The following is a 57,671-nucleotide window of genomic DNA, read 5'->3' as shown; positions in this document are numbered from 1 at the left end:
GTTCATGTCGTCGGTTACGGGGCACCAGGCCCATCAGGACCTTGCGGCTTATGGCATGACCAAAGCGGCTTTAGAAATGCTGGCCAAAAGTTTGGTTGTTGAACTGTCGCAACATCAAATTACCGTAAACACCGTTGCCCCCGGCGCTACACTAACCGAGCGCACCCTGGAAGACGCCGGGTATCAAAAAACCTGGGCCCGCATCACACCAATGGGGCGCGCGGCTACGGTTGAAGATGTGGCAAATGCCGTATTGTTTTTAGTATCTCCCGGTGCAAAGCACATTACCGGGCAAAACCTGGTTGTTGATGGCGGATGGACGGCGGTTAGTACTTCGCCTTATTAGGGTTTGGTGAATGGTTGATTGGGTTGATTAGGTGAGTGGTTGGAAAATTCCAAAAACCAGATTTACGAAGTTTTAAAAACTTCGTAAATCTCAGTCTATGTTCAGATTATTCAACAAATAATCAAATGTAAACTTCGGCTCGTAGCCAAAGTATAGCTTAGCCTTTTCGCTTACATAAACCCTGTCTATACTTTTCGGGAACTCCCAGCCTTTTGCTTTATAAATAGCTTCAGCATCCGGATAGTGTTTTTTTACTACTTCGGCAGGGTTTTGCTTGAGCTGAACCAGTTCATCTTTTTTAAAAGGTGAACTGCTGGTGATATTAAAGATCTCAAATTCCGGAAAAGTTTTCTCCAAAGCCAATCGTAAACCTTCGGCGCCGTCACGTTCATCCAGCCCGCGGTAAAGGCGATGATTTAATTTAAGATTATCAGCCTCTGGCAGGAAACGACCAACCCGGTAAACTGATGTTTGCAATCCTTCGCGATAAAAAAAATCTTTACAAAGCTGTTCGGCAGTTTGTTTGGTGATATCATAGATATCACGGGGTTTAATCATTAGCTCTTCATCAACCCAAACAGCCCGACTGTCATCAACCATCGCATCGCCATAAATAGACGTTGTACTGGTGTACATCAATTTTGATACGCCATTGGCTATACACGCATTGAGTAAATTAAGCGTGCCATAAATATTTACATCGATAAATGCCTCGCGGGGATAGTTCAATTCATAATGTTTACCATGGATGGCGGCAGTATGAACAATTGCATCAATGTTTTTGGTGATGGCTAAAACGGCCTCTTTGTTCAGGATATCGATCTGCTCATCAGTTGTTTCAGCCGGGATCACATCAATACCGGTAACATCATGCCCATGCGAGCATAAATGTTTAACCGTAACAGCCCCTAACCTGCCCGATGAACCTGTAACTAAAACACGCATTTTTTAATGACCCGGAGCTATAGCCAATATTCGTGTCCACTCCGGGTGACGCTTAAGATATGATGCCACGTAAACACAAAGCGGCACAAGCTTCAGGTTATGTTCTTCGATATAGTTGAATGCTTTTTCGACTATAGCCGACGCCACACCTTTACCTTCCAGTTCAACCGGTACTTCGGTATGGATCAGGTAAATTTTATCATCCTTTTGCTTGTAATCGATAAAAGCGCGGTGGCCTTCAACATGCAGTTCAAAATTATGGATGGCCTCATTATTTACCAGGGGAATTTCTTCGTATTTCATAGCTGTATTTATTACGGGGTTAACAAATGTATAAAATGTTAACCCCGTTTAATATAAATTACTTTTTAATTCCCCACACCGATACCGTTCCCGCTTTAACTTTAAACTCGGCCCAGCCATCAGCAGTAATAATTACTTCTTCACCATCGTGCTTGTTCAGATAGTCAACAAATATTTTGCCCGCGTGCCCGGCCCCAATCTCCATTTCTTTAAAGCCATCCTCGCTGTTTGATAGTACAACTGCACATCCGGAATCTTCATGGTCTGTATCGCCCTCGCGGGTCCAGCCTATACAATTAGGGTGGTCAAAATAATCGCGCTGGGTACCGTAGGCAAGGTTTTTCCTTACATAAAGTAAGGTTTCCAGTTCAGCAACTATTGGCAGCTCAATGCTATATTCCTTTCCATCCCCGCCTTTATCGGTATATTTTGAGCCGTACATATCGGCGTAAAAAACACAGGGATAACCGGCTTCGCGCAGCAAAATCAGCGCATAGGCAAGCGGTTTAAACCAGGCGTCAACCGGCTGCTCCAACGACTGCAGCGGCTGGGTGTCATGATTTTCAACCAGTGTAACGGCACGCTCGGGATTGGCACTTACCAGGGTATTATCAAAAATTGTGGTGAGATCATAATCTTTACCTGCTTTTGAAGCTTGATGAATATTATCATGCAATGGCGCGTCAAAAAGCGACATACGCCCTTCTGTTGCCTCAATATATTTTAACAGTTTGGGCAAATCAAAAGCCCAGTACTCGCCAACGGTAAAAAACTCATGCTTAAACTCATTGCGCATATAATCAAGCCATTCGTTATAAAAGCCATGATCCATATGTTTAATAGCATCGAGCCGGAAGCCATTGAACTTCGCGGTTTCAAAATACCACTTGCCCCAGTTTTTCAGCTCCTGCCTCACACTTGGGTTGCGGGTGTCAATATCTGAAAGCATGAGGTAATCGTAGTTACCATTTTCATCGTCAAGCACATCCTCCCAGCCTTCGCCATATTGGTTTTGAATACTGAATATGGCGGTTTCCTTTTTATAGGCATCATAGTCGATACCAGAAAAGCACTGCCAGTCCCATATAAATTTGGAGTATTTGCCTTTACGGCCAGGAAAGGTGAATTTGGTATACGCCCCTATCTCGTAAACATCGCTTATAAATTCGTTACGGTTAGCCGGGTCAACCTTGCGGGCGTTCACTTTTTCAATTTCGTCGGCCCCGCCCATGTGATTTAGCACCACATCAACATAAACCTTTAATTGGGCTTTTTGCGCGGCAGCAATAGCGTCAAGGTATTCCTGCTTGGTGCCGTATTTTGTGGGTATGGTACCTTTTTGATCAAACTCACCAAGGTCATAAATATCATAAACATCATACCCGGCCGAATAGCCACCGCTTGCTGCTTTGTAAGCCGGTGGCAACCAAACCGAGTCGATCCCTTTTTTCTTTAGATTTTCCGCGTCATTTTTTAACTGATTCCACAATCTGCCTCCGGCGGGGTAATACCATTCAAAAAATTGCAGCATTGTAAAATTTTCCATGCGTTTAAATTAAGTATGCCATTTTATAGTTGATACTTAACTAAATATACGCAGAAAGGTTTTATCGGGCCTTAACCTCAATATTAAATCACTGTAAATCAAAAAGCTCAGGAGGCGTGCATTTGATGGATTTTTTCTTTGGCACTATCCAGTAACGACTCATTACAACCACTTTCGTCAACAAGCTCGGCAATACGGTAGCTATAATATTCACGCTTCAAAACCGTAGGCGTAATACCAAACACGTTGGCAAGCAGCATCAGTTTTTCGGGATTGAAAGCAACCTCGCCCCGTTCTACCTGGTTTAAATTTTCTGTTTCTAAACCGAGCTTTTCGGCCAGTGCCGGCTGTGTTATGTTAAGTAAATTTCGTTGCTGGCTAATGAAAAGGCCAAAATGGCTTAAAGTGGGCATTGAATTGCGGATGTTAACCGCCGGGGTAACTTCCGCAGCCTCATAATCGGTATTGATATGTTGTACAAACAGATGCCTCGCACTTTTAAACAACATAGAAAAACGATAAGCCATCTGATCGAACAAGCTTTCGTCTATACTGTAATTAACATTGCCCTTGATCCCGTAAACTTTCAGAATGCCCAGGTTTTTAAGCTCGGCCACATGTTTGTTTATGGTTTCGATGTTAAAGGGGATCTCATAAAGCATTTCGCGCTTTACCACATTATTATGTTCAATAATGATCCTGATAATGGCTACCCTTACCGGCAGCGCCAGGGCCTTGGCAAAATTTGATAACTCTTTATCGTTATCGTCAAAATTGGTATATGAATAGGAAAGTGGCATTTTAATAAATATGAAAGTTTATCACGCTTAAAACCGCGGATAAACAATGGTGACACGGCCCGGAAGCCGGATAAAATAAACCGAAAATCAACTAAAATAGAGTTGCCGCAGATAGGTTATCAATTACTGAACGGCTTTGCCATCCGTTAAACAATAATTTGCCGGTTGACCAGATACAGAGGATGGGATAAAGTTTTACTGAGGTTTAAGAACCTGATATGCCGGTAGGTAACCCGCTTCCTAAATCCGAAAAGAAAAGGGTATAACAGTAGTAAAAAGCAGGAGAGCCTTAAACGTAAACTGACAACGGGGTGTGCCAATTTTTTTTGAATGGCCGTCATTATGGACAGGTTACCATCCCGGTATTGAATTATCCTTTTGCTAAATGATTTATCGAGCAGGAAGATGTTGATTTTTACCGGAGGATGCTGCCTGTTAAAGATCATGAAACCAACAAAAGGCTTGGCCACAAACATTAGTGTAGCAAACAATAAGACAAGCTTAAGTTTATATTGCGGTTTCATTAACGTAAAGTTATATCTCTAATTTAACCTCAATGTTAAATTTCAGATTACATCAAAGTTATCTGAAGATTATTTTTGCGCACTAATTACAAGCGCGCCGTAATTGAGCAGCGCTGTTCCACTTGTATTCTGCGATTGGAACAATGCCGCAACCTCTTCCTTTATTTTATTCCTGGTCGGCTCATCGGCTTGCGACATGGCAGCTACTATTGGGGCGCCAACTTCCAGCATCATTTGCCAGTAACGGTCAAAGCTTCCGTAGTCTACCTGTCCGGCTATTTCACTTTGGGTTATATCATTAAAACCCGCCTGCTTTAACAAATTGACAACAACATCCGGCTTTGCACAGCGAAACATACCCGGCGCTCCGGGAGCCGGGGCGGGCAATATCACGTGCTTCTGGATAACACTCATAATGGTGGTAACCCAGTTATTTTGTTCGGGGCCTGCCCATACAGCAGTGGCAAAGCGGCCACCAGGCTTTAGTACCCGGTAAATTTGATTGGCAGCCAACTGCATATCTGGAAAAAACATGAACCCCATGCGGCAACTGACGGCATTAAATGATTCGGTGTCAAAGGGCAACTCGCTTACGTCCGCAATTTGAGCTTTGTAATTTTTTACTCCCTTAGCCGCGGCATTTGCCCTGGCTATTTCCAGCATGCCTTCGGCGAGGTCGGTACCCGTTACTGTTCCATTAGGTGTTAAAGCAGCAATGGTTAAGCCGGGTTCGCCGGTACCGGCGGCAATGTCCAACACATCGTATCCATCTTTTATTTTAAGGTTATCAATAATAGCATCGCCCATGGGTTTTAAAAAACGCATGTTAAACTCGTCCCACTTTTTCCATCCGGGCGAAAATTTATTCCATGATTGCTTTTGCTGATCACGGATTTCTTCCAATTGATTTTCCATAGCCAATAATAATACAGTATGATCAGCATAAATTTAACACAATTACCGTCAATATGTTACATCAAAAATCCCCTCATTATTTAAAACAAAAATCCCCTGCCGGTTATGGCAAGGGATTTAAAGACCTTAACTACAAATGCTATTTATCTTCCCGTATCGCTTTCATGCCTTTAGTCCAGCGCACCAGTTGGTCAAGCATGATCTTAGCGTTTTTATCCAGTCTTTCATCCGCGGTAAAATTATTATCCTCGTCAACAAACTGATTCAATTGCGGGATATTGACCATTTCGCCAAGGGCTACATTCTTTAACGAAAGCAGATCTGTTTTTAAACTCATAACCGCCCTTACACCGGCAAACGGACCAATAGAATAGCTTACAATGCCGCTTGGCTTATAGGCCCATTCGTGTACCAGGTATTCTATGGCATTTTTAAGTGGCGCGGGATAGCTGTAATCATATTCGGCAGTCACAAAAATAAAAGCGTCGGCTTCTTCAATTTTGGCGCTCCACTGCTTGGTGTGCTCATGTTCATATTGTTTTAGGGCCGGGTGAACAGGCTCGTTCATCAGGGGTAGGTTAAGCTCGCCCAGATCAACCATTTCGGCTTCAAAGCCATGATTGTTAGCCACCTCGGTTATCCATTTCGCAACAGCAGGCCCTTTACGGCCCGGACGTACGGTAGAAGTTATTACTTTGAGTTTATACATGTTTATCAGTTTAGTTGCCGTAAATATTGGCAATTCAAGGCAACTACACCTAAACAAAAAACAACATTGATAAAAACTTTACAAATACTATTTGAGTATCAGCACTGGGTTTGTAGCGTTTATTGACAAGGCCTCCGTGATACTGCTATGGGTTAAATTATAGAAAAAGCTATGTTTGCCCGGCAAAGCTATGATCAGTTGTACAGATTGCTCTTTGGCAAAATTAAGTATCCCCCGTACAATATTTTTATCGTCCGAGTAGTGAAGCTTACACTCATAGCAATTTACGAGTTGTTTTACCGAAGCCTCAAACTCCTCTTCGCGCCCGATGTGTTTGTTTTTCGGGTCGACATAAAGCAGCATCAGCTTGGGGTTAAGCCAGCTGTGCGAGGTATTAAGCCCTTGTAAAACACCAAGCCGGGCTACGGCTTCAAGATCACAGGGCACCAGTGCCTGCTCTATTTTCTGATAATTACAATTGGGTGGGATAACCAGCACTTTTACAGAACTGCTTTTTGCGATTTCGATAACCTGCTCGCCAATCATGCTTAGTTCGTGCCCCATATCGCCCCCAACAATCATCAGGTCGGGACGCTGATCATCAACTACATCATGTATGGCCCTGATAATTGGCTCGGTGCTAACTACTGTTTCTATCTCAATATTTTCGTGGCAGCGGTTTTTCAGTTTTTTCATGAGCTCCTTAAGCTCAACTTCAATTTTTTGCCGTTCATTTTCAATATCATCCGGGCTTATCAGCAAATAGTCTGGGGAGGGAAGGATTTGTTCATATACCGATGTGTAATAGCTTTTAAGGAGGATAATTTTCTTTACCGGCATATCACACCCCATATCGGCTGCATATTTAATGGCGTTGGTATTGGTGTCCGAAAAATCTACAGGTATTAATATAGTTTTCATAACAAACAATTTAGGTACGTACGAGACCCGTGCGCTTAATGCTAAATTTACGATTTGTTTAACTATTTTAATACATTATTTTGTTGTTAAAACTCCAATAAAACCTTCCCTCCTTTATGATAAGCCAAAGCCTGCCCAAACTCATCAACCGGGTAGGTCGCCGCCGGCGAAAGCTTAAATTCGGCCCGGCCGATAGAGTGTACCAGATGGCTGATCATATGTGTCCGTTCCTCGTGCGATAAGCTCTCAACATATCCCCTTACGCCAAATCCTTTAATCATCAGGTTTTTAAAAACAACTTCCGCATTTAAATAAGATGTTGGTTTTGGATCAAGCAGTCCATAGACAATAAGGCGTCCGCCTGGAGAAAGAGACGAAATTATTTCGGTAGCCAGGGTACCGCCAACCGCATCCAGCGCGGCTTTGATCCCCTTGCCTTTAGTAAGCTCATTAATTGTTTGCTTAAGCTCGCCGGGGGCCAGCACAATTACCTGTTCGGCCTTTAGCGCCAGTAACTCTTGCTTTTGTTCTTCGTGGCGTACGGTGGCTATTACGCAGATCCCTTTTTCGGCGGCCAGTTGTATTATGATGCGCGATACTGTAGAGTGACCGGCGGTGAGCAGCAGCCAATCGCCACTTTTTACTTTTGCTTCCTGTATTAAACCATAAGCGGTATATGGATTAAGCGTTAATTGTGCAGCTTTTTGTACCGGAAAAGTATCGGGTAATAATACTACATCCTGCTCATCAACTATCACGTATTGCGCCCATGCCCCTATTTTGCTAAATGCTACAAGGCTCCCCCTGGGGATAATGCTATCGTGACCTGCTTCCTCTACATAACCTGCACCTTCCAGGCCAGCTATTTGGGGTAGCACGGGTTTATAGCGGTATTTCCCTTCGATAAAAAGCAGATCGGCCGGATGTATAGGACTGGCCTTTACCCTGACAAGTAACTGGCCGGGGGCCGGTTTGGGGTAAGCCAAATGTTTTAGCTGAATCACATCAGCGGCATTGCCCGCCTGCTCAAAAACCAATGCTTTCATAGTTGAAATACAATTTTCAGCTATGAAAGTTTGAGTTATGCCAATATACGGGCCCTAAAATTTATAGCCCAAAGCTATACCCAAGCTCCTGGTTTTTGTGCTTTCGTAAATATATCTGTCATTTCCCTGGATATTAGCTATCCCTAAGTTATAAACAGCGTTGATCATAAAACCGCTATTTAACGCAAAGCCCGCAACCGCGTTCGCGCCGTAATCAAAACGTTTAAAATTACTAAAGTCATCATTACCGAATTTCGCATTAAAAGGAGGTGAAGCTGCTAATGATGAAGCATTTGGCAAAACCGGATCCACAGCAGGTGTAAACCTGCCCGATAAAGCATTAGCAATATAAGGTCCGGCACCTACATAAAAACCACCACCCTGCACCGGGATATTATATATCAGGTTAACAGGCACCTGTAAATAGTATAAGCGCCATTTGCCGTACGTTCGGTAAATAATATCACCGCTTATTGCATTTTGGGAGCTCTGGCTGCTTAAAGCATTGAAAATAATGGCAGGCTGCAATGAAAATCTGTTAAAATTAAAGCTGGCAAAAGCTCCCGCAAAATAACCGAACCCACTTTTGTCGGCCTTATCAAGCTTGATATCTGTACCGGGAGTGCGCGATAACGAAGTTGTCGCAATCCCCGCTTTAATACCAAACTGAATAGCTTTGGTTTGAGCCGATAATTTTAAGCATGCCAATAATAACAGGAATGATAAGGTTAAAGGTAATTTCATATTTGTGAAAGTTTGGTTTGTATATCAATAATACGGGCATACACAAAAGAATGCTACACCTGATTTGAGTTTTTTTGTCTCCCCTGGGCCTCTCGGTGTTTAAGTTAACCTGCAAAATTAATAGTCAAATGTCTATTGCCAGTGGAGTAATCAGTATAAGTTGAACCCCTCTGGGGTTCGGATAAGGGCGAGGAAACATCATTTCTACAAACCTTTTCCCCCTCCGGGGGATTTTACAATTTAATAAAGATCATGTTAGTTTTAGATGCTTTGAAAGACAGATGCACCAGAGGTGCAAAAGGTTTGTAGCATAAAAAATATAGAAATATCCTTTGCCCCAGAGGGGCAAAACAAGACGCCTTGCTCATCAAACGACAAAGCACTTATGTCTCCTCAGGGTCCTCTCCGAGAGACCCTGAGGAGACATAAGCCTTTCCTCTTAATGATTATCGCTTTTAAAACTTGATGCTAACGCTCAATGTTCCGCGGGTTGGATTTTGCGGCGCCAAACGGAACGACCAGTATTTTTCGTTGGTAAGGTTATCCAGTTTAAAGCCTACGCGGTATTTAGGCTGATCGTAAAATACCGTAGCATCAACTGTAGTATATGACGGTATAGTAAACTTGAATGTTTGCGTATTGGTTTGGTACGAATCGCTGCCGTAATTGCCGCCCACACCAAAACCTAAACCCTGAACGCTGCCATGCATAATACGGTAACTCATCCAAATGTTTGCCAACCTGGCCGGGCCCGAGTTAGCCGGGCGCAAACCCTGCACAGAAGCCGCTCCGTTAGTTATTTTACTGTCGTTATAAGCAAAACCGGCAACAATGTTAAAACCGCTAACGGGATTGGCTATAACTTCGGCTTCAATACCTTTGCTTAATTGGGTACCAGCCTGTGTTATAAAACCTGGATGGGCCAAATCGTCCATGATGGTATTGGTTACATTAATATTATAGTAACTTACGGTTGAACTTATTTTATGATCCCAGGCATCAACCTTTACACCGCCTTCCCACTGGTTGGCATACTGGGGCTTGAAAGTTGAATTATCAAAGGCTGTGGCCGTAGGCGTAGCATTGTTAAACCCGTTCATGTAGTTGCCAAATAATGAAATCTGATCTTTAACTAACTGGTAAACCAAACCAAATTTTGGAGATAACGCCGTTTGGCTAAAATTACCGGTTGTTTTACCATTGGCCGGGGTATAAGCGCCTTTGTTTACAAACCTATCTATCCTGAGGCTGGCCATCGCGTTCAATCTTTCGGTAATATTAAACACATCCGAAACATAAGCGGCATACGAGCTTTGATTATTCTGCACGTACGAATTAGCGTTAGGAGCTAAAGCCGCTACCAGCGATGATATTTTATCGACATTAAAGTTATTGTAAGCCGCGCCAGGATTTTTATAGCTGATACCAGGCAGGGTAACCGTATAGTTTGTCCAATTGCTTCTTTGGTTATAATATTCCAGACCGGCAACTATACGGTTACGAAAATGGCCGATCTTAAAATCGCCGATAAAATTTTGCTGAACATTGGTAATATAGTAAGGATAATCCTGGCTGATGGCCTGCTGCTTAATCAGGGTATCGGCCAAGCTTAGCTGCGTAACATAACCTTTGGTTGATGAGTAGGTTTTGTTAAACATGGTTTGCGATTTCCAGTGATCCGAAATTTTATAGTTGATCAGCGAGTAAAGATCAATCTGCCTGCTCAGGTAATCAACACTGTTGTTAGCGAATGAGCGTTTATAATCGATACCGAGATCTTTGATATTATAAATTTTCCCTTTGGCATCCGGAGCAAGCCTGTATGCCGATGTAGCATTTGAATTACCTATTTCAGCATCTACATCAACAGTTAAGCGGTCGTTAACAATGTAAGTAATACTTGGGGCAACAAAAATACTACGTGTAAAGCCGGCATCCTGAAAACTATGTTCATTATGCAAGGCGGCGTTAACCCGAAACAGCACGGTTTTATCTTTATTCAACGGCATATTAACATCCGCGGTAAGGCGATTAAGGTCAAAGCTGCCGGTTTGATAGGCTATTTCGGTACGCGGCGTTTCATTGGGTTGCTTGGTAACCCGGTTAAATAAACCGCCAAATGAAGCAAGGCTGCTGTTGTACAATGTACCGGTAGGGCCTTTTATAGCTTCAATCTTTTCAATATCCGCAGGATCAATGCTGTTAAAATTGTAACCGGCAACGCTGTTACGGATAAAGTTACCGGTAACAAAACCGCGCGATAATAAGGTTGTGCGCCCGTTGTTATAAACCAAAGGCACGCCGGTACCCGGGATGTTTTTAAAACCATCTACATAACTGGTTACAACCTGCTCTTTCATCAGCTCGCTGGTCACTACGCTATATACCTGCGGGTTCTCAAGGTTTTTTAACGGCAAACGGGCAACATCTTCAGTCTCCTTTTTCAGGAATTTGTTGTGTTTTGCGCTTTTTACGTAAACCTCCTGCAAGTCTTTTGCGCCCTCGGATAAAACAAAGTTCACTGTTGTGGTTTCGCCTGCGGTAACGGTAACCTGTTTGGTTTGAGTTTGCAGGCCGATAAAGCTGGCAACTATGGTGTAGGTGCCTGTCGGAACATTTTTAATGGTGAAATGCCCGGTTTGTCCGGCGGTGGCACCAAACTGCGTATTGGTTAAAACTACATTCACAAACTCGGCAGCTTTACCGTCAGCTGTTTTTACGGTACCTTTTATTGAACCGGTAGTTGTTTGAGCTTTTACATTGATACCTAACAGCAAAAGCATCAGCAGACAGGTAAAAGCTTTAAAGAAATTATTTTTAACGTTTATTACGGCAGACTTGCCAAACGCGCAAATAGGGGTAATTGTAAAACGCATATTTTACTTAAATAATAAATTGATTAAAGGATCAGCATTAACTGAATCCCAGCCATGAAGTTTTGGCGACCAGCAAGACCGGATTTGGGCGCAAAGGTATATTTATTTAGATTAATTACAAATAAGGTTTTAAAATAGTAGTTATTTAACTGATATAGAGAACCTAACAATTAAACAGAATGATAACCGTAAATCATTTAAATACTGTAAAATTAACCTGAAGAGTTATTTAAAATTGAGTAAAAGCGAGGCTTTTATTTGCTTTACCCTCCCGGATGGGAAAGTTTAAGAAGAGAGTGGCTGTTTGCCAGTAAGGCTATTAGAGGCTGGGAGCTCCAACTATCAATCTATACCAACCCGCTTATTCAAAGCGTCATTGGTTGTTTTGTAAAACCGTTCAAGGGGTATTTCCAGTTCATGAGATCTGCCGGTATCCAGCAACTGTTTTTGTTGCTTTACAAAACCGGTGACATCCTCAATGCGGGAAATTTGCTTTTTTCCGAAGTTTTCAAGCATCTCCCCTTTTAATCCCAATTGTATTGCCCGGCGTTCCTGTTTACGTCCGTAAGGATCATGATCCGGATCCCATTGCAGGCGTACTTCTTTCTCATTTAAGTCGGCCCGCCATTGTTCGTGGCTATCATGATATTGGGGATTAAAGGACGATATCACGGCTTCATTTAAAATGGCCTCGAAATCTTTTTTCTGAATCCACAAAGCCAGCACACTTTCCTGGTTTTCTTTTTCGGCCCAGCCGCAGCGGTACATCATCCATAAAAAATTGGGCTTAATCCACGACATACGATTGTAGCTGTATTCGCTTCCACCCAAAAACTGGTTTTCAGCAGCAAACCTTGCAATACTTTTTTTGTAGGCCTGGTAAACTACAATTTCCTGATCTGTTTGATGGGCAAGGATGTGCTGCCCTGTTTTGGGCCAATGTTCAAGACCCTGATTGTAAAATTCTGTTATAATATTCATACTATAATATAACGAATTTTCAGGACAATATCAAGAGGCCCTTAGAAGTTGTTTAGAATTGATGAATATCGTTTACAGATAGATAAATTTCATTGCCGTTGGTTTTAACCAACGGAGTAATAGATAGCGATGAGAGGGCTTCAGCCCAAATCCACTTGCACAATTGGGCTAAAGCCAGGATTTTTCATTATTCTTCACCGTTGGTTAAAACCAACGGCAATGAATATTTTGTAAGAATAAACAGTTCTTACAGACGGGAAATTATACTTTCCCCGGAAAGCTTTCGCTGCCCCGCATATAGCTTCCCAAACGCTTAAGCAGGTAGGTGGCCTTTATTAGCAGTGTCTTATCGGCAACAAAATCGCTGATGTCATCGGCTTTATTCATGAGCTCCTGTTTGTACACGTCTTTAAAATCAAAATAATTGAGCGAAAAGTTCCATTTATCGGTTAAAAATGAAAAAACCTCGCTGTCATTTTCAAGTAGTTGGGAATAGTTTATCACCAGGTAATCATCCGGCTGAAGCTTTTTGAGCGAATTTAGAATAGCTTCATTATAGCTGATCCATACTTTTAAATAGTTTTCGGCATGATCATGGTAAAATGCCTTAAGTCGCCGGGCCCGCCTGAAATGAACCCAAACCAATCGTTGAATATATTTACGGGCCATGTATTTTTTATCAACGTAAACAAAATCGCGCCTGAGCAGTGAGGTAACCACCGACTGATAGTTACGCAAAATCACCAGGTACCTGGCGCCGGGCAGCAACTTGGCGTAGGTATCCAGAAACAAACAAGTACGCGGGTCTTTCCAGGCCCATTGCTCGTAAAGCTGCTGTTTGATACCGATAACCGCCTTTAGCTTTTCCAGTTGGTAAAGCGGGATTTCAATATCTTTCTTGTCAATCAGCCCCGATGTTTCCAGACTATTGCGATCAAGGATCTCTTCGTGCAGCTTCAAAAACTCCATATCCTCAAAGTGCCCGTCAATATTGCCTGTACCGCTGCCGCAAAGGCGCTCGCCAATTTGCAGCCCGCAACGACTAAGCCAGTTGGTTACAAGCGATGTACCTGAACGGTGCATACCGGCAATAATTAAGGTTTGCCTCGGTGTGAATTTGACTGTTGTATTGATCATGGTTTAGTTAATAGCGACCGGTTTGGTATAGTTGTTTGATTTGCGCCTGCTGATAGTTTTCAAGAATAAAACCAGCCAATATTTCTGTAGCATCTCCCTGTTTTGTAATATGAGTGTTGATATACAAATCGGGCGATGACGGGATTTGAAAAGGATCATTAACGCCGCTTAAGTTGGTTACCTTATCCGGATGCCCTTCGGGTAACAGCGCGCGTTTATAAAGGCCTTTGGTATCTCTTTGCATCAGCGTTTTAACAGGGCAATCAATATGTATAAGCTTTACATCAGGGTATGTGGCTATCAGTTCCCGGCGAATAACATCATAGGGATTTATAGCACTGATAATTGTTACCACGCCGTGTCCGGATAATTTGCCGGCGATGAAGCCAAGCCTGCGGATATTGTCGAAGCGATCTTCCTTAGTATAACCTAAATTTGGAAACAGCTTTTGGCGATATACGTCGGCATCAATAATTTCAACCGGAACATCGGTATCAGACAGTCGCATTTTAACATTTTGAGCAAGGGTAGTTTTACCTGATCCGGATAAGCCGCAAAGCAGAATAATCATAAGGTGGTGTGTTAAGCGTTAAATAATAATCGTTGTTTAACCCGTTATTGTAGGCTTAACGCAAATATTTCAAGCGAAATTGCCGTTAACACTTTGTGTATCGATACACAGGTATATTGTATCGATGAACCGGTAAATGACGTAGACGGAGAGAAGGGAAAAAGCCTGGCGGCAATTATGCGTTTGTTTTTTGCATGCACCAGGTTGTCATACAGCGCAGGTTTTGCACGTTGGTAGTTTTAATAGGTTCATAAAGTTGCGCAGCCAGTTCGCGGGTATACTCAAGCAAGATATCTTCATTTACCAAAAAACGTTCGGAGCCGTCCGGCAGTAAATAGCGGTAATTACCAAGAGGTTGCACCAGGGTTTCGATACCTATATCAGATGCCAGCCTGGCAAAAAAGTAACCGCCGGGTTTCAGTACGCGCCACAACGAACGCAGCATATTGTCAAAATGCTCGGCATCATTGGCAAAGTGCAGCACCGCGCTGCAAATTACCAAGTCAAACTGAGCATCGTCGAAAGGTAGGTTTTCAACAGCCGACAGTTTAAAATTATCGGGGGAATGATCGGGACATAAATCGGCCGATAGGCGTTTGGATAATTCAACAGCATGCTCGCTTTGATCAACGCCGTACACCTTATACCCGTTCTGCAAAAAATAGGTAATGTTACGCCCGCTGCCACAACCGGCATCAAGCACGGTGTGGCAATTATCAAAACGACCTTTCAATAACTGATCGAACAAATAGATATCGATATTACCGTATAAATTGCGGAGGTTGCTGCTGTTCATGGCCACGCTGTTTTCAACCCGAAATTACTGTTTTATTAAATGCTGTGGGGAAAACTTATTAACTTTAACTATGGCTACCGATATGCACATCTTTTTGCAGTTTATGAAAAGCACGTTGTTGCCGCTGCCAGGTGTTACTACCAAAATGCATTTTGAGTACCCGGCGTTTTATGTTAACGACAAGATCTTCGCCAACATACATGAAAAGGATGAGCTGCTGGCCATTTATACCACCGAGCGTGAAAAGTGGATAGCGCTTGATCCGCGTACGTATTTCATTACGCCGCATTACCAAAACTACAAATACATGCTGGTACGGCTTGAAACCGTATCGCCCGATGACCTGAAGCTATTGCTGATAACAGCCTACCTTGTCAGGGCCACCAAAAAGCTGATCAGGGAATATGAAGAAATGAAGGCTAATGATTAAAGGTTAACGTAGAGACGCATCACATGAGTCTTAATTGCAAATTATTGCAGTTAAAGATTTCCAAGAGAGCTTATCATACGGGAGACGCATGTGATGCGTCTCTACTAAAATTTCTTCAAATAAAATTAACTATGGCTACCGATATGCACATCTTTTTACAGTATTTGAAAAGCACGCTGTTGCCACTACCGGGTGTTACGCATAAGATGTGCTTTGAAGACCCGGCTTTCTATGTTAATAACAAAATATTTTGCAATATAAAAGAGAAGGACGAGTTATTGGCCATCCATACCGCCGAGCGGGAAAAATGGATAGCGCTTGATCCGCAGACGTATTTCATTACGCCACATTACCAAAACTACAAGTACATGCTGGTACGCCTCGAAACCGTATTGCCCGATGATCTGAATCAACTATTAATAACAGCCTACCTTGCCAGGGCTACCAAAAAGCTGATCAGGGAATATGAAGAAATGAAGGCAAATAATTAATGTTTAATGTAGAGACGCATCACATGCGTCTTACGCCTGCAAATTATTGCAGTTAAAGATTCGCAAGCCCGCTTATCATACGGAAGACGCATGTGATGCGTCTCTACCTAAAACCTCTTCAAATAAAATTTAACGGCTTTTTCTTATGGCTTTATGCCGTTAAGTGCCTCACGGTTAAGGTAAACGTAGATCAAAACTCCAACTACCAGTGCAGCCAGCACAATAAGTCCAATCTTTCCCTTTTTTTTATCCTGGCGTATAAGCCAAACCATAGCGGCTATTAATGGGATAACAAAAACAATGTAAAAAATATATCCTGATGCGTTCATATGCCCCCTTACCCCCCTAAAGGGGGAATGTTAATGTGTTATTTGTATCTAATTCTAAACTTAAGCTTATCCCTCCATAGCTCCCCCTTTAGGGGGCCGGGGGGCTAAAAAGCCATCCTTGCCATTGGGGCAACGTCCTGCCCTATAAATTCGCCTTTTAGGTATTTGTGATAGCCGGCTATGGCAATCATGGCGGCGTTATCTGTACAATATTCCATTTTAGGGATAAAGCTGTTCCAACCGTTTTGCTCGGCCATGGCCTGCAGGCCAAGCCTCAAACCGGTATTGGCCGATACACCACCCGCCAAAGCTATATCTTTTATACCATAAGCCTGCGCTGCTTTTTGCAGTTTGTTAAGCAAAATGGTAGCAATGCGTTTCTCTACAGAAGCACAAATATCGGCCATGTTCTCGCTGATAAAATCTGGATTTGCAGCTACGTTGTCGCGGATAAAATACAGGATAGAAGTTTTTAAACCGCTAAAGCTGAAATCATACCCAGGTATCTGCGGCTCGGGGAACTTATAAGCATCCGGGTTTCCCTGGCGCGCGTACTTGTCAATGAGCGGTCCACCAGGATACGGCAGGCCTAAAATCTTACTGGTTTTATCCATGGCTTCGCCGGCGGCATCGTCAAGCGTCTGGCCTATGATCTCCATATCAAAATAATCTTTCACCAGCACAATTTGTGTGTGCCCGCCCGATACCGTAAGGCAAAGGAAGGGGAACGATGGATTTCTATCGCCTATAAAATGCGCCAGGATATGGGCCTGCATGTGATTAATATCAATAAGCGGGATCTGTTTAGCCAGGGCAAAAGCCTTAGCAAATGAAACTCCCACTAAAAGAGAACCTAAAAGTCCGGGACCGCGTGTAAAAGCTACCGCATCAATATCATTTTTGCTTACTTTTGCGTTCAATAATGCCTGCTGAACAGCCGGAACAATATTTTGCTGATGAACCCTTGAGGCTAACTCCGGGACAACGCCTCCATAGGCCTCGTGTATGGTTTGATTGGCAATAACATTGCTCATGATCACACCATCAACACAAACCGAAGCTGAGGTTTCATCACATGATGATTCGATTCCTAAAATTACGGGCACGTTTGTTTAATTATTGAGTTATTGAATTAGCGAATCAGTGATTTATTATTTAGCGGCAAACCATCTTTCTTCAAAATTGTAGAGGGATAGTAAAGAACTCGCTAAATCACTAATTCACCAAATCATTAAATAGTTTAAAAGGCAAAGTTATTAAAAAAGTACTCAAAATATTCCTGGGCCTGGTATTGTTCATTTTATTGACATTGAGCATACTTTTACTCACGTTTCAGTTTAAGCCGGTACAAACCTGGGCTGCCAAGAAAGCAGCGGCATACCTCGCCGGCGAGCTCCATACCAAAGTAGGCATCCAAAGTCTTTACCTCAGGCCATTTCGCTCGGTAGTAATTGAGGGGCTTTATATTTTAGATAAAAAACAGGATACTATTTTAAGCACGCCAAAGCTGGCCGTTGATATTGATGATTTTTACCTTTTCAGCAGTATAAAGCGCCGCACCATCAACTTTGCCAATATTGAATTGGATAATGGTTCCTTTTACCTCAAAAAACAAAAGGACAGCACTACCAATCTCCAGTTTGTTATAGATTATTTTAATTCTGGAGATACTACCAAAACGCCTGCGGGCAAACCCTGGACGCTCAATTTTGGCACCATCGCTATCAAGAATTTTCATTTCCGGTACAAAAATAGCTTGCGCGATACGGTAATAGCCGGCGTTAACTTTAATGACCTTGATGTTCAGCATTTCAGCACCGAGATACAGGGTATGGATTTAAAAAACCACCTGTTTAAAGGCAACATTAAAAGCCTGAGCCTGCATGAAAAAAGCGGTTTTACGGTAAAACATTTTGCTTCAGATGCTACCATTGATACCAACCAGATTATGCTGAAGCACCTGGCCATTCAAACGCCAAGATCGGATCTGAAAGATTATTTCTGGATGAAGTTTAAATCATTTGATGATTTTGATGATTTTGAGAATAAGGTGCACATGGATGCCAACTTTAAATCGTCGCGCATTTCATCATCTGATATCGCCTACTTTACCGGCGCGCTTAAAAAAGTAAGTTTTGATCTGGGTATAGATGGACAAGCTAAAGGTTATGTGAATAACCTCAAAGCCAAAAAAGTAACCATCACCGGCGGACAAGCAACCTTTGTTAAGGGAGATTTTAACCTGCATAATCTTACCGATTGGGATAACGCTTTCCTTGAATTGAAATTTGAACAGGTTGCGTCAAACAAAAAAGACCTTGATTACCTGATCAGCCATTTTTCGGGAACACCTACAGAGAAAGCCCCCGCTATCCTATCCAAATTTGGCAATTTTAATTTCACCGGCAGGTTCACCGGTTCACAAAATGACTTTGTGGCTTATGGCGTTTTTAAAACTGCTCTTGGTCGTTTTGATTCAGATATCAACCTTAAAATTGATAAAAACGACCGCCCAAGCTATAGCGGCAGGATTAATACCTATGCTTTTGATATGGGTACTTTGATTGATGAAAAAGACCTGGGCCGTACTACATTTTCATCAACCATTGAAGGCAGCGGCGATCAGCTTAAAAGTCTTACCGAAAAAGTGGATGCGAGGATAGCTTCAGTTACTTACTCTGGCTACACCTATAACAAGCTTACCCTTAAAGGTACTTTTATCAATAAACTGGCCAACGCCCACATTACCATTAACGACAGGAATGTAAAGCTTGACCTGAAAGGCAAAGTTGATCTTAAGCCCGCCTTGCCTACTTATGATCTTACTGCAGATATCAAAGATGCCAACCTGTACAAACTTGGCTTTACTAAAGATACTTTAACCATAACCACACTGCTTAAAACCCAGTTTAAAGGTGATGACCTGGCCAACCTGCAGGGCAATATCCTGTTTTCGCCTGCAAGAGTTGTTGATCCGCGGAATAACTATGTGGTTGATTCACTATACCTGTCTGCCGAAGGTTTTGGTAACAACCGTACTATCGCACTAAAATCTGACTTTGCCGATGGCAGTATTAAAGGAAAATATGATTTGGCTACCCTGCCGTCATACTTTAAAACCATCGTTAAAAAGTATATCCCGTCTATCAAAACAACTATAGTACCGCCTAAGCCGGAGGAGTTTGATTTTAGCCTTAACCTCAAAAACCTCGATCCGCTTACGGCAATATTCCTGCCTGATCTGAAAATTCCGGACCAGGGCACCTTTGTCGGGCAATTTAATTCGGAAAAGAAAACGGCTACCTTATCGGGATATATCAAAACGCTCAAATACGGCAAAACGGTTTTCCATGATTTCATTATCGACGAAAACACAACCGAAAGTATGCTTGGCCTCAACTTATCCCTGAGGCGGGTTGACCTTACCGATAGTCTTTTCATTAAGGATATCAACATTACCAACTTCCTGAAAAACGACAGCCTTAACTTTAACGTTAAGCTCTCCGATAAAAATGCTGTTAATCAGCTTGACCTTTACGGTTTGGTTGAATTTGGACGGGATACCACGGCCAAGCTGAAACTGCTTCCATCGGATGTGATACTGGAAAAAGAGAAATGGAAGATCCAGGAGCAGGTACGCATCCGCTTACTTGACGGTAAAACCCAGGTGTCGGGCTTCGAGCTTTCAAACGGTGCACAAAAAGTATTTATCGATGGTTTTATTTCCGATAACCCGGCCGATCAGTTAAAACTTAAGTTCCAGAAGTTTAACATGCGTACGTTTAACCAATTAACACGTACCTCCGGAGTAAATTTAAAGGGATATCTTAACGGGGATATCAACATGAGCTCGGTACTTAAATCGCCGGGGGTAGATTCGCACTTAACTGTCGACTCACTTACCATGAACAAAACACTGGTGGGTGATGTAAAACTGGTTGCAGCACTCGGCAACGACCGTAAACAGGCCGATGTTAATATGAATATTATAAACCGGGGGCTGGAAACCATGAATATTGGCGGTACCTATTCGTTTGGTAAAGAAACCGATGATAACCTTGATTTTGATATCAAGATGAACCAAACCGAAGCCATCATATTTGAACCATTTATCAAAGATCTGGTTTCGGATGTGAAAGGCCACGTTTCAACTGATCTGAAGCTTACGGGTAAACCGTCAAATCCTCAGCTTAATGGTACCGTTACCCTTGTTAATACCGGCCTTACTGTTAATTATTTGAAAACAGCCTATACCGTTAATAACAAACTTGATGTTAATAACAGTGTTATCACCCTCAAGGATATGGTGCTTAAGGATATTCATAAAGGTACCGGAACCGCCAATGGTACCGTGAACCTCAACAACCTGAATAACCCGGATATTAATGTAACACTCAAGGCTGATAACCTGATGGCCCTGAACACTACATTTAAAGATAACCACCTTTATTTTGGTACAGCCTATGGTACCGGCACGTTCAGCTTTAACGGCCCGGTTGATAACATGAAAATTGATATAACTGCCAGCACCAACGCCGGTACCATTTTCAATATCCCGCTTAACACCTCATCAACCGCCAGCGATTACGACTTTATTAAATTTGTAAGCCACAGCGATACTGCCAAAGTTGTACCTAAAACACGCGCGTTTAATGGTGTTACCCTAAACTTTGATTTAAGTGCCGACGAAAAAACTATCGTAAAAATTGCTACAGATTACGGCCAGTTGGAGGGTAGCGGTGTTGCCCGAAATTTAAAGCTGAATATTAACAGTCTTGGCGATTTTGAGATGTATGGTGACTTCCTGATATCGTCGGGTAAATTTGAGTTTACCGCCAAAAACTTTATCAGTAAAAACTTTACCGTAAGCCAGGGCGGTACCATCAGGTGGACAGGTAACCCGTCAAACGCGGAGATCAACCTTAAGGCCCTGTATGAGGTGCGTACCAGCAAAGCGCCACTTTACACAGCAGCGGGCCTGCAAACACCAACCTCCGGACAGCAGACCCTGGTACAGGCTGAACTTATTCTAACCAAATCGTTGTTACAACCCAATATTGACTTTGACTTTAACTTCCCTACCGATCCATCGGTTAAAGACGATCTGTCAACCTACCTTGCCGATGCCAACAACAGAAGTCAGCAGGCCATCAGTATTATTGTGCGCCGTAACTTTACATCAAACAGTAATAACTTAACAAACCAGGTGCTGGGCACCGCGGGTGAGGCCGTAAGCGAGTTTGCATTTAACAAACTAAACAGCCTGATATCGCAGTCAAACATCAAAAACTTCGATTTAAATATCCGTTCATTTAATGAGGCCAGCGCTTCGCTGCGTTTCTTTGATAGCCGCCTATCGTTCAACGGAAGCTTGTTTAGCAATAATGGATCAAACGATATTTTTAATAACAATAACAACAACCTCTTTAATCAACGCTTTAACAGTCTTACAAAAGACTTTGAAGCATTATACAAAATACGCCGTGACGGCAATTTAACGGCAAGGTATTCATACAGGGCCCTAAATAACGTAACGCTAAGCAGCCTTACCGACGTACTGGCACCGCAGTATGTAAATGGGTTTGGTTTGGTTTACCAACGTGACTTTGACACCTTTGGTGAGTTTATCCGCAACATATTCAGGCAGAGCCGTCGCAAAACCGCGCCGGTTAATCCAGCTCCCATACCTAATTCTACTACAACAACACCGGCCACAAAGCCCGATGAGGATGATGACCAGTAAAAAAGCTAAAGGCCGAAGGCCAAAAGCTGAAAGCTGTTGAAAAGCCGGAGGCTTAATGCTGAAAGCGTAAAGCTTCTAATACAAGAAAAAAACAAAGGCTTAAAGCGGAATGCTTTAAGCCTTTGTTTTTTTCTTGTATTAGCTTTAGGCTTTTAGCCTTGAGCTTTAAGCTTCAAAATTAATGATCGCGCATGATAGCGTGATCCATCCTGTCGCGTTTAGTGCGCAGGTAAGCTTCATTATGTGGGTTTGATGCTATCTCGATTGGTACGTTTTCAACCACTTCCAAACCGTAGCCGATAAGGCCGGCACGTTTTTTAGGGTTGTTGCTCATCAAACGCATTTTGGTAATACCCAGGCTACGCAGGATCTGTGCGCCGATACCATAATCGCGCTGATCCATTTTAAAGCCGAGCTTCAGGTTTGCATCAACAGTATCATAACCGTTTTCCTGCAAATGATAGGCCCTTAGTTTATTGATAAGACCAATTCCGCGGCCTTCCTGGTTCATATATACTATGGCGCCCTTACCTTCTTTGCTGATCATTTCCATAGCCTTATGCAACTGCGGACCGCAATCGCAACGGCATGAGCCGAAAATATCGCCGGTCATGCATGAGCTATGCACACGTACCAAAATAGGTTCGCCCGGTTCCCATGTACCTTTTACTAAGGCAAGGTGATTTTCGCCGGTATCAACCTGGGTATAGGCTATCATATCAAAATCGCCCCACTCGGTAGGCATTTTAACAGCCACTTCCCTCCTTACCATCGATTCATGTTCTAAACGATAAGCGATAAGGTCTTTAATGGATACTATTTTGAGATTAAATTCTTTAGCAATCTCCAACAGATCGGGCAGGCGGGCCATTTCGCCGTCTTCCTTCATAATTTCGCAGATGACTCCCGCAGGTTCAAAACCCGCTAATACGGCCAGGTCAACAGCTGCTTCGGTATGCCCTGTACGGCGCAATACACCGCCATCTTTTGCTATCAGCGGAAAAATATGCCCCGGGCGACCCAGATCTTCGGGCTTGGTAGCCGGATCGATAAGCGCCAAAGTAGTTTTAGACCTGTCACTTGCAGAGATCCCGGTAGTACAACCATGACCAAGCAAATCTACCGAAACCGTAAAGTTAGTTTCGTGCGATGTGGTATTGTGGCTCACCATCGGCATTAGGTCGAGCTCACGTGCCCGTTGCGCTGTAATAGGAGCACAAACCAGGCCGCGACCGTGACGAACCATGAAATTAATTGTTTCGGGGGTGGCATTACGGGCGGCCGTTAAAAAGTCGCCTTCGTTTTCACGATCTTCGTCATCAACTACGATAATTGTTTTACCGCCTTTGATCTCCTCGATCGCTTCTTGTATGGTGTTTAACATTATATACTTGCTTATTGGGGTGCGTTTAAACGCTTGTTTAATCTAAATCAAATTTAACGCATATTACCAAGACTTGGGTCGGCGTTGTGTAAAATGATATTGCTTCTATAATATGGCGTTTATTAATAATACCGTTAATGACTGCGGTGGGTTGCCTTAGGCTTAAATTTTGCTATAACACGGTTTACAAAACGTTTATAAATGTCCATATCAAATAAGGCTGAATCAGTAGCCGCTTTATATGACAGGAACAACCCTATAGGCAACAGCGTAATAATAGAGATCCACATGCCCAGGTACTTGTTGATATCCCCACCCTTAACTGATTTTTCGCCAATTGTAGTGATAATATAATAGATGAGGAAAAACACAACCGAAACTACTACCGGCAAGCCCAGGCCACCCTTCCGGATAATAGAACCCAACGGCGCGCCAATTAAGAAGAGCACCAAACACGCTACCGAAAGGTTATACTTTTTCTGGTATTCTACAAAATACCTGCGGATATTTTCCGAATCGCCTTTATACCTGTCGCTCCGGTTTTTGATCACATCTTTAATTGACCTGATTTCAGACGCGGCACTGCTAAGGCTCATCTGCTGCTCGGATAAAGTAAGGCCCTGAAAAACATCCTTTTTAGGATCAAACTCCTTATACTTTTTAATGACCTTTGATTGAGTTGGTATCGAATAGTATTTGATATATGGTGTCACCAGCTTATAATTCACCATCACATTACTATCAACAGAATGCTGCGACGAATCCAGGTAATGTGTCAGCTGTTTAACGTTCATCATTTGTGATGCCTGCTTAAACTCGCTCTCATTTGTCCGGGTAATCTTAAAAGTAGAAAGATCAAATTTGGTTTCTGTTTCTTTAAAACGCTGTCGCATCAGGCGCTGCCGGGTATTATAGGTAGCATTTTCCGGAGCCGATTCTTCGTACCTTACCCCATCCTTCAACCGTAATACCAGGTATTTATCGCCCATAGTACGGAACATGGAGCCCTCGCGGGCCAGCATCACGATATTGTTATTTTCCCCGTTCGGGCTTTTTTGATAGATCATGATATCGTACAAACGTTGCCCATCGGGATCTTTACGCTTAACACGAATGGTATAGCCCGGGAAACTGTTGCTGAATACACCCTCCGGCAGCAAATCGGCCGACTTTTGTTTCCGGGCATCATACAGCAGCGAAAAGTATTTCAGGTTCGCTACCGGCAGCATGTAATCCGAAAACAGGAACGCGGCAATACTGAGTATGGTAACCACAGTGATCATGGGGTACATGGCACGTTTTAACGAAATACCGGCAGCCTTGATAGCTACCAACTCATAATTTTCGCCAAGCGAGCCGTAGGTCATGATGGTTGAGAGCAGGATGGATAAGGGCAGCGCCATCTGAACGTTGGTGGCCGAATTATACATCATAAGCTCCAGTATGGTATACCAGGCAAAACCCTTGCCTATGAGGTCGTCAATGTATTTAAACAAAAACAACATCAGCAGCACAAACATCACTATGAAAAGTGTAACCAAAAAAGGCCTTATAAATGATTTAAGGAGTAAAAGGTGGATTTTCTTCATTAGTGCTATTTGCAATTAACAGGGGCAAAACCAGTTAGCCGCACAGTTAAACCCATTAACGTGCAAAACATAGTTAAGCGTACAAAATTAGCTAAAATAAAGTTTTTATCAGGCGCCTAATACACTTATAAGGTAATCGATAGAGTTATCCCAGATCAGCTTTCTTTCCGCAATGGCATCTTCGGCGGCAAAATCGGTAATGGCGAGCGCTACATCATTGGTAAGCTCATCCTGCAGTATTTCCATTTCAAAATAATACTGCGCATCATCATCAATCCATTTAAAACGTACAGATTTGTTTTCCTTAACAGAGCAAAGTTTGGCTTTTTGCGATTCATCATCCCATGTAAAAGTATAAACATGGTCACGAATATTAACCTCGTCGGCAAACCACTGAGACAAGCCGTTAGGCTCGCTTAAGAAGCTGAACAGGATACGCGGAGATGACTTTATCTCGTACTCAATGGTAAATTTTTTCTTTTCGGACATTCGGTTTACACTTAAAAAAGAGGAACAAAATTAAAATGTTTAACATTTTTTCTAAAGAAAACGAATTTCTGCTATATTTGCAAACCTTTTTAGGGACGGCCACTTGTTTTAAAGCAAAGCCACTCTTTTTACTAACCACAAAAAGAGTCACATACATAAAAACGGCGGGGTAGCTCAGATGGTTAGAGCGTAGGATTCATAACCCTAAGGTCGGCAGTTCGATCCTGCTCCCCGCTACCAAACAGGCGAAAGCGGCAAAATCCAGGTTTAATTCTGGTATGCCGCTTTTTTTATTGCTTATAAGTTGGTGAAAATAAGCAAGATACAAAAACAAAGAATTTATTCGGGGAGTTCGAACTTCTTCTCTTTTTTTACTAAAAGTTATACCCTCCGGAAATACCAAAGATTGGATTTGTTGCTTACCTATATAGTCGCTTAAAACCCACTTTTCAGCCATAATTGAGGCTATTTCAACCGAAATATCAATACAATTTCCAAGGTTCGAACTTTTTTTGGAGGCCTTCAAAAGTTTACTCTCTAATTCACCTTTTTCGGTCAGATATTTTTCCGAAAACTTTTTATATAACTCACTATCGATTTCCTCTTCAATGTAACGTTCTTCTAGCCTATCCATCTTTTTCTTTAATTCCTTGTACTGGTTAGATAATGAAACGTAAGCTTCTTCTTCTCCTACAAAAAGTTGATTAAAGGTCGCTACCGCCTGTTGGCGGATCAGTTTTAAAAAGTCATTGTCTAAGTTTAAGGTGAAATTATTAAGTAATTTATAAAAAGTCTCGTTTAATGAATTTGCATTCTTGTTGGTCTTACAGCCAACTGTTTTACATTTGTAATAGTGAATATTCTTTTTGCGCATTAAATACCCTGTCAAAGGCTTTCCACATTCCGCACATTTTGTAAAGCGTTTCAAAGGAATTGCATCATTTTCCTCCTTTAATGAGTACCCATGAGCATTTTGATCTAAGATTCCATTAACTTTTAAGAATGTAGCCTTTGATACCAATTTTTCCTGGTTGCCATCGACCACGCGACCCTCCAACATATTATGGGCCATCAGCCCGCAATAGAACGGATTCCTAAAGATTTCAGAAATTCTTTGATGGTTTAATTTAAGACCTTTTTCAATTAACTTTTGACGGATGGCTTCATTGGAAAGATTGTATTGTGCTTTCATCTCAAATGCCTGCCGTAAGAGCTTCCCCTTCTGATTAACGACTATCTTTCGAACTCCATTACTACGTACGATGTCAAATCCAAGCGGTGCGGCGGTAGGCCAGTCGCCACGGAGCAGCATTTCTTTTATACCTGCGGTACATTTCTGCTTTCTAAGTTGATTATCAAATTCGCCAAATAGGAATAGCATCTTCTGTTGCATTTGTCCTGACGCACTTGAAGTGTCAATTGGTTGTGTGACAGAAACTATTTCTATGCCTAATTTCCTCAATTCACCGCTTAACCAAATTGAGTTGTCATTTCTTGAAAAACGCTCTAAGCTGTATACCAAGATATAAGAGACCTTTTCTTTGGATTTTTTAACAAATGCCAGCATGGCGATGAACTCTTTTCGTTCGTCGTTTTCGGCACTTTCATATGTCCCGCCAAATTGGGCCAGCACTTTATATTTTAAACGTTCGGCGTATTGGTTACAACCTTTTAGCTGAGTACCCAAACTCAAATTATCAGCCTGTTCCCGGCTGCTTACTCTTGTATAGATCACACAGTTTGTACCACGTATCTTATCGGATTTTTTTGAACCTTTTGCAAAGGTATCGAATGGGGAAATTTCAATCATAAGTGAACGCTTAAAACGCTTGTATAGTTTAAATTTCGCCATTTTCAGGCTTTTTTCCAAGGTTTTTTTGGGAAATTTCGGTGTATCTGAAGGCGATTTCGGTGAGGGTTTTTATAGTGATCAGAAAGTCTGCAATTTGGTTTTCGGGGAGTTTGGCGAATGCAGGGTGGCGCTTTATTTCTTCTACGGTAAGATCTGTCTTACGTAAAATATCTAAGTCCTGAAATTTATTCACCTGTCTTTAGTTTGATAAGATGTACTTGTTAAGACGGCGTCTTAAACTAGAGAATGGAATATAGCTGATAAAAAACAAGTCCCTAAACGCTTGCCGCCGGGACTTTTATCAAACCTTGATCATCATGCGGATGTGTTTTACGAGATAGAAAATGCGGAGTCCATATTTTCCTGTTCTCTTCTGGGTAACTTATATTTCGTGGCAATTTTTGGCCATTGAGCAACGGCATTTTTGATCTGTTCAAGCATCACTTTTGCATCTTCAAGCTTTAAGCGAAAGTGTACGGCGACAGACAAGGCCAGCTCAGGGTCAAGCGAGTTATCGTTTTCGGAAATATTCAGCGTTAGGCCTCTGCCTTGTGGATTTGCGTTCATATCATACGCCGGAGATAGTTCCCAGCCATTATCCCGCAATAAAAATCCGTGATTTCTTAGATGGTCATCCGTGTTTTTAACCAGGATGTTGAACACTACTCGTTTCCATAATTCTTTTAGGTTCTCTTTGACATTTGATCCGTTCCGAATGATAAATTCTACCATATCGAGATAGCTGGACCCGCTGTGAAAATCTGCACCATCCTGCTGCCCCAGCAAGGTCATTGCCGAAGCGAAATGGACTCTCCTATTTCCCCCTACGCGGTCAAAGCGGCTGGTCAAAAAGGTGCGGTGCTTTCCGGAAAATTGCTGCAGCTGTGCCGGTGAAACCTTGATTCCTGCAATTAATGCCAGTTCAAGAACTACCATTTCCCAGGCACCCATATCATATTCATCATTGGCACTCGGAAATTTAGCCATCCATAAATTACCTTCAGGATCAGTGACACTAGCTTTTGGCCTCGCCCCGCCTAGTGATGAACCGGGAGCAATCAGCATATTTAACCAACGCAATTCTTCTGTAGCGCTCATATCCTCGGTTTCCAGCCTTAAGCTGGCATATTCCAGGTCGCGTAAAGCAATCCAGGGAGGAGCAGCCAATTCGGCTACATGGCTGAGAAATTCACCATCTGCGGTAGTTTTGAACCGCAAACCGCCCATGCGTGTTCCATCGAAAACACCCAACAAAAAATCAGACTCATTTAAGGAGACCGGTTTTCGTTCCTCCTGCCTGGCAGTAATGGCTTCCCTTCTTTTCATCAGCATTCTGCCCCAGCGGTCGGGCGAGGAATCAAGGAACATGCCGAAATTAGGCTTATCATCGTTCAGGTATTGCGGCCCGGCGTATAATTGCAGATCCGGGTCAAGCAATTGCGCCTGCGGGGATTGTAACCAGGATGGGCTATATTCAAATGAAAATATCTCGTTTCCCCTGCTAATATCGGCAGTCAATGTACCAAACTCCGCAATTTCCGGCAGACCGTCCCAATCTGCATATACTAAAATCCTTCTGGCCATAATCTATTTTTTCGGAGCTCTTTCTTTTACCAATAAACCCGCATCCTGTAACTTTCGGCCCAATTCATCATCAGCGCCCAATTTTAAAAAATCTTTTTCGAGCCCCATCACGAATAATACCTGGAAATATGCCCCCATAGCTACCGTTGGCGTACCCTTTTCAATCTGCCATAATGTAGCGCGGCTAATTCCTGCGCGTTGCGAAATCTGGGTCGTACTCAACTTTCTGCGCAGCCGCGCAAGTTTGATATTTTCCCCCAAATCGTTAAGAACCTTCTGCGCTTTGGGCAGCAATACTAGTTGATTCTTCATAATGTCATATATAATAAACAAAATTAATTAAATTGTTTAATATATAAAACACAATAAGGAAGGTTAAATAATTAGGTGAAGGGTTTTCTTTCGATACAATTACACCATAAACAAACCCAGCGGGCAATGCCTTGCCAGAGAAAATTCCTCCGCCAGCAATCTGATATTAATGCCCTGTAGTAGAAAAAGTAATGCCGATTTGAGCATGATGTCCCAAGGGAGCCCATCCTGCCGGTAACATCCGGCAAGTATGCGTAGTACTCCTTCTTAGTTTTTGCTGGATCTCAGCAAACAGACTGCGGATCATTCCAGCTTTCCTCCGCTACGGTGAATACGGCGCTTTCGGTACGCCAGTCCATATATCGTAGATCGGAGAAACAAAATACCCGCTGCGATAACGGCGGGTAAGTTAATTTTCTTTTCAGCGTGCTGACTTACGCAGCTGATGACGCATATAGTCGCGGAACTGGCGTTCCATGTCGCGACGCTCATCATTTTTTTTCATACGGCGATAAAGCCCCCACAGAAACAGCGCCCAAACACCAAAGCCAACGGCATACAGCATCATGGGCGTTTTAGAATACAAGGCGCCCATAAATGCGCCCGTAGAAATAAAACAGGTGAATACCAAATAAACAAACGTTTTCATTACAGTAAAATGATCAGATTTCTTACTAAGCAACCTCGGGCAAATTGATTAATGCCTTCATGTTTTATACCTAAAGATAATCAATTCGTAGTTATTTGGAAAGAAATAACTGCAAAGGTTTATCGACGTCGTAAACTTTATTGTTCAGCCGGGCTTGCTGCACATACCCTCGCAGCGTATCCAGGAGGTCAGATGCCGGTATACCGCGCAGCCAGATAATAGGATTTTCCGGGTCAGTACTTTTCAGCTTGACATTCATTAAATAGAAGAGCTGCAACAAGAACGGTTGCGTTAAAACGTAATCCTTCATACGGTATAATGCTACCTGGTCGGTGCGTTTAAAAAAAACACCGCGCCTGATGCAGATGGTTTCCGGGGAAACGGTGTAACAAACGCTCCGGAGAAAGCAAAAGCGATACAGGCCGTATACGGCGGACGATAAACTGATCCAGACCAGTTCCGGCCAACAGCGCCAGGCCAGCAATAAAAAGCCCAGACTGGCCAGGATAAAAGTGAGGAGATGCATAAAGGCAAAAACTGCCGCAGGGCGGATCGTGATCAGCTGCTGCTCATCAAGAATAAGTGATTCCATAAAAATTTGAGAATAAGTCAGATCATAGACCGGCTTCCGCCTTCAGCTCATCAAAAAAAGTAAAATAGACTTTGGGTTTATCGGTGGCCACGCCAAACCGGACACCCGCCGCCCGTTCAAAAGCCGACAGGCTGAATTGTTCCTGGCTGAAGATATAATTACGGTTACGAAAATGAACTGCCAGTTGCTCGCTTTCGTTAAAATGAACTGATAAGGGTGTGTCATTGATGGCGGCAGCAAGCTTCAGGTCAGCTATTCGCCCCAGCAGATCCCGCCCGAACAAAAGCCGGAATTGCTTACCCGCCAAATGGGACCTGATCCATAAAAGCTGCGCCTCACTCATACCCGCCCCTAAACTCAAGAACAACAAATTTTCGGTCAGTGGAAAGCACACCGCCTTTTTGTTCAGCCAGGAAAGGGCGTCAAGTGCTGAACCGGATAAGATGACCAATCGGACTTGCGCATAAGCTAAATTACCGGCAAGCCAAAAGCTATCAGTCACCGGTATCCTGTGAAAAGCAAAACCAAAATGTTCCGCTTCTTCACCATATGAAAAGACCAGGTTACCGTCATCATCAGAACTATAAAACAGCCGGAAGAAACGCTGTACTTCCGGCCTGATACTTAAACGGGTCAGATAAGGGTGCATCAGCGGCTGATCGTTTCGGAAATATCCTCTTCCGCATCATTTTCCGGCATCACACCTCGTACCGCCTGCTTAAGTTCCGATTGGGACATCTTTTCAACTGCCTTATGAAAGTTCCTGCCTGGCTCCTGATGCTGCTCCTTATTAAACAAGGCATTGAGGCCTTTAAACAGCAGATAGGAAACGCCGCCATCGCTCAGTACCGAAGCGATCAGCGCCAGGCGGTCGGCACGGATGGCCCGCTTGTCTTTAGCGGAATACTGGATTGTTGTACCGTCCTGAGTTTCCACCTCCCTGCCCTTGCGGTAATCTTTCTTTTGCTGCGGGGTTAGCGGTATGCCATTAATTTCTTCCGGCGGATTTATCTTACCGGTTTCCACGGTGACAAATTCGTTTGTTTCCTTATCAAATTCCACCAAAACCTCGCGCTTATTACCGTCATCGCCGGTGATCGTTTTAACTAAGTTGAGCGTGTCCCCTTTTTCCAGGCTCTCTATTTCAGTATCAGTCAGGTATTCCGGCGCTTCGGCAAATTTATAGATCGGGTGCGCCAATAGCTCGACGCCGCCGTTCTCATTGCGGCGAAGCGACAACTTTGCGTCCAATGCAGGAATGCGCAGACCCTGTTGTTCCAGGTTTTCGAGGCGAAGCATATCCGTTCGCCGCCCCGCCAGCAAAGCCGCCAGGTCGTCATCGTCAATATGCAGGACGTTCCAATCGGCCAGCCCTAATTGCTGAAGTTGCTCCATCGGGAGCTCTTCCTGTTTAAATTGTTGTCTGAGCATAATCTATCGTTCAATCTCGTATTGTTCATTCTCAAATTTATCAACGCCCTCCGACTCCTGATAAGCAGTTTCCGTGGCAGAAACACCACGGCTGGCCGTTAGCTCCTGGGAGTTATTCCGGGCGTCCAGCAAAAAGCCGAACAGCTCATCTTTGGCGCTCATTTTAAACTTGCGTTCGCTGCCTAAGTCCTGCATCTGGTAAACGTTGTTCTTCTGTGCCTTGATCACCTTAAACTCGGTACCGTTATGGGATATGATTTCACCTTCGTTGAGTTTGGTAGGATCGATCTTCGGCGTATCGACCCCGGAGCCGGCAATCAATCCGCCTTTATGCTCCTGTCCGTCCTCCACACTTTGGCCGGTCTCGCGTTTTTCCCCAATCTGCTGCTCGAAACCCATGATATGATCAACGATCTCCTGCGCGTCCGACGCAGCATTAAACAATTCGGAAGGATCGTCCTTCAGGATCGCTGACCAGCTTTCAACGTAACCGACATGTTCATTCAGGTCATAAGGCAAATTCAGTTCCTTGCTTAAAAACAGCGAAGCTAAATTCGTGCGCAATTCCTCCCTGATCATGTTGCCCGGGTTGTTGCCAACCTGCGGACGGTCGAATGCTTCCTGTGAAATCACGCGGTGCGCCAACAAATGCAGAGCCCCGGCATAATATTGTTCCGGACTGTCAAACTGTTCCGTTTCGGGAATGACGATCGCGTCTAACTGGCGGTCATAGAACATATCATCACCGCCCTGTTCGATCACCACCTTGCTGTTGTCCAGGATGGCCTGCGCTCGTTCTGCGGGAGAAAGTACATTCGGTTCTTTTGCCCATTTTTCGAGCTTACGCATTTGTTCACCGTTGAATAGCCAGGCATCTACTTGTTTGGGTTCATCTAACCTGACCCGTTCGGTACGCTGCTTCCCGTTCTCTTTTAGAACCGGCTTGCCTTCGTTATCCACCATTTTTTGGAATTCGTAACTAGACATGAACTGGATCAGCGTACCTGTCGTTCCTTTATTCACTGCGGTACGGTTACGGTTAGCCTGGTTGGAGGTGCCCCAGCGCGGATCATCCCGCTTCTGCATGAGCAAAATCAGAGCTGAAGGCCCGGCATAACGGCGGCCACTTTCAATATTGAACGGCAACGCTGAGTTTAGACTGTTGTTTGGCTGTTGAAAGATGGAAGTTCCGGCTTTCAGGTCCGCGATCATTTTTCCTGTGATCTGTTCGGACAGGGGTTTAAAAGGTGTACTCATTTTTATTTTGATTATGGAACAATTTTATTCTTTGAGTGAGGCGCCGATGGCATGACCGGCAATATGATTGCCGGCAAGAGCGATATTAGTGAGTCGGCATTAAATGCTGGTTTACGCGGGAAATGCTATTGGATTTATTACCAAATGGAAGCAGTAACCGGACAGCATATCCGGGCAATGACCGGAAGGGAATAACCGTCGGTTAACGGGCGAGATCCCGGAAAAAAGTCAAAGGATTAACTGGTTTTTGCTGATACCTGACGCTGAAATGTAAATGCTCGCCGGTTGCGTGGCCGGATGATCCGGTAAGCCCTAACGGCCGGCATGCAGCCACCGAATCTCCGACCTGGACGAAGACCTCTGATAAATGACCATACAGGAAATTAAAGTCGCCCGATGCCAGCCGGATATGCTCACCGGTAACTGCATCATAACCGGCAAAGGTGATGCGGCCCGGTAATACGGCAAACACGGTATCCTGATGTGCACGCAGGTCAATACCTGCATGAAAGCGATATCGACCGGTCAGGGGATGCAAACGGCAACCATATGCGGAGGTCAGCTCCAGGTGCCGCAACGGCGGGCAAAAAGCGAATATTAAAAGCAATTTATTCATAACCGCGCCTCATAAATCCCGGCTGACGTTTCAGCAGATACCTCGCTGATCGACTGCCCGGCGGCACTGTTTTTAGCCGATAATAAGGAGTGGTACAAACCGTCCTGTGGCTGAATTTTGATCTTTGCGCCCGTCTCATCGTCCCGCACGTATCGCGTTTTATTTACCGGCCCCGGCAACACTTCGTAAATGGTGTTATTGTAAGCAATTCTGTCGCCAGGTTCAAGCTGGCCCGTTTCGTTCCGGGCCGATTCCACGGAAATTTCTCGTTTTCTCTCAAATTCCAGCAAGAAGTCCGCAATGCGCTGCGCATCTCCTGAGGCCCTGAATAATTCGGCAGGATCATCCTGCAGTACTTTTATCCAGCTCTCGACATAAGCTGCATGTTGACCGAAGGTATGGCCAATATTCAATTCGCTGCCCATCATGAGGGAGGCGATCTCGGCGCGCAATTCCTCCCTGGCATAATCCGGACTGCCATACCTGTTGCTCAAATCCCGGTTAAGCCGTGTTTCGTGGCCGCTCCTTAAATACAGGCGGATCAAAAATGACCTGAAGCTTTTTATTCAAAACCAATCCGATTTAAATATTGGTGAAAATCTATTTCCAAAACTGGTCGAGGCATTGGCAATTATCAGTTCAAAAAGCTTCGAATGGAACGCTACCCGCAGATTAATATTATTGGCAGATCTAATCCACATGCAGGTAAACCGGATGTTTAAGACCATGCAACGGCAGCATGAGGCACTTATCTGTCATTGTTTATTTAAATATTGCAGGGAGCATAACGCCAGGCAGAAGGATATTTAGTTATCCTTCTTTCGTTTGCTAATCAATATTGATGGCGAGATCCTGTTGATAAAATCCTCCCGGTAAACGTTACCTAAAGGGACCTTGTTATCGTTTACAAGCTTAATTTCGGAATGATCAACGGATTTAACTTTATCCAGGGCCACAATGAAAGAGCGATGAACCTTAAAAAACTCACCTTCAGGCAACTTCTCAAATAACTCAGAAAGCGTCAGATAGGCAGTGATTTTCTCTTTGAAAAGATGTATATCTACATAGTGTTCCGCCGCTTCGATATATAAGATCTCGGACAGGACAACTTTAACATATTTTCCTTTTAAACTTCCTTTAATAAAGAAAAACCCGCTTTCTTTCGGTTCCGCTCCCTTCTCGGAAGGCACCTGAAGAAGTTTATTTACTGCTTTAAGAAACCTAGGGTATGAAATAGGTTTAACGATATAATCTGTTGCGCTCAGCTCAAATGCTTCCGGCCCATATTGCCTAAAGGAAGTAATAAAGATGATCTTCGTTCTTTCTCTAATCAAAAAGGCAAGTTCGATACCATTGATGCCAGGCATATCGACATCGAGGAAAGCAATGTCTGGGGGCACCGCACCTTGAAATACGGGGAGCGCATTAAGCGGATCATTTGTACTCCCTAATAAATTCAAACCGGGGGTGCATTTAATAAATTCTGACAGGACCTCGATTGCATGTGGTTCGTCGTCGACTATATAGGCGGTCAGGCTCATAGGTCAATTTTTAGTTGCACGGAGAAGATCTCTCCAGAATCAACGATCTGCAGGTCGTAATTTTCTCCATAAGTGTAATCCAATCTGATTCTGCAATTCTCGATACCGTTGCTGCGTAATCGCTGATAAGGAGGCACAGGGCGTTTGTAATTTTCTGTCTCAAATGTTAAGCTGCCATCGTCAGTTATAATAAGCGATATTATCGCTGGTTTCTTACTCAAATCACCATGTTTGAAAATATTTTCGGTAAGCGTCGATATAATAAGAGGGATAATTCGATGCCCCTGAGGGCTCCCGGTTATTTTAAAACGGACATCTAAATTGCCACCAAAACGATAGCGGTTGATCCTGACTAGATTTTCTATTTGTTGAATTTCTAAGATCAAATCAATTTTCCCCTCGTTGTCGGGTGGCTCCAGGCTAAAACGAAAAATATCCGATAGCAAAATAATGCTCTCTGCAGCCTCCTCGGACACCTTAAATACACTAGCATGAATGAAGGATAAGGAATTCAGAAGCAAATGTGGGCTTATTTGTTGCTGAAGAAAGGCGCTTCTTGCACCAGCCAACTTCGCTTCCAATTTGGCATTGTCCCTTGCGGCGGCCACCCTTTTTAATTCGGAAAAAATAGCTCTTTCTCTGAACTTGCCAACATTCCGCAACGACCAATATAGAGATCCAAAGGCAACGAAGTATAGATTTCTGAGCAAATCAAGTATCCCCATGGATTTCAGTATTGTCAATTTTGAAGCTGGGGATAAGTTAAAGTCCGTAGTTAAATAATCGATATTTAATTTGACTACAAGAAAAAATACAATTACCACGCATGTGAGAAAAACCAATTTGTAATACTTGGGATATTTTCCGCCTAAAGTAGAGTTAAGTATTCCGGCTTGAGTATAAAATATTATTATGTTACATGAGTAATACATTAAGTAATTACGTAAAAAAGAAAGTGTATGCACACTTAAAAATGCTCCATATACCTCATATGCAATTAAAGCCGTCCAACATAACAAGTGATTGCTAAGTATTTTGACCGTTATTTTAACATTTCTTAAATCAAGCATTGTGTATTTCTTCGTTCGTGTATCAAAAAAGCACTTTCATGAAAATTATTTTGCTATCTATTATTATTAGTATAATATAGTAAAAAAAAGATTATGAATCATAAAAACAAATTATTACCAGCAAAAAAAGTAACAACTCGTTATCATTTTAAAACTTGGAGTTTCCTTCCGACAGAAACGACCACAACCTCACAGGGTGATCCTACTAATACTTGTACTACTATTACGACCACTACCCACTATGCGCCAGAGTATTGAGGTTAAAGAAAGCACTCAAGATTGCTAAATATCGATTGAGGGAATAATGTACTTTATAAGTATCACACAAGTTAAATATTAAAATGGACAGGGCATTATGCACACTTCAGGATCTGATCAGGCAAACTGCTGCAAATAGTATTGACATAAATTCCTCTCTCATTAATTTTGATCTTTTAGCTGACGAAGCCCGGAGTGCCTGGGCTTCGATGCTTTTTTCGAATACAAGCAACCAGTCCATAACGCGATATGCCAGTTACTATATGAGAGAGCTCGATAAATGCCTGATCTCATTAAGTTCTATTATGACTATTAACAGCGACACGACTTGCTTTGACTTTACAAACCCGACTGCGGTAGTTGAAAAGTTTTTTTTTATACTCAACTCCTTTTTAGAGGATTTTGCAGACTTTGTCGGCGAAACACCAGCTTGCCCACAATCTTATCATTTTTATGTTTGTACATCTATCAGGTCAGAATGCCACTCAATTGAAAGATGGCTGAGTAAAATTTCTGTCAATAAGATTATAGGAGACATGATAACATCCTACCTGTTAAGGATGAACGACTTTGCGAACTACCGCTTCCAATATGCCGAGATTGCATACTATCAAAAGTTCGTGCGGGAGCTAAAATTCTGGTCACTTATAAATATGGAAGGTGACTGTACGCAGGTATTAATCGAAAAGCTGATCGAGCTTAATTTCAATCACCTGGATCTTTTCAATTTCCGACAGCAGCAGATAAGAGCGAAATTTGAAAGATTAAACCCGCGATCGGCTATTTCAGTTGTCCGTCAGGAACTTTTAAAAATACCATACCAGGAAAAACGCAATACTTTAAGACTTGACAATCGTTGGTCACCAACAGGCGAGATGCTTTGCAACTGGCTTACCGGAGAATTAAATTCTTTCGAGACGCAATTGGATGCCGATTCAAAGATTTCTCAGAATTTACAAAAACTACCTTTTCAGCTCTCCGTTGCCCACCTTGCCTGTCTGATCAGGTTATTTGCCAAAGAACATATTTTCGGCGAAATTACACTCACGGAAATATTCAACTTTTTTGGACGGAATTGTTCGTCAAAGCGCCAAAGTGTAATATCGGCGGGAGGCATTAGTAAAGAATTTTACAGCATGAGCCAAGTCGTCGCAGCAGAAATGCGGGATATCCTGCAGCGAATGATTAATAGGATTAATCGCGACTATTTCCCGGTAGTGGTTGTAATGCTTCTAACAATTGGTGTTTGCTAAGAAACTCAATCAATTCTCCTAGCCAGTTATAATTAAACCCTCTCTTTTTTAAGAGCACTTCCGGCTCAATCTCGGTCACTGCTTTTAAGGTTTCAAATCCCATTATTGAACATTGCTTTCTAAACTCAGTGCTGACATCCAGCTTTGAGATAGGTATCGTTAATATTTCCCCGTTTCTTGCATCCATAGGTTTAGCCGGTTTGATTGCTGTTTACTTGCGTTTAAGTTAAGTAAATATAATTAAAATCACCGATATATCGGTAGTTGCAAGGTGATTATATAGCGGAATTTAGCTATGTGAGGGAACGCAACAAGGAGACGATGAGCGAAACGATCGCTGACTGGCTGAGAGAGGAGCGAAAGAAAAGCCACCTCACCCAGCTGGAGCTTGCTGCGATTTCCGAAATCGGCCTTTCCCAAATAGGTGCAATTGAAAGAGGGGAAGGCAATCCGACCATGTCAACGATGATCGCTTTGAGCACAGCAATGAAAGCGTCCCACGAAAAAATTATCCGTCTCATGTTTCCGCATTTATTTGAAGCCGACGAATTTAAAAATATTGGCTAGATCCGATGGCTACCCTTACAAGCAGTTACGTATAATATTCGGGGATTTGAATAAATATTCGATATACCGGTGATTCTGCGCTAGCTACTGTAAAATATCTCTCATTTTAGGTTATATAAACTTATTTTCACTTTTTTCTGCATATTAAAATATTATATTTAGCATCAAGGGTTACAGGCTCGACTACAGATGCCGCGATAATGCAGGGAATAAAAACTTTTTAATCCGTCGCTGACGCGGGATTATTGGTCAGCCTACTTTCAAAGCTCTCAATGACTCTTCCTGGATCCTTAAATATAAAACCTATAGCCTATGAAAAAGCACCATACGCTAACCCTTAAGCTTTTTAAAAAGCTCGACAGTTTGGTACCCCTTGACGAAAAAATACGGGATTTTCTTTACGAACATATCACAGGAGAATATTATCCCCATGACGAGGTGCTTTTACAGCCAAAGGATAAATCTAAAGATGTATATTATTTATCGAGCGGCACTGCTGTACTTTATATATTTGACACCTCAGGGGATAAACAAGTACTGGAGATATATCAGGCCGATGATATCATATTTAATGTCAGCCATATTCTGCAACAGCCTCCCGGTTGCTATTTATCGGCCTGTGGGGACAGCTACCTTTTAAAGATAACTTATGAGATTGTTTTGGAACTAAACCGAAGGTTTCCGGAAACTGACGAGTTGTCGCGAAAAGTTGTCGCCGGAAAAGAGCTCAAAAACCTGTGGCGTAATAAAATACTTATTATGCCGGGTATTAAAAAAGTAGAAGCATTCTATAAACAATACCCTGAGCTCTTGCCGCCCGGCAGGGTTATGAGAGATACAGAGCTGGCCTCATTCCTTCTCTTAGCAGAAGGATCGTTGAGAGCGCTCCGGAACCGACTGCTGCAATCAGGTGTGTTAAAAACCGACAATTAATTATAGGTTAACAAAAAATTAATTTTGGCGCATATTTATGCGCCTTATTTTTTAAAACATATATGATTTTTGAAATAGCGACATCCGAATGCCGCTATTGTTACTTTTTAGGATTGGGTAAGGAGTATAGATGAGAACAATAATTAAGAGACTGCATAATTTTTTAGAAGAAACCATTGATCCACAAAACCTTATACAGAAAGGTGTAGATGAAACTGATATTCGAACGTGCTCCGCGTTTATTCTGGAAAACACATCGGTGCTGCAAAGAAAGATACAATACCGTCTCGATAGAGCAGATCTATCACAAGAGCATGTTTTACGCCTGTTGAGAACACTGACTTCGCTATCAAACAGGGTTTTTAACTTTTTATCACATCGTTCGTTAGCCGGGCACCCTTCCGGGCAAATGATCCGAAATCTGTACAAGGTTAGTTGTAACAAAATTGAAAACATACTGACCTTATTAAACTTGTTCGCAGACCGGAAAATCGTGCCGGTGTCCGATTTTGCGGTACAGGCGGCCGTCATGCGGCTGAAAGAAATGCGGCAACAATTTGAATCTTGTTTAACAGGAGCAGATCTGGACCCTGTACTTAAAGAAATGACGTTGTTTTCGCTCGGACATAGTATCCGGAAAATAGGAATAACCTGGGATGACTGTTATTCGCTTGAAACACTCATGACCTTACTTTCAAGAGAACGAAATTATAGCACTACATCTCTGATCAACGCATTGATCCGGCATAATTTTAACACCCCCGAGTTTTTTCTTTATTGCACACGAATGTGGCGGAACGCTTTGCTGGAAACAGGCAGCCTGGAACAGCAACTGGAAATTGTTATCAGCGAAAAGCACCGGATCTACGAACTTTCGGTAGAAGGGAAGCAAATTGTTGCTGATGGAGGCAAGACAATTGCCGCCGAACTTAGGGAATACTTATATGAGCAATATCTTTATCTAAAACATCTGTTAAAGCTCCGCAAATCGATGCATCAGGAAAAAGAAAATGCAACGCAGATAACAAAGTTCCCTGTGAACCTGTCAGTGCCGCAATTTGGACTTTTTATCCGTCTGCAGATCGAAAAAGGAATTTTACCAAAAGAACGTGTAGGGCAACTATTCAATTTTTTCGCAACACATTTCTATACGGCCGGTGCCCGTCATATATCTGCGGAGAGCTTACAGAAAAAATCGACAGACGTGGAATTTGCTACCGCACGGCAAATGAAGGGGCAATTAATAGCGATGCTGAATTGGTTGAATGCTAACTATAATCTTTCCAACTATAGTTGATTCTTTTGGAACTCCCTTAGCAATTCAAGTTTCTCAAGAAGCTCCAACATCTCAGCATACCATGTATAAGTAAATTCGGGGTTGCTTTTCAGCAGGGCTAAATTGGCCGACATCATATCTGCTGGAGTATACAAGTTCAGCCGTCCGGCTTGTTCAGCAAACAACTGATTCATCCCGAGCGCACTGAATTTGGTGTTTAATTTGGATGTTTCTACCATGTTAAAAGCTTATCGCCGGGCGGCCCGTCGTAACTACTGTTTGATACAAAGCTAAAACAAATTGATAATCTTTGTTGAACGAACCTCAATCTGTACATAAGAATGAAAAGAATGTGAAGTCAAAGAGGCCAATAAGATACTGCTTTAACACAGGTAGAGAAGAATAATACTTGCATAAGATGAATTTCGGCCCATATGGCTCATTCGATGACCGGGGCGGACTTTGAGAGCCGGGAAAAAAATCTGCGAAAAACTTCATTACCTATATGGCTGGAATGACTGCGAAGCTGTATGTTCCGGAAAGGTTGACCATGCCATTCCGCGCTCCAGATTACTTGAGTTGTGTAAGATAAATTGCTGAATAGTTATAAGATTGACACAATTAGCCTAATCAAAATGTCACGGAACCGCTTAGTTGCTTTTGCGGAATCGTTGGTCGATGGGATCGGAATCTTCATGTTTAAGGGCAGATTCAGTCCATCTATTATATAGCTTGGGTTATACCGTTCACTTTATCTTTAAAGCCCGCATAGTTTTGCTCAATTTTTGCTTTTAAAAAGTTGAATTCATAGTCACAATCACAGGATTGCCCAAAAGAATTACAGGAAATCAGTGCTATAGCAGCACACAGGCCAGGATCGATTTTACAGATCAAAGATGAATTAAACTCTTCAATAATTATTTTGAAGAGTATTTTATCCTGTACGCTTTTACCGCGAGGGTATCAAATGTGGTAAGTGTTTGAATAAATGACTCGTTTAATTCATTATGGGCAATGCCATATGCCAGGGACTTCAGATTTCCTTTTTCATCATATCGCACTAATTTGTAATAGAGCAGCGAGACGTCAAGAGACCTGTTGTCACCATGCACAACATACTGGTAGTTATAGGTGCCATCTAAATTGATGTCAAACTTATACTTGAAAAATTCAGCTGTAATTATGGGATCATCTTCAATTTTATTGGTAACGGTGGATTTTAAAATCCGGGTATCGCCAAGTACTTTAACATTGATGATATCAGCGCTGTACCTGATCTTCCCGTTATCATAAAATATAAACCGGGTTTGTCCATAGTTGTTGGTAACGCCAGGCTCTATAAATTTGGATGAGTAGAAGATGTCTCCGGTTTTTGTCTTCAAGCTATAATTTCTATCCAGGTAATTCTGGATAGTTTTGCTGTTGTTATGTGAATCGAGTTGTACTCCCCCGACAGTAAAGACATGCATTTCGGATACCGGCTCCAACTTATCGAAAGTCATCACAACCGGATCCTTGATAGTATGATCACTGTCGTTTTTTTTACTGCATCCAAATATTGAAACGGTGAGCAGCAGAAGACAACCTTTAAGCACAATCTGGGGTGTCTTGAAGAGCATTGATCTAAGCATATTATGTTATTCTTTTTCTAATAAGAAGTATTGAGATCTATATTGTGGCCTTTCATTCCCATTTCTTTAGTGACTTTTAAGCCACTCCAACCTGCGCTGATCAGGCAGGTGTTTAATCGAGAAGTTTTCAAACTTTGCCTCAAACCCATCACCATCAGGACAGGCAGCCATAAGGCCAATTTGTACGGGGGCGTTGTCCTGAAGCGGTGCATTCCTGGTCATGATGTAGGTTTTATCATCCAGCGAGTAAAAGATTTCCACAGCGTCGAGCCGGCGCACCAGCTTTATCCAAACAAAGGGCGGTGCTTTTTCCAGGGTCGTAACACTCCAATCGCTCTTCTCATGCGTAACCACGGTACTAATATTAAACTTACCGTCAACAAATTCTACACCTGCCTTTATATAATTCTTCTGATCGGTGCGGATCATCAGTCCCATCTGATCGAAACGGGCTTTATAAGCACCGGTGATCTTCACCTTCGCTTCCAACTCGCCGCCATAGGTGCTGTAATAAAAAGGTGCATCATCTACTGTAAAACCATAATGAGATATCCGCCAGTAATCACTTTTAGGAGTCACCTGCATGATCAAACTATTATTTTTGATCTCCCAATGCTCGGGTTCGTTGAACCATTGCATTTTCTCAAGGGTTTGTGCTTTCATTTTGTTTAAGCTAAGTAACAGGCTTAATACAATAAGGAGTCTTTTCATATTGTTATTACTGATCTGCAGGCCTGATAGCCATTGAATTTTGTATGTTAGCAAAGTTAACGCCAGTAGAAACCACTAACAATGGTGATTAATAACCATATTGAAATGGAAAATATCCGCAAGCTTCTTGATATTAAGTTATTGTCCCAGCCATTCAGTGCAATACAAGCCGACCTGCAATTGAATGATGGTAAGCTCATTGCACAACTCTACACCAGATTGGAAAATTGTATTAGCGTGCTCAGCGACATGAAGGCTCGTAAAAGCTACATCTACTATAGCCCGATTGCGGAACAATTAAATCTTGACACGGAAGAAAAGGAAATCAATTCAATTTGGGAGGATAAGCTATTAAGCCAGGTTCATAAGGAGGATCTACAAAAGAAATATCAGCTCGAATTCCAATTTTTTCAGCTGTTGAGTTCGGTTGACTCAGCCGAACGGGTTAACTACGGGGTAATTACCAGGCTTCGGTTTAAGAGCACAAGGGGGATCAATTTAATACTGCAACATCGCTTACTGTACATTAGCAGTTCCGCAGATGGCAGCGTCTGGTTAGCGCTTTGCCTGTACAATGTGATGTATGACCATCCTGGGTTTGCCATTCCTGAGGGAGTGATTATCAACTCTCAAACAGGCAAAATCATCGATCCTGACCGGCATGGAGCTGCAGAGATTTTATCATCCAGAGAGAAAGCTGTACTTCAATTGATTAAACAGGGATATAGGAGCAAGGATATCGCTGGCAACCTGTCTCTCAGTATCCATACCGTTAACCGGCATCGGCAAAACATATTTCAAAAACTTAACGTGACCAATGCAATGGAAGCCTGTAGGGTTGCAGAAGCAATTGGATTGGTTTAGGAGGCAAATGGCAAGGCGCAACGTTTTGAATCAGGATAAGGGAATAGCTTAAAATCCATTGTTACCATTAGACATATATCAAGCTCATCTTTTGCCGCGCACGACCTCCCGTTGGAAACTACCCTCATGAAACGAGCTTGGACGAGCTCTAAAAATTCAATTTTTGAGACTTTCCTAATCAACTTTTTCCCATTGATGATCATCTGATGTCCATTGTCGCGGAAGTTTATCTATGCTTTGATTCCAACACCCTGTGTAGCAAAATATTATGCGGGCTGTAATATAGGTCAGTTATCCTTTAAAAGATGTAATATAAAACCCGATCCCCTTACGCTTTCAAGACGAATGTGGGCATCTTGCTCCAGCAATTTGCGTAGTCGCCCAATGTATACATCAAGGCTTCGCCCGCTAAAATAATCAGCAGAATCCCAAAGGTTTTTCAGCACCTCCTGTCTGCTGACGATACGTCCGGGCTGCCTTGCAAGCTGTTCAAGTACACCGGACTCATGTTTGGTACCTGGTTTCCTTAGCGCATAGCCAGATGCCAAACATGAGTGGTAAAGATGTCGAACTTTCATTGTACGCCCCTACGATATTGATCGAGGCCAATGCTCAATAGCCCCCTTTTTTAGTTTATCGCGGCGAGAAGAGCAATATCAGGAATTCAGGAAGCGACTCTACACAAATGTATATCCAAGGTAATACAAACGAAGCAATGAGCTTCTTTTTTCAGGAAATTAGTTCAAAAAACTGACATTATCTATTATGGATTACAATGATGCCTTATCATAAAAAGGTAACTACCTTAACTAACATTCATGATCTTGAGAAAACAATAGATAATGTAAAAAATAACCGATTGCAATTCTTAAACTTATATTCCCAACAATTTTCGGTTAGTGATGATTTTAAAACGATAGCTATCAATTGTATAAAGAGCACAGCTATTAACGATTCCATGCTGCTTTGCTACAACAACCGGATTCTATTAGATAAGCAGAATTTATATACAAAACTTTAGTTAGCTCAAAATAGCCGGTATCAGGAATATAGAATTTATACCCAATCCAATGTATGATGTAGCTTGCCTGAATCTTGTCGAGATGGCTTTAGGCGGGCCACTCCACGATGCGATCAGCAGCACCAGCGGTAGCTTTATAAAAAGATTTGATTTCGTGGAAAAAGAATTTACAGGAGTTACCAAGGATTTCTTGATGGCTAATACCTTGTACGCTGCTAACCTTAACCGGGTGTCTATATCAAAAGATTATCTTCATAAATTCAATAAGCAATGCACAGATAAAGGATACAATGTTTGTCACTATCTTTGATTATGAGCTTACAAGGTATTTTTCCGATTGAAAGTTGGAACTTCAATACACCGTCTGTATTAAGTTCACTATCAAAAGCTGATTATGAACGATTGTTTTTAAATAGCTCTACTCACTTCTATCAGAAAGGAGAAAGTTTATTTAAAGAAGGTACCGTACCATCGGGCATCTTCCTGGTAATTGCCGGAAAAATTAAAAAATATAAATCCGGCGGATATGGAAAGGAGCAAATCATTTATGTCGCAAATAAAGGCGAATTGATAGGCTATCATGCAGTACTGGCAGAAGAACGTTACCCGGATTCTGCTACTGCTATGGAGGACAGCGAAATCCGTTATATTCCAAACCCAGATTTTATCGCCGTTGTAAAAACGTGCCCACTCTTCGCCAGTCAGTTGCTCAAAGTATTAAGTCATGAGTTTACTGTGCTATCTAATACCATTTCTGTTTTGGCACAAAGAAACGCACCTGAACGGCTTGCTATTACTTTGATCGTTTTACGGGAAAAATATAAAGATCAGCAGGAAGGTGCCCTTATTAAATTAACGGTATCAAGGGCAGACTTGGCGCGCATGGCTGGGATAGCGGAAGAGAATGTTATCCGGTTATTAAGAGATTTTAAAAGGGAGGGAATATTGGAGTTAACAGGACGGGAAATCTTAATAAAAGATATCAAATTATTGGTAAAACGAGCCAATTATAAATGAAACCTATTTCGGAGGTTAACATTCTTCGATCGATTATCTCAGCCAAAACGCATCAGGAGAATAATCTTTTCTCAAAAAAAGTTAATGCCGCAATAACTGCTTGTTACATTCCCATCATTAATACAGGATGGCCAAATTAATTTCAATTGTGACCAGCGTAGAACATCGACTTCCTGTATGATTGCTTATAAAATGCACTGATCACCACTACTATTTAGGATGATCTAAATGTTGTGTAAGAAATGGATTTTCTACTGCTGGAAACAAAGGAGGCCAAATTCTTTGGTATTTATAATGAGCTTTATCAATATGATGTCCAGATCAGAAATGGTGGTCATCAATAAAGGGTCTGCCCGGTTGCCGGAAGTGACCGGGAGCATTTTATATCTCCGACCCTTCACTAATACCATAAACTTTGTTAAAAAATGCATCTATCAAATGCTGGTCTTCAGGGAAGTTATAGACCTTGCTGATCTTCCCATCTTTAAACTTCCACAATAAGCACGACATACCCCGTACATTTTCACCTTCTGCGCGGTTGCTCCAGTTAAGGTGGCAATCAATTACAAACTCGTCATTAAACCCCATAACAATAGGGCTTGCTTCAAAGGATGATAAGTTCAATTGTTTAAAATAATGAAGTACTTCTTCGGCCCCTTTCTTAACGCCACTTAACGGGTGCCTGCCGGGAATTATCCATTCAATATCATCAGACAGGATGTTGTGAATGGCCGTCAGGTTATTAGCTGCGTATGCCTCAAAAAAAGAATGGATCAATTGAATGTTGGGATGTTGATTTGACATTGTTACATCATTTAAGTTTTCAATGATACGTTAATTATACCATATACCAAACTGGTAAATGGTATAATTAGTTCATATATTTATTCTCCTCATGTGATTCCAGGTTTCGCAGGCTGGATAAACCACACCTGATTGACCGCGGTTGGCCAATTTCAAAGTGACCACCCTTAACTGTTAAATTCAGCCTTTTTTATGAAAAGAGTGAAGATTGGAGAAGTCAAAAGAACTGGTTTTGAATATTTAATCAGTAAATTCCCACTATTGGGAGTATTTATATATTTTAATCGTACATCTTTAAAACCTGGCCAGAAAAACCTATCAGGGCGTATCTAATGACAAGGAGCGCTCTGTCCAAAAGCTTATTAATGCTGTCGGGGTAATTATAAATCCAAGGGGTACACTGGGTTAAGTGCAACCAACATCGCCAATGCTGAGAACGCCGGTGAAAACACAAGGAATATACTGGACTGCCTGCTGCAAACCAGATGGATTATTTTTTCAGTAATGAAGAAATGCAAAAAATAATTCTGTGGCAGATCAGTGAAAGCACCGAAATCATGAGAGAGGTCTGTGAGGAAAGAGAGCAGCTCAGGAAGATCTTTTTTGCACTTTCTGACAAAGAACTCAAACGAAAGGACATTGATCTGAGGGCGGTATCAGCGCTATTAGTTGCCGGTATCCACTACCACCTGGTGCTCCATGCAAAATCAAAAGACACAATGTTTTGCGAAATAGAACTGAATGCACCGGAGGGAATGACCAGAATTAAAAATGCGATCAGTATGATATTAGAAAATACCTACAATCAAACAACACTACAAAAGGCATAAAAAATAAAAAAACTAAGAAAATATGTAATATATAATCCGAATGCCGATTTTGCTGATCGTTCTTGTATCTGCCTTTAGCACCGCTAACGCCCAGACAAAATTTGGCATCAAGGCTGGGATGAGCTTTTCAAATATTACAGACAAAGCAGAAAATGGCGATAAGGCTGGACATTCTGAAAAGCTTGACCATGCCATTCCGCGCTCCAGCATCTGCCTGATGCATATATCTCAAAATCTAAGAGCGCATATATTCAGATCGCAGAAAAGCAGAATTTCATCCATATAGATTTACAAGCCCTCCCAGTTCGAATTTATAACGTCGGATTTAATGACTACATATTGCTCATCTCGCAATTCGATGTTTTAAAAATTATATAAGAAATCTTCATATTAAAGCGCCAGGTATCCTATGTCCTTATAATCATTTCATCCAAAATTAGGGTAGGACTATAATATTATGTGTGATCAAGATCTCGATTTTCACTTTTCACTTTTCGCATTTAAATAATTGAAAGGCTAAATGTCTAAATTAAAAGGGCAGTGGTTCTCCTATTTCAACTATCATTAAACATCACCGAATTCGGGGATACATTATCACGAACGCTTTTTTTAGGTTCGCTAAAAGCTTTCATTTAAGCTCAAGGGGATTTACTTATTACGCATTACGCGTAATCTGGCGTAAATAAATAAAAGTATGATGAAAAAACAAGAAGGACGTCCTTTAGGAACTCGTGAAAGATTGCTGTGGCTTCTGGATCAACAACGACCGGTGCATTTTACGATGGCTGCTGAAATTACAGCGACATTCACCACCAATCAATGGCTACGGGCGTTACATGCCGTACAACAACAGCACCCTTTACTATCTGTAGGCATACAGATCAATTCCAGCAACGCACCTGAATTTAAATTTGAATACGGACGTATTATTCCATTAAAAATTGTAAAGACAGCTACTCCAGATGCCTGGGTTTCGGAATTAGAGCAAGATACCGTTCAAAGATTTGACAGCACCTGTGCTCCTTTAATGAGAGCGGCGGTCTATGAATCTGATAATCAATCAGTAATTGCGCTAACTGCTCACCATGCCATCAGTGATGGTCGCTCGCTATCCTTCGTGCTTCGCGATCTGCTTAACGCTATAGATGGCAAAATCGCACCTGCTTATGACATGCCTCCTTCAATGGACTCCTATACTGAAAAATCTCGCAATGCAGCTAATGAGATTGCGGTTGATAAGGAAATTATCAACGGTTTTAAAGAACAACCACCTAAAGCTTGGCCAAAACCACAAATCCAATTGTTGGCGCTATCGGAGGAACTTTCCAGTCAGGTAATTAAACGATCTAAGGAGGAACATACTTCTGTACACGGTACATTAAGTGCAGCACTAGTTTGGGCAAACAAATCGTGGAAATCAAATCCTATATCTATATATTCACCGGTTTCAGTGCGTGAAACTGTCGGCGCAGAAGAGACCACATCCGTATTTATTACAGGCCGTACAGTGCCATTCGACATAAATGTGAGCAAATCATTTTGGGATACCGCCCGCGATGCTAAATACGCGTTAGCTGGCGCAAATTCTTTAGACTTCCTATCAGTATTTAACCAGGCATTATTAGAATTTATATCGACTATTCATAATTGGTCAGATATTGCCAATTTCGTCAACACGAAATTGGCGCATGATTTTCTGTTGAGTAATCTCGGATCGTTGCCATTCAGCAGCCATTATGGTCAATTTACTTTGAAATCTATCTGGGGACCCTTTTTGTTGCCAGGATCTGAAAATAGTTATTCGTTAGGAGTAGCTACGATCAACGGATCAATCCGATTGACACTTACATCCTTAGGGGATACGGAGCTAAAACCTATTTTAGAAGGGTTGAAAGATATTCTTCAAGAACAGACGGCCTATGACTTATCTAATGGTGATGATAGTGATTGCCTGCATTGTAAGTAAGTTTAAATCTATCTCACTGATTTTAGAAAGCATGTAATAACCGGTCTTTGCTAGCACCGAACAAACTCTCCAAATTCAGTGGTATGAGCACCTTTAACGAAAGCGTAAAATTAGTTCATACTTGAAGTAGAATTTTTATATGGACATATGATCAAAGCTTCATCTGCATTAACAGAGCGATGCGAAAATTATTTCGATGTAAATGACAACACTATTCACTGTTATATTTGTGGAAACGGTCCTGTGTTCTTGCTGCCTTCATCAGAATAGAGGCCATCCATTGATTTAATCATGCCATTACCTGTCTTTGAAAAATTTAACGCTGTTTGTAGAAATTGGTTCTAAGAAAACTTCCGATAGCTTACGGACTAGCGATGGATATTTGGTCATTATTTTTCAGGATAGTGACCAGGCACTTATGGTGGCGCTAAAAGCAGACGTCGAATTTGCTTGATGATAATTGACACCTAATTAAATTTACAATTTCTAAAATTAACAAGACAGCTTAATCCAAGCACAAATAATGTGATATGTAAGCTCATCATATGTTGTTGTAAAACGGAGATATCCAAATATTAGAGAACAAAATAAAGCTTCCTGGTAACTGATCAACGGTGTTACTTTGATGCAGGGTGGTTTGGGAGAACACGGATTGTAAGTTAATTAGAGGCTGCCATCTTAACTTTATTTAACACTATTTAAGCTTCCGTTAACATTTATTTATAAAAAAGCATGAAATCTTTGCCAAGAGTTTAATGGAACGAAATTGGTGAAAATACGAAGGCCGGTTATAGAGAAAACTAACTCAATATGCCATAGCACTTCAGTCATAATTAAACTATATCATCGTATCCCTTTACTTGAAAATTATTATATATCCCAAACAAAAAATTTCATGAAAAAACTATTTTTTATTATCGCATTTATCATTACAAAGGCAGTTTCAAGTGCTAACGCCCAACAGGGGAGTTTCAAATGGAATTTTGGAATAAGTGGAGGCATCGCGAAGAGGCAGACATTTAATGAAGCTTTGGGTTTCGATTTTGGACTTGAAACCAAGATAAACGGTATTTTTTCAGCTACTGCTGGAATTGGGTTCGATCATTTATTTGAGCACGATTTTGTGAACCGGAATAAGTATGCCTATCCATATGGTACGCCTTACAACACCGTTCCCTTCCAAGTTGGCTTAAAAGCAGATATAGGCAATGGCTTCTATATCGCCACAAAGGCAGGTTTAGCTTTAGGCACCCGTAATTCGGATTACGGAAGTTCATTTGTCTGGACGCCATCAGCAGGTTATACTTTTAAAAATGGTTTAGATATCAGTTTACGTTATGAAGATTATACAAGCTTTAAAGGTTCACAAAACTTTGGTCTGCGGGTTGGCTATAACATTCCTTTCAGAAGAAAATAGCGTCACTAAGCATAATTGAGCCATTTTCAGGAGATTTTACCGCATGCCTGCGATTAGCTTCTATTATTGATGATTTTGGATAGTTGGTAAAATTTGTCTTTCTTATCAATCATAACTAATTAAATGAACTGATCAGCAACATGTAAAATCTATAAATACAAACTCTCATTGCTTCCTATGCTTAAATATCGTGGATCCGGCGAAAACGTATGTTGCGAACATCGGAAGAAATCATCTGTTCCAGGTATTTGCGCTCGAACGCTTGATTTTATGAAAGGCGTTACACGGTGCCGGCAATTTTGTGGAAAAACGAACGAATTTATCTTGCTGGCACTTTGCCCCGCAGGACATGTAACTAATCTTCATCGTATTTTAATTTAACCACTTGTATTATTGCCAGTCTGTTTTACTATGCAATATCTATGAAAACAAAGTTGAAGTTATTTTCAAAAACCATGTTGTTCTGTATTGGCTTGGTCAGCATACAAAAAGTAAAAGCTCAAAGCATAAACAGGGAAGAAATTATTCCATTATGGAATCGAAGACTTCCAGATGGCCCGGGTCCAGGAGGAGAAGAGGTAGTAAATGATAAAGGGTCTATTAAAAATATTTCAGAACCAAGGTTAATCGTACACCTCCCCGCTCACCCGAACGGGACAGCGATTTTGGTTATAAGCGGTGGTGGGTACGCTTACCTGAATGAAGGGAAGGAGAGCGGACCTGCGGCAAATTGGCTGCAATCACAGGGCGTTGTGGCATTTGAACTAATCTATCGTCTTCCTGCTGAACACTGGGCAACGTCCGATGTCCCTTTTGAGGACGGGCAGCGAGCCATGCGTATCATTCGCGGTTCAGCGCTGCGATTTGGCTATAGCGAACATAAAGTAGGAATTATGGGTTTTTCCGCAGGGGGGCACTTAGCGGCTATGATTGAAACCGCACCTAACAAACTGTTTTATAAAACCATCGATGATATAGACCGTTTGGACGCGCGCCCGGATTTCGCGGTACTCCTCTACCCGGTCATTACCATGCTCCCGCCATATAATAAAACACGCTCAGAAAAGGAACTTTTAGGTCAATACATGGATGAGAGCCTGGAAAAAATTTATTCGCCGGAATTACATGTGGATGAAAACACGCCGCCGACTTTCTTGGCACAGTCTCTGGACGATCCAATCTCTCCAGCGGAAAATAGTAAAATGATGTTTGCAACCTTGCAAAAATATCATGTTAAGTCCGAACTACATTTATTTCCCATAGGTGGCCATGGTTGGGGGACGGGCAGAGTAAACTCTCCCGCACATAAGTGGCTGAGACTTTTCAAAAATTGGGCGAAAGGAAACGGATTCTTTTAGAATTATTTTTGAAGTTGTTAATGCCTAAGCATTTTTAATTTACTAACGGTTAGACGGGCAGATCCTATTAAACAATAATATGGGGTTGATGCAAGCGTAAGAAAATTATGGACGAAAAACATCAATGAAACATTGGTGAAGGAAATGCAAGATTCACTTCTTGACATGATAAAAAAAGCTGCATGCATATGCATGCAGCCTAACAAACAATCCAACAAAACTTACTCCCGAACGCTTGTAGGGTCTTTGAGCGTCATTTCAGCTATTTCATCTTTGCGTTTAAAAGCTACCCCCGGATGCTTTTGCATGTATGTAATCAATTCCGTGGCTGCTTTTGTCATTTGCGGGGTGCCGCTGACACGGTCATGAAATGTTATGGAAAGTTGCCTGCGTTTCGTTGCGGACTCTTCGTAAAGTTGATCGAATTCCATCTTAATTTGTGAGACGAACTGATCGGGTGAAAAATTTCTCAATTCAATCATCCCTAGGTCGTTATTGCGCACAGTGTAAGGTACCACGGCGAAATCCTTTTGGTTGACTTTAATAATGAATGGCTCGTCCCTGCTTAAATCGTCAATATGGTAGATGCAGCCAAGCTCTTGTAAAATATTAAGTGTGTTCTCACTACGGCGCAAAAAGTTAGCATTATAACCAACTGCAGTTTGGCCCGTCACTTTTTTGATGGCGTCTAAACCGTCTTTGATAAATTTCTTTTCATCATCGTAAGACATGTCGTATTCGTCTTTCCAGTTCATGCCATGGCCTGATGCCTCATGGCCCCGGTCTACAATTTCCTTAGCTAAGGCGGGGTTTCGCAACACGGCGGAGCCAACCATGTGTGTTGTCACCTTTATACCTAATTTATCCCAGTTATCAAGCATCCTGGGAATCCCTTCCTTATAGCCGTATTCGTACCATGTTGCCGCCGGCAAATCTTTGTAACCAGGTTTCATGTTTGGAGGAAAAGGGCTTGGTGCATTATCCGGCTGCCCCCCGGCCTCAAACAACATCGTAGCGGACACGACGAGTCTTGATCCGTCTGCCCACTTCGAGCGTGTTGGCTTCATCCCTTGAATATTTTTTTCAGCTACCGCTATTTGATTAGCTCCAATGATACCAGCCAGGGATAGTAAGCCGGTCTGCTTTATGAAATTTCTTCTGTCGTTCATAGGTATATTTCTAAATTTATCTTTCGATAATTGCCCTGCGCCGATCGATAATCATACCGGCACAGGGCAGGTTCATTATTGCTTATTTAATGAATGGTTGATTAAATTTTTTAATAGCTGCCTGAGGATCGGCAAAGTAGTCGGTATATTGCTTGCCCGCTTCTCCAACAAAAATTTCATAACGGTTCTCTGTAATTCCGTTATATATATCTTCTGCAACCACCGATGGTGGTAAGCCATGCTGTTCGCCACCCATTTCTTTGGTAGCATCTGTATCGATCAGCGACGGCATGACTTCGAAAACTTTAATGTTTGTATCAGAAGCTAAAGTTAAACGCAAAGCCACGGAATGTGAATGCAGTGCCGTTTTAGCATCGGAATAAGTTGGCAAAACTACCAGGGGATGGAACGCCACGTTAGACGTGATGTTCACGATAACAGCGTCAGGTTGCTTTTTTAGCAGCGGCAATAAAAGCTCTGTAAGCCTTATAGGAGCAAAATAGTTCGTCTCAAATTCCTGTTTCGCTTTCTCAAAGGCATTAGCACCTTCTCCAAGTTGATAAGCGAAACCTACCCCGGCATTATTAATAAGCACGCTGAGATCGTTGTAATCAGCTTCTAGTTTTAATACAAGTGAGCGCACCGCGGCGTCATTGGTAACGTCGCACACGATGTAATCAACACCTAGCTCCCTCCCGGCCTTTTCCAATTTTTCTGCATTACGTCCGGAAATGATTACTTTATTTCCTTTTTCAACTAAAAATTTTGCGGTTGCGTAACCTATTCCCGAACCGCCTCCGGTTATTAGGATTGTTTTGTTTGTCATGTTCATGATTTCTATATTTGTGTTTTTTTGTTTGTAATTTCTGTTTAAACTGAGTAGCTAATACTTAAACTACCTGAAAAATCTCCACCGTAGATTTGCGAACCTTCGGGATCTTTGCAAACTCATCTTCGGATGAACGGTAGCCAAGCACAAAAAGCAAAACTGATGTAAGATTTTTTTGTCCTAGGCCGAGGATTTCATCTACCGCTGCATTATTAAACCCACCAATCGGCGAAGCATCAACGCCAGCTTCTGCAGCAGCTGCCACGAAAACACCTACTGCGATGTAAGCTTGATTTTCAGCCCAGGTAATTCGCTGCTGTACATTCATTTTACTCAGCATTCCATTTATAAATTGTTCCCGCTGCTCAAGATTATTACGCAATGTCTGCCTGGCAACTACCGCCTTGTCGATGTAGTCTGCAACAGTCTTCTCATTCACATTTGTTTCTGCCGCTACCACCAAAACGTGTGATCCGGTGGTAATTTGAGCCTGACCATTTGCCGCCCGGCCAATTTCCTCCAGCTTAATTTGATCTTGGATCAGTAAAAATTTATAAGGCTGGAGGCCAAACGATGAGGGAGCAAGACGTACAGACTCAAAAATATCTGCAAGTACTTCAGGCGTTACTTTCTTGGAAGTATCATATTTTTTAACAGCATATCGCCATTGAAATGACTGCACTAATGACATAAGTTAAATTATATTTTTTTTTAATGTCTTTAAATTCACTTGCTACTTGCAAGTAAACAAAGGTAAATAACTTCACTTGCTACTTGCAAGTATTATTTGACATTTTATTGTCATGAAAGAAAAATTAATAGTGCTTATCTTGAATTGTCAAAATCCAGTCTGCCGTATTTATTGACTTTATAGTAAAACTCTCTGAAGGATAAGGGGGTACGAAAGCGGCAAATCGGCGCCCGGCCTCTGTGCGGCAGTTTTTTCGTTACTCGCTCGCCATATAAATATAACAACCATTAAACCATCTTCAACAGACTGGAATATAGGCTATTACTTAAATTTAAACCTAAGAGGAGATCAAAGCGAAAAAGTAAAGTGCGAAGCGATAGAGCTAAATGGGCGAGAATATATTTGACTTCCAAAGCAAGCGCATGTCTCCATTAGTAGTAACTGCCTTATCGACGGTCCGCCTTTCCTTCAGGAAAGGAACTGATATGACCTTCATTGTTGAGTTTAACTTTTTCACCTTCTGACTCACCCACATTAAAATAATTGTAACCCTTTAACCTCCAGCAATCCAGTGGTCGGCGATAGACGAATTCTCCAGGTTAAGTTAGTAGAAAGGATGTTTCATGACTATGTCATGCGGCAGTCGCCTATCGCCAATATCGGGGATTGTCGGGATTTGTGCCTGCGTTGATCTTTGTGATTGTAAGCTTCATGCTTATAACATTTATTGAAAATACCTTAATTCTGATCAATGAAAGGAAAAAAAATTTTATTCGCGTGCGTCCCGGCTGACGGACATTTTAAGCCATTAAGTAAAGTCGCAAAGTATTATATGGATTGCGGTGCTGATGTAAGGTGGCTTGTATCGGATATATATGCTGCTGAACTCGCTAAATTAGGCATCCGCCATTACCCCTTGGTTAAAACGCTTGATATCAATGCTAACAATATCGCAGACCTGGTTCCTGAAATAAGGACAAATGACCATTTAAGAAGAATGACTCTTTACCGTATTCAATACGCGAAACGATCAATTGAATACTACCATGATATTAAAGCAATCAGGGATTCTTTCCAGTTCGATCTGATGATTGTAGATAGCTTGTTTCCTGCAATTCCTTTCATAAAGCCGTTGTTACAGGTTCCTGTCGTTGCTATCGGCGTTGTTCCTCTTGCCGAAAATTCGATCGATACGGCGCCCTATGGCCTGGGTTTGTTGCCACCGAAAAATGATCCGGAAAGGACTTTATACAAGCGGTTGTATCAGGAAATGCCCAACAAAACTCAAGAAGCTACTGAAATTTTTGCTGAGCTGCTTCAACAGGAAGGGATACCTTATGGGGGCCTAACCATCGAAAACACGCTCATCAAGGCGGCTGATTTATATCTTCAGATAGGTGTCCCGGAATTCGAGTATTACAGAAGTGATTTAGGCAACAACATTAAATTCATTGGCTCGCTATTGAATATCCAGTCTGATAAAAATGATAGCTGGCACGATGATCGCCTTAAATCTTACAAAAAAGTGGCTTTGGTAACGCAAGGTACTGTTGAAGGCGATTCTACAAAGCTGCTTGAACCCACGATAGCAGCATTTATGAACACAGATATTCTACTTATTGTAACAACCGGAGGAAAGTCGACCATGCGTCTACGTGAGATGTATCTGGCACCAAACGTGATCGTTGAGGATTATATACCTTTCAATCAAATAATGAAGCACGTTGATGTATATATTACAAATGGCGGCTACGGTGGTGCAACGCTAAGTATAATGCACCGAGTTCCAATGATCACTGCGGGTCTTCACGAAGGAAAGAATGAAATTTGTGCAAGGGTGGAACATTTTGGAATAGGTATTAACCTTAACACGGAACATCCCGCACCTGAGCGGATCAGGGAAGCATTTGATGAAATAGCAAAGAGCAATAATTACAAAAATAAGATCTCTGCGCTTGCTGATATTTACGAAAGGTATGATTCTTTGAAAGTAATTGATCATTATGTTTATCCACTTTTAAATATCAAAGATCCTTCCTAGGCCGGCAACTAGCCCCTATTCAGATCAATTACTGTTACACAATAAACAAGCTCCCCACATTGATGATTTCCTACACCATTTAGGCCTTGTTTTGATCCAAATGGACGGGTATTTAACATTAAGATTGTTTTATTAGATGCGACCAATTATAAACGATTATATATTTGAATAAAGTCAATATGATCCGGCTTACTTTCAATATCTATCCTTTCGACTCTTCATTAGCTCATTGCATATGGATTTTGCAGATTTAATCAACGAAATACTTGATAAGGCCCGATGGTACAACCATTCTTACGGCGTGGCGCCCGCGTCAGCTTCTATTATACCATTCGATAGTTTGGAACTGAATAACGCAGATTATTTTGCATCTACCTACAAAGAAAAGCTACAGGCCTGTAAAGTCCTTATTGGGATATACATATATGATGATTATTCGATGGATGATTTGATTGATTTTCTTTATTTATCGAAGGATACCGCAGACCTTGCAGTTGCTGATATCGCCATTAGTGT

At 42.0% G+C, this 57,671-nt stretch carries 58 protein-coding genes and 1 tRNA gene (2 of these 59 only partly in view); 19 read left to right on the top strand and 40 right to left on the bottom strand.

Annotated features, from left to right (window positions below):
• A protein-coding gene (locus DUL71_RS28990; RefSeq protein ID WP_114941306.1) for an SDR family NAD(P)-dependent oxidoreductase crosses the window boundary here: on the top strand, positions 1–346 show its final stretch. 422 nt of this gene lie to the left of the window's left edge; 346 of the gene's 768 nt are visible here — the last part of the coding sequence; its start codon lies off the left edge, out of view; it ends in the stop codon at positions 344–346.
• Positions 347–436: 90 nt separating this feature from the next.
• On the opposite strand, the gene DUL71_RS28985 is transcribed toward DUL71_RS28990, so the two are convergent.
• The 14 genes from DUL71_RS28985 to DUL71_RS28915 form a co-directional block, all read right to left on the bottom strand.
• Positions 437–1,291, bottom strand: a complete 855-nt coding sequence (locus tag DUL71_RS28985) for an NAD-dependent epimerase/dehydratase family protein (protein ID WP_114941305.1) — start codon at positions 1,289–1,291, stop codon at positions 437–439.
• A 3-nt stretch (positions 1,292–1,294) separates the two neighbouring features.
• Positions 1,295–1,594, bottom strand: a complete 300-nt coding sequence (locus DUL71_RS28980) for a GNAT family N-acetyltransferase (RefSeq protein WP_114941304.1) — start codon at positions 1,592–1,594, stop codon at positions 1,295–1,297.
• A gap of 58 nt (positions 1,595–1,652) precedes the next feature.
• A complete protein-coding gene (locus DUL71_RS28975) occupies positions 1,653–3,140 on the bottom strand; it encodes an alpha-amylase (protein ID WP_114941303.1) in 1,488 nt (495 codons plus the stop codon).
• 107 nt (positions 3,141–3,247) lie between these two features.
• Complete coding sequence (locus DUL71_RS28970; RefSeq protein WP_114941302.1) at positions 3,248–3,940, bottom strand: helix-turn-helix domain-containing protein; 693 nt, start codon at positions 3,938–3,940, stop codon at positions 3,248–3,250.
• Positions 3,941–4,533: 593 nt separating this feature from the next.
• Positions 4,534–5,379 (bottom strand): class I SAM-dependent methyltransferase, encoded by an 846-nt coding sequence (locus DUL71_RS28960; protein WP_114941300.1) that lies wholly within the window; start codon positions 5,377–5,379, stop codon positions 4,534–4,536.
• A 139-nt stretch (positions 5,380–5,518) separates the two neighbouring features.
• On the bottom strand, positions 5,519–6,088 hold the full coding sequence (locus tag DUL71_RS28955; RefSeq protein ID WP_114941299.1) for an NADPH-dependent FMN reductase: 570 nt from the start codon (positions 6,086–6,088) through the stop codon (positions 5,519–5,521).
• 87 nt (positions 6,089–6,175) lie between these two features.
• Positions 6,176–7,009: a universal stress protein gene (locus DUL71_RS28950; RefSeq protein ID WP_114941298.1), complete on the bottom strand. Its 834-nt coding sequence runs from the start codon at positions 7,007–7,009 to the stop codon at positions 6,176–6,178.
• An 86-nt stretch (positions 7,010–7,095) separates the two neighbouring features.
• Positions 7,096–8,055, bottom strand: coding sequence for a zinc-dependent alcohol dehydrogenase family protein (locus DUL71_RS28945; RefSeq protein ID WP_114941297.1), 960 nt, complete (start codon positions 8,053–8,055; stop codon positions 7,096–7,098).
• A 54-nt stretch (positions 8,056–8,109) separates the two neighbouring features.
• Positions 8,110–8,799, bottom strand: a complete 690-nt coding sequence (locus DUL71_RS28940) for an outer membrane beta-barrel protein (RefSeq protein WP_114941296.1) — start codon at positions 8,797–8,799, stop codon at positions 8,110–8,112.
• 455 nt (positions 8,800–9,254) lie between these two features.
• Positions 9,255–11,675, bottom strand: a complete 2,421-nt coding sequence (locus DUL71_RS28935) for a TonB-dependent receptor (RefSeq protein ID WP_114941295.1) — start codon at positions 11,673–11,675, stop codon at positions 9,255–9,257.
• Positions 11,676–12,017: 342 nt separating this feature from the next.
• Entirely contained in the window at positions 12,018–12,656 is a 639-nt protein-coding gene (locus DUL71_RS28930) for a DUF4291 domain-containing protein (protein ID WP_114941294.1), read from the bottom strand.
• 261 nt (positions 12,657–12,917) lie between these two features.
• Complete coding sequence (locus DUL71_RS28925) at positions 12,918–13,793, bottom strand: sulfotransferase (protein ID WP_114941293.1); 876 nt, start codon at positions 13,791–13,793, stop codon at positions 12,918–12,920.
• Positions 13,794–13,800: 7 nt separating this feature from the next.
• A complete protein-coding gene (locus DUL71_RS28920; RefSeq protein WP_114941292.1) occupies positions 13,801–14,364 on the bottom strand; it encodes an adenylyl-sulfate kinase in 564 nt (187 codons plus the stop codon).
• 175 nt (positions 14,365–14,539) lie between these two features.
• Positions 14,540–15,160 carry a class I SAM-dependent methyltransferase gene (locus DUL71_RS28915; RefSeq protein ID WP_114941291.1) on the bottom strand — a complete coding sequence of 207 codons (621 nt, stop codon included), beginning with the start codon at positions 15,158–15,160 and terminating at the stop codon, positions 14,540–14,542.
• Between the two features lie 70 nt (positions 15,161–15,230).
• On the opposite strand from DUL71_RS28915, the gene DUL71_RS28910 reads away from it, so the two are divergent.
• Together DUL71_RS28910 and DUL71_RS28905 are read left to right on the top strand one after the other, a co-directional pair.
• Entirely contained in the window at positions 15,231–15,590 is a 360-nt protein-coding gene (locus tag DUL71_RS28910) for an MmcQ/YjbR family DNA-binding protein (protein ID WP_161964535.1), read from the top strand.
• Positions 15,591–15,721: 131 nt separating this feature from the next.
• On the top strand, positions 15,722–16,081 hold the full coding sequence (locus tag DUL71_RS28905) for an MmcQ/YjbR family DNA-binding protein (RefSeq protein WP_114941289.1): 360 nt from the start codon (positions 15,722–15,724) through the stop codon (positions 16,079–16,081).
• A 143-nt stretch (positions 16,082–16,224) separates the two neighbouring features.
• Here DUL71_RS28905 and DUL71_RS28900 read toward each other — a convergent pair whose 3' ends face one another.
• Both DUL71_RS28900 and tsaD read right to left on the bottom strand, forming a co-directional pair.
• Positions 16,225–16,410 (bottom strand): hypothetical protein, encoded by a 186-nt coding sequence (locus DUL71_RS28900; RefSeq protein ID WP_112574793.1) that lies wholly within the window; start codon positions 16,408–16,410, stop codon positions 16,225–16,227.
• Positions 16,411–16,514: 104 nt separating this feature from the next.
• On the bottom strand, positions 16,515–17,516 hold the full coding sequence (gene tsaD, locus DUL71_RS28895) for a tRNA (adenosine(37)-N6)-threonylcarbamoyltransferase complex transferase subunit TsaD (RefSeq protein WP_114941288.1): 1,002 nt from the start codon (positions 17,514–17,516) through the stop codon (positions 16,515–16,517).
• Between the two features lie 203 nt (positions 17,517–17,719).
• Between tsaD and DUL71_RS28890 the strand changes: the two genes are divergently transcribed.
• Entirely contained in the window at positions 17,720–22,153 is a 4,434-nt protein-coding gene (locus DUL71_RS28890; RefSeq protein ID WP_114941287.1) for a translocation/assembly module TamB domain-containing protein, read from the top strand.
• A 178-nt stretch (positions 22,154–22,331) separates the two neighbouring features.
• Here the strand turns inward: DUL71_RS28890 and DUL71_RS28885 are convergent, their stop codons facing one another.
• The 3 genes from DUL71_RS28885 to DUL71_RS28875 form a co-directional block, all read right to left on the bottom strand.
• The gene (locus DUL71_RS28885) at positions 22,332–23,537 is read right to left on the bottom strand and encodes a bifunctional 3,4-dihydroxy-2-butanone-4-phosphate synthase/GTP cyclohydrolase II (RefSeq protein WP_114941286.1); all 1,206 of its coding nucleotides are present in this window, start codon (positions 23,535–23,537) and stop codon (positions 22,332–22,334) included.
• A gap of 134 nt (positions 23,538–23,671) precedes the next feature.
• Positions 23,672–25,126, bottom strand: coding sequence for an LptF/LptG family permease (locus DUL71_RS28880; RefSeq protein WP_114941285.1), 1,455 nt, complete (start codon positions 25,124–25,126; stop codon positions 23,672–23,674).
• Between the two features lie 108 nt (positions 25,127–25,234).
• Positions 25,235–25,615, bottom strand: coding sequence for an START-like domain-containing protein (locus DUL71_RS28875; protein WP_112575589.1), 381 nt, complete (start codon positions 25,613–25,615; stop codon positions 25,235–25,237).
• 163 nt (positions 25,616–25,778) lie between these two features.
• Here DUL71_RS28875 and DUL71_RS28870 point away from each other — a divergent pair.
• A tRNA-Met gene (locus DUL71_RS28870) sits at positions 25,779–25,855 on the top strand.
• Here DUL71_RS28870 and DUL71_RS32815 read toward each other — a convergent pair.
• The 11 genes from DUL71_RS32815 to DUL71_RS28815 all read right to left on the bottom strand — a co-directional run bounded on the left by DUL71_RS32815 (position 25,812) and on the right by DUL71_RS28815 (position 34,453).
• Positions 25,812–27,425 (bottom strand): recombinase family protein, encoded by a 1,614-nt coding sequence (locus tag DUL71_RS32815; protein ID WP_425270987.1) that lies wholly within the window; start codon positions 27,423–27,425, stop codon positions 25,812–25,814. The two genes, DUL71_RS28870 and DUL71_RS32815, sit on opposite strands and share 44 nt — an antisense overlap.
• A 28-nt stretch (positions 27,426–27,453) precedes the next feature.
• On the bottom strand, positions 27,454–27,660 hold the full coding sequence (locus DUL71_RS28860) for a hypothetical protein (protein ID WP_114941284.1): 207 nt from the start codon (positions 27,658–27,660) through the stop codon (positions 27,454–27,456).
• 137 nt (positions 27,661–27,797) lie between these two features.
• Positions 27,798–29,051 (bottom strand): type II toxin-antitoxin system HipA family toxin, encoded by a 1,254-nt coding sequence (locus tag DUL71_RS28855; RefSeq protein ID WP_114941283.1) that lies wholly within the window; start codon positions 29,049–29,051, stop codon positions 27,798–27,800.
• 3 nt (positions 29,052–29,054) lie between these two features.
• Positions 29,055–29,363, bottom strand: a complete 309-nt coding sequence (locus tag DUL71_RS28850; protein WP_208645679.1) for a helix-turn-helix domain-containing protein — start codon at positions 29,361–29,363, stop codon at positions 29,055–29,057.
• Positions 29,364–29,784: 421 nt separating this feature from the next.
• Positions 29,785–30,012: a hypothetical protein gene (locus DUL71_RS28845; RefSeq protein WP_114941282.1), complete on the bottom strand. Its 228-nt coding sequence runs from the start codon at positions 30,010–30,012 to the stop codon at positions 29,785–29,787.
• A gap of 91 nt (positions 30,013–30,103) precedes the next feature.
• The gene (locus DUL71_RS28840; protein ID WP_114941281.1) at positions 30,104–30,604 is read right to left on the bottom strand and encodes a PH domain-containing protein; all 501 of its coding nucleotides are present in this window, start codon (positions 30,602–30,604) and stop codon (positions 30,104–30,106) included.
• 22 nt (positions 30,605–30,626) lie between these two features.
• The gene (locus tag DUL71_RS28835; RefSeq protein WP_114941280.1) at positions 30,627–31,253 is read right to left on the bottom strand and encodes a hypothetical protein; all 627 of its coding nucleotides are present in this window, start codon (positions 31,251–31,253) and stop codon (positions 30,627–30,629) included.
• Positions 31,253–32,035, bottom strand: coding sequence for a DUF4099 domain-containing protein (locus DUL71_RS28830; RefSeq protein WP_114941279.1), 783 nt, complete (start codon positions 32,033–32,035; stop codon positions 31,253–31,255). The genes DUL71_RS28835 and DUL71_RS28830 overlap by 1 nt, the downstream gene beginning before the upstream one ends.
• Positions 32,036–32,038: 3 nt before the next feature.
• On the bottom strand, positions 32,039–33,292 hold the full coding sequence (locus DUL71_RS28825) for a zincin-like metallopeptidase domain-containing protein (protein ID WP_114941278.1): 1,254 nt from the start codon (positions 33,290–33,292) through the stop codon (positions 32,039–32,041).
• Positions 33,293–33,494: 202 nt separating this feature from the next.
• Positions 33,495–33,908, bottom strand: coding sequence for a M23 family metallopeptidase (locus DUL71_RS28820; RefSeq protein WP_114941277.1), 414 nt, complete (start codon positions 33,906–33,908; stop codon positions 33,495–33,497).
• On the bottom strand, positions 33,905–34,453 hold the full coding sequence (locus DUL71_RS28815; protein ID WP_114941276.1) for a zincin-like metallopeptidase domain-containing protein: 549 nt from the start codon (positions 34,451–34,453) through the stop codon (positions 33,905–33,907). The genes DUL71_RS28820 and DUL71_RS28815 overlap by 4 nt, the downstream gene beginning before the upstream one ends.
• Between DUL71_RS28815 and DUL71_RS32810 the strand changes: the two genes are divergently transcribed.
• On the top strand, positions 34,395–34,718 hold the full coding sequence (locus DUL71_RS32810; protein WP_425270985.1) for a lantibiotic dehydratase C-terminal domain-containing protein: 324 nt from the start codon (positions 34,395–34,397) through the stop codon (positions 34,716–34,718). The two genes, DUL71_RS28815 and DUL71_RS32810, sit on opposite strands and share 59 nt — an antisense overlap.
• On the opposite strand, the gene DUL71_RS28810 is transcribed toward DUL71_RS32810, so the two are convergent.
• Positions 34,715–35,449 (bottom strand): LytR/AlgR family response regulator transcription factor, encoded by a 735-nt coding sequence (locus tag DUL71_RS28810; RefSeq protein WP_114941275.1) that lies wholly within the window; start codon positions 35,447–35,449, stop codon positions 34,715–34,717. The two genes, DUL71_RS32810 and DUL71_RS28810, sit on opposite strands and share 4 nt — an antisense overlap.
• On the bottom strand, positions 35,446–36,519 hold the full coding sequence (locus DUL71_RS28805) for a sensor histidine kinase (protein ID WP_114941274.1): 1,074 nt from the start codon (positions 36,517–36,519) through the stop codon (positions 35,446–35,448). The genes DUL71_RS28810 and DUL71_RS28805 overlap by 4 nt, the downstream gene beginning before the upstream one ends.
• Positions 36,520–36,860: 341 nt before the next feature.
• On the opposite strand from DUL71_RS28805, the gene DUL71_RS28800 reads away from it, so the two are divergent.
• The 4 genes from DUL71_RS28800 (at position 36,861) to DUL71_RS28785 (ending at position 40,827) form a co-directional block, all read left to right on the top strand.
• Positions 36,861–38,030, top strand: coding sequence for a hypothetical protein (locus tag DUL71_RS28800; protein WP_114941273.1), 1,170 nt, complete (start codon positions 36,861–36,863; stop codon positions 38,028–38,030).
• A gap of 321 nt (positions 38,031–38,351) precedes the next feature.
• Positions 38,352–38,597: a helix-turn-helix transcriptional regulator gene (locus DUL71_RS28795; RefSeq protein WP_154402505.1), complete on the top strand. Its 246-nt coding sequence runs from the start codon at positions 38,352–38,354 to the stop codon at positions 38,595–38,597.
• Positions 38,598–38,909: 312 nt separating this feature from the next.
• On the top strand, positions 38,910–39,530 hold the full coding sequence (locus DUL71_RS28790) for a Crp/Fnr family transcriptional regulator (protein ID WP_114941271.1): 621 nt from the start codon (positions 38,910–38,912) through the stop codon (positions 39,528–39,530).
• A gap of 130 nt (positions 39,531–39,660) precedes the next feature.
• Positions 39,661–40,827: a hypothetical protein gene (locus tag DUL71_RS28785; RefSeq protein ID WP_114941270.1), complete on the top strand. Its 1,167-nt coding sequence runs from the start codon at positions 39,661–39,663 to the stop codon at positions 40,825–40,827.
• Here DUL71_RS28785 and DUL71_RS28780 read toward each other — a convergent pair.
• From DUL71_RS28780 to DUL71_RS28770, 3 genes are all read right to left on the bottom strand, one after another.
• Positions 40,818–41,045, bottom strand: coding sequence for a hypothetical protein (locus DUL71_RS28780; RefSeq protein WP_114941269.1), 228 nt, complete (start codon positions 41,043–41,045; stop codon positions 40,818–40,820). The two genes, DUL71_RS28785 and DUL71_RS28780, sit on opposite strands and share 10 nt — an antisense overlap.
• Before the next feature lie 678 nt (positions 41,046–41,723).
• A complete protein-coding gene (locus tag DUL71_RS28775; protein ID WP_114941268.1) occupies positions 41,724–42,425 on the bottom strand; it encodes a hypothetical protein in 702 nt (233 codons plus the stop codon).
• A gap of 78 nt (positions 42,426–42,503) precedes the next feature.
• Positions 42,504–43,100, bottom strand: a complete 597-nt coding sequence (locus DUL71_RS28770) for a DUF1349 domain-containing protein (RefSeq protein ID WP_244228863.1) — start codon at positions 43,098–43,100, stop codon at positions 42,504–42,506.
• 153 nt (positions 43,101–43,253) lie between these two features.
• On the opposite strand from DUL71_RS28770, the gene DUL71_RS28765 reads away from it, so the two are divergent.
• Positions 43,254–44,012, top strand: coding sequence for a response regulator transcription factor (locus DUL71_RS28765; RefSeq protein ID WP_161964533.1), 759 nt, complete (start codon positions 43,254–43,256; stop codon positions 44,010–44,012).
• Between the two features lie 287 nt (positions 44,013–44,299).
• On the opposite strand, the gene DUL71_RS28755 is transcribed toward DUL71_RS28765, so the two are convergent.
• Positions 44,300–44,590, bottom strand: a complete 291-nt coding sequence (locus DUL71_RS28755; protein WP_114941265.1) for a winged helix-turn-helix domain-containing protein — start codon at positions 44,588–44,590, stop codon at positions 44,300–44,302.
• A 492-nt stretch (positions 44,591–45,082) separates the two neighbouring features.
• Here DUL71_RS28755 and DUL71_RS28745 point away from each other — a divergent pair, with 492 nt between their 5' ends.
• Positions 45,083–45,343 (top strand): hypothetical protein, encoded by a 261-nt coding sequence (locus DUL71_RS28745; RefSeq protein WP_114941263.1) that lies wholly within the window; start codon positions 45,083–45,085, stop codon positions 45,341–45,343.
• Between the two features lie 2 nt (positions 45,344–45,345).
• A complete protein-coding gene (locus DUL71_RS28740) occupies positions 45,346–46,050 on the top strand; it encodes a Crp/Fnr family transcriptional regulator (protein ID WP_114941262.1) in 705 nt (234 codons plus the stop codon).
• A gap of 381 nt (positions 46,051–46,431) precedes the next feature.
• Here DUL71_RS28740 and DUL71_RS28735 read toward each other — a convergent pair whose 3' ends face one another.
• The gene (locus DUL71_RS28735; protein WP_114941261.1) at positions 46,432–46,854 is read right to left on the bottom strand and encodes a nuclear transport factor 2 family protein; all 423 of its coding nucleotides are present in this window, start codon (positions 46,852–46,854) and stop codon (positions 46,432–46,434) included.
• 485 nt (positions 46,855–47,339) lie between these two features.
• Between DUL71_RS28735 and DUL71_RS28730 the strand changes: the two genes are divergently transcribed.
• The 4 genes from DUL71_RS28730 (at position 47,340) to DUL71_RS28710 (ending at position 52,425) form a co-directional block, all read left to right on the top strand.
• The gene (locus tag DUL71_RS28730) at positions 47,340–47,684 is read left to right on the top strand and encodes a hypothetical protein (RefSeq protein ID WP_244228862.1); all 345 of its coding nucleotides are present in this window, start codon (positions 47,340–47,342) and stop codon (positions 47,682–47,684) included.
• 694 nt (positions 47,685–48,378) lie between these two features.
• Positions 48,379–49,650 carry a condensation domain-containing protein gene (locus tag DUL71_RS28720; protein ID WP_114941259.1) on the top strand — a complete coding sequence of 424 codons (1,272 nt, stop codon included), beginning with the start codon at positions 48,379–48,381 and terminating at the stop codon, positions 49,648–49,650.
• 895 nt (positions 49,651–50,545) lie between these two features.
• Positions 50,546–51,067, top strand: a complete 522-nt coding sequence (locus tag DUL71_RS28715; RefSeq protein ID WP_114941258.1) for a hypothetical protein — start codon at positions 50,546–50,548, stop codon at positions 51,065–51,067.
• A gap of 422 nt (positions 51,068–51,489) precedes the next feature.
• The gene (locus DUL71_RS28710) at positions 51,490–52,425 is read left to right on the top strand and encodes an alpha/beta hydrolase (protein ID WP_114941257.1); all 936 of its coding nucleotides are present in this window, start codon (positions 51,490–51,492) and stop codon (positions 52,423–52,425) included.
• A gap of 221 nt (positions 52,426–52,646) precedes the next feature.
• Here DUL71_RS28710 and DUL71_RS28705 read toward each other — a convergent pair whose 3' ends face one another.
• From DUL71_RS28705 to DUL71_RS28695, 3 genes are all read right to left on the bottom strand, one after another.
• Positions 52,647–53,594 (bottom strand): polysaccharide deacetylase family protein, encoded by a 948-nt coding sequence (locus tag DUL71_RS28705; protein WP_114941256.1) that lies wholly within the window; start codon positions 53,592–53,594, stop codon positions 52,647–52,649.
• A gap of 82 nt (positions 53,595–53,676) precedes the next feature.
• Positions 53,677–54,420 carry an SDR family oxidoreductase gene (locus tag DUL71_RS28700; protein WP_244228861.1) on the bottom strand — a complete coding sequence of 248 codons (744 nt, stop codon included), beginning with the start codon at positions 54,418–54,420 and terminating at the stop codon, positions 53,677–53,679.
• Between the two features lie 64 nt (positions 54,421–54,484).
• Complete coding sequence (locus DUL71_RS28695; RefSeq protein ID WP_114941254.1) at positions 54,485–55,114, bottom strand: nitroreductase family protein; 630 nt, start codon at positions 55,112–55,114, stop codon at positions 54,485–54,487.
• 751 nt (positions 55,115–55,865) lie between these two features.
• Between DUL71_RS28695 and DUL71_RS28690 the strand changes: the two genes are divergently transcribed.
• A complete protein-coding gene (locus DUL71_RS28690; RefSeq protein ID WP_114941253.1) occupies positions 55,866–57,155 on the top strand; it encodes a glycosyltransferase in 1,290 nt (429 codons plus the stop codon).
• 235 nt (positions 57,156–57,390) lie between these two features.
• On the top strand, positions 57,391–57,671 hold the 5' portion of the coding sequence (locus tag DUL71_RS28685; RefSeq protein ID WP_114941252.1) for a hypothetical protein. It continues 214 nt past the right edge of the window; only the first 281 of its 495 coding nucleotides appear in the window; its start codon is at positions 57,391–57,393; the stop codon falls past the right edge of the window.

The sequence above is a fragment of the Mucilaginibacter endophyticus genome, from assembly GCF_003351025.1.
GTDB lineage: Bacteria > Bacteroidota > Bacteroidia > Sphingobacteriales > Sphingobacteriaceae > Mucilaginibacter > Mucilaginibacter endophyticus.
Note: the sequence above shows the minus strand (reverse complement) of the source record. Positions and strands in the feature narration are given on the sequence as shown.

Excerpts from the sequence above, each read along its gene's own strand:
- DUL71_RS28985 (WP_114941305.1), bottom strand. The coding sequence starts at position 1,291 with ATGCGTGTTTTAGTTACAGGTTCATCGGGCAGGTTAGGGGCTGTTACG.
- DUL71_RS28980 (WP_114941304.1), bottom strand. The coding sequence starts at position 1,594 with ATGAAATACGAAGAAATTCCCCTGGTAAATAATGAGGCCATCCATAAT.
- DUL71_RS28975 (WP_114941303.1), bottom strand. The coding sequence starts at position 3,140 with ATGGAAAATTTTACAATGCTGCAATTTTTTGAATGGTATTACCCCGCC.
- DUL71_RS28970 (WP_114941302.1), bottom strand. The coding sequence starts at position 3,940 with ATGCCACTTTCCTATTCATATACCAATTTTGACGATAACGATAAAGAG.
- DUL71_RS28960 (WP_114941300.1), bottom strand. The coding sequence starts at position 5,379 with ATGGAAAATCAATTGGAAGAAATCCGTGATCAGCAAAAGCAATCATGG.
- DUL71_RS28955 (WP_114941299.1), bottom strand. The coding sequence starts at position 6,088 with ATGTATAAACTCAAAGTAATAACTTCTACCGTACGTCCGGGCCGTAAA.
- DUL71_RS28950 (WP_114941298.1), bottom strand. The coding sequence starts at position 7,009 with ATGAAAACTATATTAATACCTGTAGATTTTTCGGACACCAATACCAAC.
- DUL71_RS28945 (WP_114941297.1), bottom strand. The coding sequence starts at position 8,055 with ATGAAAGCATTGGTTTTTGAGCAGGCGGGCAATGCCGCTGATGTGATT.
- DUL71_RS28940 (WP_114941296.1), bottom strand. The coding sequence starts at position 8,799 with ATGAAATTACCTTTAACCTTATCATTCCTGTTATTATTGGCATGCTTA.
- DUL71_RS28935 (WP_114941295.1), bottom strand. The coding sequence starts at position 11,675 with ATGCGTTTTACAATTACCCCTATTTGCGCGTTTGGCAAGTCTGCCGTA.
- DUL71_RS28930 (WP_114941294.1), bottom strand. The coding sequence starts at position 12,656 with ATGAATATTATAACAGAATTTTACAATCAGGGTCTTGAACATTGGCCC.
- DUL71_RS28925 (WP_114941293.1), bottom strand. The coding sequence starts at position 13,793 with ATGATCAATACAACAGTCAAATTCACACCGAGGCAAACCTTAATTATT.
- DUL71_RS28920 (WP_114941292.1), bottom strand. The coding sequence starts at position 14,364 with ATGATTATTCTGCTTTGCGGCTTATCCGGATCAGGTAAAACTACCCTT.
- DUL71_RS28915 (WP_114941291.1), bottom strand. The coding sequence starts at position 15,160 with ATGAACAGCAGCAACCTCCGCAATTTATACGGTAATATCGATATCTAT.
- DUL71_RS28910 (WP_161964535.1), top strand. The coding sequence starts at position 15,231 with ATGGCTACCGATATGCACATCTTTTTGCAGTTTATGAAAAGCACGTTG.
- DUL71_RS28905 (WP_114941289.1), top strand. The coding sequence starts at position 15,722 with ATGGCTACCGATATGCACATCTTTTTACAGTATTTGAAAAGCACGCTG.
- DUL71_RS28900 (WP_112574793.1), bottom strand. The coding sequence starts at position 16,410 with ATGAACGCATCAGGATATATTTTTTACATTGTTTTTGTTATCCCATTA.
- DUL71_RS28885 (WP_114941286.1), bottom strand. The coding sequence starts at position 23,537 with ATGTTAAACACCATACAAGAAGCGATCGAGGAGATCAAAGGCGGTAAA.
- DUL71_RS28880 (WP_114941285.1), bottom strand. The coding sequence starts at position 25,126 with ATGAAGAAAATCCACCTTTTACTCCTTAAATCATTTATAAGGCCTTTT.
- DUL71_RS28875 (WP_112575589.1), bottom strand. The coding sequence starts at position 25,615 with ATGTCCGAAAAGAAAAAATTTACCATTGAGTACGAGATAAAGTCATCT.
- DUL71_RS32815 (WP_425270987.1), bottom strand. The coding sequence starts at position 27,425 with ATGATTGAAATTTCCCCATTCGATACCTTTGCAAAAGGTTCAAAAAAA.
- DUL71_RS28855 (WP_114941283.1), bottom strand. The coding sequence starts at position 29,051 with ATGGCCAGAAGGATTTTAGTATATGCAGATTGGGACGGTCTGCCGGAA.
- DUL71_RS28850 (WP_208645679.1), bottom strand. The coding sequence starts at position 29,363 with ATGAAGAATCAACTAGTATTGCTGCCCAAAGCGCAGAAGGTTCTTAAC.
- DUL71_RS28845 (WP_114941282.1), bottom strand. The coding sequence starts at position 30,012 with ATGAAAACGTTTGTTTATTTGGTATTCACCTGTTTTATTTCTACGGGC.
- DUL71_RS28840 (WP_114941281.1), bottom strand. The coding sequence starts at position 30,604 with ATGGAATCACTTATTCTTGATGAGCAGCAGCTGATCACGATCCGCCCT.
- DUL71_RS28835 (WP_114941280.1), bottom strand. The coding sequence starts at position 31,253 with ATGCACCCTTATCTGACCCGTTTAAGTATCAGGCCGGAAGTACAGCGT.
- DUL71_RS28830 (WP_114941279.1), bottom strand. The coding sequence starts at position 32,035 with ATGCTCAGACAACAATTTAAACAGGAAGAGCTCCCGATGGAGCAACTT.
- DUL71_RS28825 (WP_114941278.1), bottom strand. The coding sequence starts at position 33,292 with ATGAGTACACCTTTTAAACCCCTGTCCGAACAGATCACAGGAAAAATG.
- DUL71_RS28820 (WP_114941277.1), bottom strand. The coding sequence starts at position 33,908 with ATGAATAAATTGCTTTTAATATTCGCTTTTTGCCCGCCGTTGCGGCAC.
- DUL71_RS28810 (WP_114941275.1), bottom strand. The coding sequence starts at position 35,449 with ATGAGCCTGACCGCCTATATAGTCGACGACGAACCACATGCAATCGAG.
- DUL71_RS28805 (WP_114941274.1), bottom strand. The coding sequence starts at position 36,519 with ATGCTTGATTTAAGAAATGTTAAAATAACGGTCAAAATACTTAGCAAT.
- DUL71_RS28800 (WP_114941273.1), top strand. The coding sequence starts at position 36,861 with ATGGACAGGGCATTATGCACACTTCAGGATCTGATCAGGCAAACTGCT.
- DUL71_RS28795 (WP_154402505.1), top strand. The coding sequence starts at position 38,352 with ATGAGCGAAACGATCGCTGACTGGCTGAGAGAGGAGCGAAAGAAAAGC.
- DUL71_RS28790 (WP_114941271.1), top strand. The coding sequence starts at position 38,910 with ATGAAAAAGCACCATACGCTAACCCTTAAGCTTTTTAAAAAGCTCGAC.
- DUL71_RS28785 (WP_114941270.1), top strand. The coding sequence starts at position 39,661 with ATGAGAACAATAATTAAGAGACTGCATAATTTTTTAGAAGAAACCATT.
- DUL71_RS28780 (WP_114941269.1), bottom strand. The coding sequence starts at position 41,045 with ATGGTAGAAACATCCAAATTAAACACCAAATTCAGTGCGCTCGGGATG.
- DUL71_RS28775 (WP_114941268.1), bottom strand. The coding sequence starts at position 42,425 with ATGCTCTTCAAGACACCCCAGATTGTGCTTAAAGGTTGTCTTCTGCTG.
- DUL71_RS28770 (WP_244228863.1), bottom strand. The coding sequence starts at position 43,100 with ATGAAAGCACAAACCCTTGAGAAAATGCAATGGTTCAACGAACCCGAG.
- DUL71_RS28765 (WP_161964533.1), top strand. The coding sequence starts at position 43,254 with ATGGAAAATATCCGCAAGCTTCTTGATATTAAGTTATTGTCCCAGCCA.
- DUL71_RS28755 (WP_114941265.1), bottom strand. The coding sequence starts at position 44,590 with ATGAAAGTTCGACATCTTTACCACTCATGTTTGGCATCTGGCTATGCG.
- DUL71_RS28745 (WP_114941263.1), top strand. The coding sequence starts at position 45,083 with ATGTATGATGTAGCTTGCCTGAATCTTGTCGAGATGGCTTTAGGCGGG.
- DUL71_RS28740 (WP_114941262.1), top strand. The coding sequence starts at position 45,346 with ATGAGCTTACAAGGTATTTTTCCGATTGAAAGTTGGAACTTCAATACA.
- DUL71_RS28735 (WP_114941261.1), bottom strand. The coding sequence starts at position 46,854 with ATGTCAAATCAACATCCCAACATTCAATTGATCCATTCTTTTTTTGAG.
- DUL71_RS28730 (WP_244228862.1), top strand. The coding sequence starts at position 47,340 with ATGGATTATTTTTTCAGTAATGAAGAAATGCAAAAAATAATTCTGTGG.
- DUL71_RS28720 (WP_114941259.1), top strand. The coding sequence starts at position 48,379 with ATGATGAAAAAACAAGAAGGACGTCCTTTAGGAACTCGTGAAAGATTG.
- DUL71_RS28715 (WP_114941258.1), top strand. The coding sequence starts at position 50,546 with ATGAAAAAACTATTTTTTATTATCGCATTTATCATTACAAAGGCAGTT.
- DUL71_RS28710 (WP_114941257.1), top strand. The coding sequence starts at position 51,490 with ATGAAAACAAAGTTGAAGTTATTTTCAAAAACCATGTTGTTCTGTATT.
- DUL71_RS28705 (WP_114941256.1), bottom strand. The coding sequence starts at position 53,594 with ATGAACGACAGAAGAAATTTCATAAAGCAGACCGGCTTACTATCCCTG.
- DUL71_RS28700 (WP_244228861.1), bottom strand. The coding sequence starts at position 54,420 with ATGACAAACAAAACAATCCTAATAACCGGAGGCGGTTCGGGAATAGGT.
- DUL71_RS28695 (WP_114941254.1), bottom strand. The coding sequence starts at position 55,114 with ATGTCATTAGTGCAGTCATTTCAATGGCGATATGCTGTTAAAAAATAT.
- DUL71_RS28690 (WP_114941253.1), top strand. The coding sequence starts at position 55,866 with ATGAAAGGAAAAAAAATTTTATTCGCGTGCGTCCCGGCTGACGGACAT.